Annotated in this window: 48 protein-coding genes and 1 pseudogene (1 of these 49 running past the window's edge); 18 read left to right on the top strand and 31 right to left on the bottom strand. The window is 61.1% G+C overall.

Translation table 11 applies throughout. The annotated features are described in order from the left end of the window. Positions 1-474: the 5' portion of a TMEM165/GDT1 family protein gene (locus V8Z78_RS14155; protein WP_003066856.1), read on the bottom strand. The gene continues 96 nt to the left of window position 1, outside the view; only the first 474 of its 570 coding nucleotides appear in the window; its start codon is at positions 472-474; its stop codon lies beyond the left edge, outside the window. A 494-nt stretch (positions 475-968) separates the two neighbouring features. On the opposite strand from V8Z78_RS14155, the gene rbp (V8Z78_RS14150) reads away from it, so the two are divergent. Continuing rightward, complete coding sequence (gene rbp, locus V8Z78_RS14150; protein ID WP_003066853.1) at positions 969-1,355, top strand: RNA-binding regulator; 387 nt, start codon at positions 969-971, stop codon at positions 1,353-1,355. A gap of 241 nt (positions 1,356-1,596) precedes the next feature. Further along, complete coding sequence (gene rbp, locus V8Z78_RS14145; RefSeq protein ID WP_003066850.1) at positions 1,597-2,085, top strand: RNA-binding regulator; 489 nt, start codon at positions 1,597-1,599, stop codon at positions 2,083-2,085. Positions 2,086-2,181: 96 nt separating this feature from the next. Here rbp (V8Z78_RS14145) and V8Z78_RS14140 read toward each other — a convergent pair whose 3' ends face one another. From V8Z78_RS14140 to V8Z78_RS14125, 4 genes are read right to left on the bottom strand one after another with little or no spacing between them, the layout of a single operon-like run. Then, positions 2,182-2,973, bottom strand: a complete 792-nt coding sequence (locus V8Z78_RS14140; protein ID WP_003066849.1) for an SDR family oxidoreductase — start codon at positions 2,971-2,973, stop codon at positions 2,182-2,184. Positions 2,974-2,976: 3 nt separating this feature from the next. Then, complete coding sequence (gene lptC / locus V8Z78_RS14135; protein ID WP_349731576.1) at positions 2,977-3,597, bottom strand: LPS export ABC transporter periplasmic protein LptC; 621 nt, start codon at positions 3,595-3,597, stop codon at positions 2,977-2,979. Next, entirely contained in the window at positions 3,594-4,154 is a 561-nt protein-coding gene (locus V8Z78_RS14130) for a KdsC family phosphatase (RefSeq protein WP_003066845.1), read from the bottom strand. Before V8Z78_RS14130 ends, lptC begins: the two co-directional genes overlap by 4 nt. Then, positions 4,154-5,155, bottom strand: coding sequence for a KpsF/GutQ family sugar-phosphate isomerase (locus tag V8Z78_RS14125; protein ID WP_003066843.1), 1,002 nt, complete (start codon positions 5,153-5,155; stop codon positions 4,154-4,156). Before V8Z78_RS14125 ends, V8Z78_RS14130 begins: the two co-directional genes overlap by 1 nt. Before the next feature lie 111 nt (positions 5,156-5,266). Here V8Z78_RS14125 and V8Z78_RS14120 point away from each other — a divergent pair, with 111 nt between their 5' ends. Further along, the gene (locus V8Z78_RS14120) at positions 5,267-5,824 is read left to right on the top strand and encodes an adenine phosphoribosyltransferase (RefSeq protein WP_003066840.1); all 558 of its coding nucleotides are present in this window, start codon (positions 5,267-5,269) and stop codon (positions 5,822-5,824) included. Between the two features lie 22 nt (positions 5,825-5,846). Here V8Z78_RS14120 and V8Z78_RS14115 read toward each other — a convergent pair whose 3' ends face one another. The 8 genes and pseudogenes from V8Z78_RS14115 to def all read right to left on the bottom strand — a co-directional run bounded on the left by V8Z78_RS14115 (position 5,847) and on the right by def (position 11,972). Beyond that, positions 5,847-6,512, bottom strand: a complete 666-nt coding sequence (locus V8Z78_RS14115; protein WP_349731575.1) for a hypothetical protein — start codon at positions 6,510-6,512, stop codon at positions 5,847-5,849. 142 nt (positions 6,513-6,654) lie between these two features. Then, on the bottom strand, positions 6,655-7,134 hold the full coding sequence (locus tag V8Z78_RS14110; protein ID WP_034347941.1) for a Crp/Fnr family transcriptional regulator: 480 nt from the start codon (positions 7,132-7,134) through the stop codon (positions 6,655-6,657). A 295-nt stretch (positions 7,135-7,429) separates the two neighbouring features. Further along, positions 7,430-8,623 (bottom strand): phosphoglycerate kinase, encoded by a 1,194-nt coding sequence (locus V8Z78_RS14105; protein WP_349731574.1) that lies wholly within the window; start codon positions 8,621-8,623, stop codon positions 7,430-7,432. Positions 8,624-8,845: 222 nt separating this feature from the next. Next, positions 8,846-9,179 (bottom strand): annotated as a pseudogene (locus V8Z78_RS14100) (AzlD domain-containing protein). Beyond that, positions 9,176-9,946: an AzlC family ABC transporter permease gene (locus V8Z78_RS14095; RefSeq protein ID WP_012840331.1), complete on the bottom strand. Its 771-nt coding sequence runs from the start codon at positions 9,944-9,946 to the stop codon at positions 9,176-9,178. The pseudogene V8Z78_RS14100 and the gene V8Z78_RS14095 overlap by 4 nt, the downstream one beginning before the upstream one ends. Further along, positions 9,943-10,908, bottom strand: coding sequence for a methionyl-tRNA formyltransferase (gene fmt, locus V8Z78_RS14090; RefSeq protein WP_349731573.1), 966 nt, complete (start codon positions 10,906-10,908; stop codon positions 9,943-9,945). The genes V8Z78_RS14095 and fmt overlap by 4 nt, the downstream gene beginning before the upstream one ends. 42 nt (positions 10,909-10,950) lie before the next feature. Then, on the bottom strand, positions 10,951-11,448 hold the full coding sequence (locus V8Z78_RS14085) for a membrane protein (protein WP_003066825.1): 498 nt from the start codon (positions 11,446-11,448) through the stop codon (positions 10,951-10,953). An 11-nt stretch (positions 11,449-11,459) separates the two neighbouring features. Next, positions 11,460-11,972 carry a peptide deformylase gene (gene def, locus V8Z78_RS14080; RefSeq protein ID WP_003072256.1) on the bottom strand — a complete coding sequence of 171 codons (513 nt, stop codon included), beginning with the start codon at positions 11,970-11,972 and terminating at the stop codon, positions 11,460-11,462. Between the two features lie 203 nt (positions 11,973-12,175). Here def and V8Z78_RS14075 point away from each other — a divergent pair, with 203 nt between their 5' ends. After that, positions 12,176-13,363 carry a LysM peptidoglycan-binding domain-containing protein gene (locus V8Z78_RS14075; RefSeq protein WP_039050396.1) on the top strand — a complete coding sequence of 396 codons (1,188 nt, stop codon included), beginning with the start codon at positions 12,176-12,178 and terminating at the stop codon, positions 13,361-13,363. A gap of 13 nt (positions 13,364-13,376) precedes the next feature. Beyond that, on the top strand, positions 13,377-14,570 hold the full coding sequence (gene dprA, locus V8Z78_RS14070; RefSeq protein ID WP_280040599.1) for a DNA-processing protein DprA: 1,194 nt from the start codon (positions 13,377-13,379) through the stop codon (positions 14,568-14,570). A gap of 105 nt (positions 14,571-14,675) precedes the next feature. Here the strand turns inward: dprA and V8Z78_RS14065 are convergent, their stop codons facing one another. From V8Z78_RS14065 to V8Z78_RS14045, 5 genes are all read right to left on the bottom strand, one after another. Further along, positions 14,676-17,075 carry a DUF1631 domain-containing protein gene (locus tag V8Z78_RS14065; RefSeq protein ID WP_280040600.1) on the bottom strand — a complete coding sequence of 800 codons (2,400 nt, stop codon included), beginning with the start codon at positions 17,073-17,075 and terminating at the stop codon, positions 14,676-14,678. Positions 17,076-17,131: 56 nt separating this feature from the next. Then, the gene (gene secF / locus V8Z78_RS14060) at positions 17,132-18,088 is read right to left on the bottom strand and encodes a protein translocase subunit SecF (RefSeq protein ID WP_003066813.1); all 957 of its coding nucleotides are present in this window, start codon (positions 18,086-18,088) and stop codon (positions 17,132-17,134) included. Positions 18,089-18,099: 11 nt separating this feature from the next. Then, positions 18,100-19,998: a protein translocase subunit SecD gene (gene secD, locus V8Z78_RS14055; RefSeq protein WP_034394473.1), complete on the bottom strand. Its 1,899-nt coding sequence runs from the start codon at positions 19,996-19,998 to the stop codon at positions 18,100-18,102. A gap of 88 nt (positions 19,999-20,086) precedes the next feature. Beyond that, positions 20,087-20,419: a preprotein translocase subunit YajC gene (gene yajC / locus V8Z78_RS14050; protein ID WP_003066810.1), complete on the bottom strand. Its 333-nt coding sequence runs from the start codon at positions 20,417-20,419 to the stop codon at positions 20,087-20,089. Positions 20,420-20,784: 365 nt separating this feature from the next. Then, positions 20,785-24,363: an indolepyruvate ferredoxin oxidoreductase family protein gene (locus V8Z78_RS14045; RefSeq protein WP_280040601.1), complete on the bottom strand. Its 3,579-nt coding sequence runs from the start codon at positions 24,361-24,363 to the stop codon at positions 20,785-20,787. Positions 24,364-24,561: 198 nt separating this feature from the next. Here V8Z78_RS14045 and V8Z78_RS14040 point away from each other — a divergent pair, with 198 nt between their 5' ends. Further along, complete coding sequence (locus V8Z78_RS14040; protein WP_003066805.1) at positions 24,562-25,044, top strand: Lrp/AsnC family transcriptional regulator; 483 nt, start codon at positions 24,562-24,564, stop codon at positions 25,042-25,044. A gap of 211 nt (positions 25,045-25,255) precedes the next feature. After that, entirely contained in the window at positions 25,256-26,965 is a 1,710-nt protein-coding gene (locus V8Z78_RS14035; protein WP_003066803.1) for an MFS transporter, read from the top strand. Between the two features lie 94 nt (positions 26,966-27,059). Here the strand turns inward: V8Z78_RS14035 and mltA are convergent, their stop codons facing one another. Further along, on the bottom strand, positions 27,060-28,235 hold the full coding sequence (mltA, locus tag V8Z78_RS14030; protein WP_003066801.1) for a murein transglycosylase A: 1,176 nt from the start codon (positions 28,233-28,235) through the stop codon (positions 27,060-27,062). Between mltA and V8Z78_RS14025 the strand changes: the two genes are divergently transcribed. Then, positions 28,234-28,404, top strand: a complete 171-nt coding sequence (locus V8Z78_RS14025) for a hypothetical protein (protein WP_177340956.1) — start codon at positions 28,234-28,236, stop codon at positions 28,402-28,404. The two genes, mltA and V8Z78_RS14025, sit on opposite strands and share 2 nt — an antisense overlap. Positions 28,405-28,588: 184 nt before the next feature. Further along, the gene (locus tag V8Z78_RS14020) at positions 28,589-29,248 is read left to right on the top strand and encodes a YiaD family glycine zipper/OmpA-like lipoprotein (protein WP_003066797.1); all 660 of its coding nucleotides are present in this window, start codon (positions 28,589-28,591) and stop codon (positions 29,246-29,248) included. A gap of 65 nt (positions 29,249-29,313) precedes the next feature. Here V8Z78_RS14020 and V8Z78_RS14015 read toward each other — a convergent pair whose 3' ends face one another. Genes V8Z78_RS14015 through V8Z78_RS14000 form a run of 4 tightly spaced genes read right to left on the bottom strand, consistent with a single transcriptional unit; the run spans position 29,314 to position 36,894 of the window. Further along, a complete protein-coding gene (locus V8Z78_RS14015; protein ID WP_003066795.1) occupies positions 29,314-29,943 on the bottom strand; it encodes a response regulator transcription factor in 630 nt (209 codons plus the stop codon). 5 nt (positions 29,944-29,948) lie between these two features. Next, the gene (locus V8Z78_RS14010; protein ID WP_349731572.1) at positions 29,949-32,024 is read right to left on the bottom strand and encodes a two-component system sensor histidine kinase NtrB; all 2,076 of its coding nucleotides are present in this window, start codon (positions 32,022-32,024) and stop codon (positions 29,949-29,951) included. Beyond that, complete coding sequence (locus V8Z78_RS14005; RefSeq protein WP_003066791.1) at positions 32,021-32,836, bottom strand: carbon-nitrogen hydrolase family protein; 816 nt, start codon at positions 32,834-32,836, stop codon at positions 32,021-32,023. Before V8Z78_RS14005 ends, V8Z78_RS14010 begins: the two co-directional genes overlap by 4 nt. Then, positions 32,833-36,894 (bottom strand): YhdP family protein, encoded by a 4,062-nt coding sequence (locus V8Z78_RS14000; protein ID WP_349731571.1) that lies wholly within the window; start codon positions 36,892-36,894, stop codon positions 32,833-32,835. The genes V8Z78_RS14005 and V8Z78_RS14000 overlap by 4 nt, the downstream gene beginning before the upstream one ends. A 182-nt stretch (positions 36,895-37,076) precedes the next feature. Here V8Z78_RS14000 and glnE point away from each other — a divergent pair, with 182 nt between their 5' ends. Continuing rightward, a complete protein-coding gene (gene glnE / locus V8Z78_RS13995) occupies positions 37,077-39,869 on the top strand; it encodes a bifunctional [glutamate--ammonia ligase]-adenylyl-L-tyrosine phosphorylase/[glutamate--ammonia-ligase] adenylyltransferase (protein WP_349731570.1) in 2,793 nt (930 codons plus the stop codon). A 340-nt stretch (positions 39,870-40,209) separates the two neighbouring features. Here the strand turns inward: glnE and V8Z78_RS13990 are convergent, their stop codons facing one another. Beyond that, the gene (locus V8Z78_RS13990) at positions 40,210-40,827 is read right to left on the bottom strand and encodes a glutathione S-transferase C-terminal domain-containing protein (RefSeq protein ID WP_349731569.1); all 618 of its coding nucleotides are present in this window, start codon (positions 40,825-40,827) and stop codon (positions 40,210-40,212) included. A 170-nt stretch (positions 40,828-40,997) separates the two neighbouring features. Here V8Z78_RS13990 and purB point away from each other — a divergent pair, with 170 nt between their 5' ends. Together purB and V8Z78_RS13980 are read left to right on the top strand one after the other, a co-directional pair. Then, positions 40,998-42,377 carry an adenylosuccinate lyase gene (gene purB / locus V8Z78_RS13985; RefSeq protein ID WP_349731568.1) on the top strand — a complete coding sequence of 460 codons (1,380 nt, stop codon included), beginning with the start codon at positions 40,998-41,000 and terminating at the stop codon, positions 42,375-42,377. A 193-nt stretch (positions 42,378-42,570) separates the two neighbouring features. Further along, positions 42,571-43,131 carry a YaeQ family protein gene (locus V8Z78_RS13980; protein WP_314352527.1) on the top strand — a complete coding sequence of 187 codons (561 nt, stop codon included), beginning with the start codon at positions 42,571-42,573 and terminating at the stop codon, positions 43,129-43,131. Positions 43,132-43,134: 3 nt separating this feature from the next. On the opposite strand, the gene V8Z78_RS13975 is transcribed toward V8Z78_RS13980, so the two are convergent. Beyond that, entirely contained in the window at positions 43,135-43,584 is a 450-nt protein-coding gene (locus V8Z78_RS13975; RefSeq protein ID WP_034382388.1) for a DUF3717 domain-containing protein, read from the bottom strand. 425 nt (positions 43,585-44,009) lie between these two features. Between V8Z78_RS13975 and V8Z78_RS13970 the strand changes: the two genes are divergently transcribed. The 3 genes from V8Z78_RS13970 to V8Z78_RS13960 all read left to right on the top strand — a co-directional run bounded on the left by V8Z78_RS13970 (position 44,010) and on the right by V8Z78_RS13960 (position 45,833). Next, the gene (locus V8Z78_RS13970) at positions 44,010-44,765 is read left to right on the top strand and encodes a TerC family protein (RefSeq protein WP_003066777.1); all 756 of its coding nucleotides are present in this window, start codon (positions 44,010-44,012) and stop codon (positions 44,763-44,765) included. A gap of 133 nt (positions 44,766-44,898) precedes the next feature. After that, on the top strand, positions 44,899-45,372 hold the full coding sequence (locus V8Z78_RS13965) for a hypothetical protein (RefSeq protein ID WP_034351037.1): 474 nt from the start codon (positions 44,899-44,901) through the stop codon (positions 45,370-45,372). A 98-nt stretch (positions 45,373-45,470) separates the two neighbouring features. Then, positions 45,471-45,833 carry a phage holin family protein gene (locus tag V8Z78_RS13960; RefSeq protein WP_003072212.1) on the top strand — a complete coding sequence of 121 codons (363 nt, stop codon included), beginning with the start codon at positions 45,471-45,473 and terminating at the stop codon, positions 45,831-45,833. On the opposite strand, the gene V8Z78_RS13955 is transcribed toward V8Z78_RS13960, so the two are convergent. After that, on the bottom strand, positions 45,792-47,438 hold the full coding sequence (locus V8Z78_RS13955; protein ID WP_080944382.1) for a M48 family metalloprotease: 1,647 nt from the start codon (positions 47,436-47,438) through the stop codon (positions 45,792-45,794). The genes V8Z78_RS13960 and V8Z78_RS13955 overlap by 42 nt on opposite strands. Positions 47,439-47,637: 199 nt before the next feature. On the opposite strand from V8Z78_RS13955, the gene moaC reads away from it, so the two are divergent. After that, positions 47,638-48,111 carry a cyclic pyranopterin monophosphate synthase MoaC gene (gene moaC, locus V8Z78_RS13950; RefSeq protein WP_349731567.1) on the top strand — a complete coding sequence of 158 codons (474 nt, stop codon included), beginning with the start codon at positions 47,638-47,640 and terminating at the stop codon, positions 48,109-48,111. Between the two features lie 231 nt (positions 48,112-48,342). On the opposite strand, the gene V8Z78_RS13945 is transcribed toward moaC, so the two are convergent. The 3 genes from V8Z78_RS13945 to V8Z78_RS13935 form a co-directional block, all read right to left on the bottom strand. Next, on the bottom strand, positions 48,343-49,029 hold the full coding sequence (locus tag V8Z78_RS13945; protein WP_349731566.1) for a pilin: 687 nt from the start codon (positions 49,027-49,029) through the stop codon (positions 48,343-48,345). 82 nt (positions 49,030-49,111) lie between these two features. Next, positions 49,112-49,831, bottom strand: a complete 720-nt coding sequence (locus tag V8Z78_RS13940; RefSeq protein WP_349731565.1) for an FHA domain-containing protein — start codon at positions 49,829-49,831, stop codon at positions 49,112-49,114. A gap of 621 nt (positions 49,832-50,452) precedes the next feature. Further along, positions 50,453-51,415, bottom strand: coding sequence for a hypothetical protein (locus V8Z78_RS13935; RefSeq protein ID WP_349731564.1), 963 nt, complete (start codon positions 51,413-51,415; stop codon positions 50,453-50,455). A gap of 594 nt (positions 51,416-52,009) precedes the next feature. Between V8Z78_RS13935 and V8Z78_RS13930 the strand changes: the two genes are divergently transcribed. Together V8Z78_RS13930 and V8Z78_RS13925 are read left to right on the top strand one after the other, a co-directional pair. Beyond that, positions 52,010-53,743, top strand: coding sequence for an ATP-dependent nuclease (locus V8Z78_RS13930; protein ID WP_349731563.1), 1,734 nt, complete (start codon positions 52,010-52,012; stop codon positions 53,741-53,743). 34 nt (positions 53,744-53,777) lie between these two features. After that, positions 53,778-55,160: a UvrD-helicase domain-containing protein gene (locus V8Z78_RS13925; protein WP_349731562.1), complete on the top strand. Its 1,383-nt coding sequence runs from the start codon at positions 53,778-53,780 to the stop codon at positions 55,158-55,160. Positions 55,161-56,241: 1,081 nt separating this feature from the next. Here V8Z78_RS13925 and dsbG read toward each other — a convergent pair. Both dsbG and V8Z78_RS13915 read right to left on the bottom strand, forming a co-directional pair. After that, complete coding sequence (dsbG, locus tag V8Z78_RS13920) at positions 56,242-56,826, bottom strand: thiol:disulfide interchange protein DsbG (protein ID WP_349731561.1); 585 nt, start codon at positions 56,824-56,826, stop codon at positions 56,242-56,244. 64 nt (positions 56,827-56,890) lie between these two features. Then, positions 56,891-57,619, bottom strand: a complete 729-nt coding sequence (locus V8Z78_RS13915; protein WP_349731615.1) for a YbfB/YjiJ family MFS transporter — start codon at positions 57,617-57,619, stop codon at positions 56,891-56,893. Positions 57,620-57,671 lie beyond the last annotated feature (52 nt).

The raw sequence follows: 57,671 nt of genomic DNA, 5'->3' as shown, positions 1-57,671 counted from the left end.
CTCGCCAAACCACACCACCGGTGCATTGGCCAGCATCATGCCCAGCGTGGTGCCAGCCACCACCCAGTAATACGACAGAGGGTACTTGGCGGCCAGGCCCACCGTGGCCAGCTGGGTCTTGTCCCCCATCTCGGCCAGGAAGAACAGCATCAGCGTCGTACCGAAGACACCCCAACGCCCGGCGCCATTGCCGGTATCGTCATCGTCTAACTTGTCGGGAATCAGCATCCAGCCCGCCATGAGGATGAATGAAACCCCCAAGATCCAGCGCAGCACGTCGGGACCTAGCATCGTGGTGATCCAGTTGCCCACGGCGCCGGCCAGAGCATGGTTGACCAGCGTCGCGGCAAAAATGCCGGCCACGATGGGCAGTGGTTTGCGGAACTTGGCTGCCAGTACCAATGACAGCAGTTGGGTCTTGTCCCCCATTTCGGCCAGGGCGACGATGGAGGTGGATATGAGAAAGGCTTCCATGATGGGGATAGACGGCCGGAGTTGCCAGAACGCATTGACCACGCACCGACTCCGGCCTATCTCTTCATAGGTTTTCTCGGTACGTAATCAATGGTCTCGACCGGTCGCACCACGCATTGCACGCGGTACCGCATGCGCCATAGGTCACGAGGACCCAAGTCTGTTGACGCATGCATCCGGCAGACGGCTGCCGAACGGCCTACTCCCCAAAGAAAGTAGCAGTCATTCTACATGCTTAACCCTGTAAGACATCTGCGTATTTGGATATTCAAAATTTTGTATTTCAGGGTAACTCCCATCAGGACAATGTTGTTACAAGCACGAAATTTGATCTTTTCGTAATACTACGGCTTCTCTTGTGACTCATAATGCTTGAGTCTTTGTCTGGAAAGCAATTTCTGGATGGGGCAAGTGCGTTAGCGTCTCTAATGTTGTCATCCAAGGCTGACTCCCTAGGGCTCCATCGCGTTTTCAAGTTTTTTCAGGAGTCCAGCATGGGCAACAAGCTTTACGTAGGCAATCTGCCTTATTCCTTCCGCGACCAAGATCTGCAAGACAGCTTCAGCGAATTCGGCACTGTGAACAGCGCCAAGGTGATGATGGAGCGCGACACCGGCCGTTCCAAGGGCTTTGGCTTTGTGGAAATGGGCAGCGATGCCGAAGCACAAGCCGCTATCCAAGGCCTGCACGGCCAAAACCGTGGCGGCCGTGATCTGGTCGTGAACGAAGCACGCCCCATGGAGCCTCGTCCTCCCCGCTCCGGCGGCTTCGGCGGCGGCTTCGGCGGCGGTCGTGAAGGTGGTTTTGGCGGTGGCCGTGGTGACGGCGGCTTCGGCGGTGGCCGTGGCGACGGCGGCTACGGCCGTCGCAATAGCTACTAATCAGTTATTGCCAATAACAAAAAAAGGATCTTCGGATCCTTTTTTTGTTGCTAAACGTTAGCAATGCGGTTTTCGAGCATTTATTTTTTTTCATTGTTCTCCGTCATAATTCCTTTCTCGGGCATTTCCCGTTCACAAGCGAATAGGTGTTCAGGATTTTTTGCATGTTTTCCCATGGATATGCAGTGGACGTCCTGAATTCGATCGCGCCATTGAAGCATTGAGGAGCTAGGAGTTATTAATGGGCAATAAGCTGTATGTCGGCAACCTTCCTTATGGTGTGCGTGACAACGATCTTGAGCAGGCGTTCAGCCAGTTTGGAGCCGTAGCAAGTGCACGCGTCATGATGGAACGAGACACCGGCCGCTCCAAAGGCTTTGGTTTTGTGGAAATGGCCAGCGAAGCAGAAGCACAAGCCGCCATTCAAGGCATGAATGGTCAGCCCCTCGGGGGTCGCAGCCTCGTCGTGAATGAGGCACGCCCTATGGAACCCCGCCCCCCTCGCTCCGGCGGTTATGGAGGCGGCTTCCGCAGTGAAGGCGGTTTTGGCGGCGGTAATCGCGATGGCGGTTACGGTGGCCGCAGTGAAGGTGGTGGCTATGGTCGCGGTGATGGCGGCGGCTATGGCGGTGGTGGTCGCGGCGAAGGCGGCTTCCGCAGCCCCTATGGCTCAGGCCCACGCCACGGTGGTCGCGGCGGCTACGGTGGTGGCAATAACCACGGCGAATGAGCTTCTTTTAACAGCTCAGCAATAAAGGCACGATAGCGTGCCTTTATTTATTTTTGAAGACATTCAAATGCATAGTCATTTCCCAATGTCTTCCACTCAATCCTTTTTTAGATGCCTGGGCTTTCTGGTTTTTCCCAGAGTCAATCTATCCCACAGATAAGCGGGCAGCACCCGCATTACGCCGCCGACAATCCTCATCTGCCAGGGAATAATCGCATATCTGGCTTTGCGCTCTATAACCCGAAAGGCACGCCTTGCGAACTCCTCGGGCGAGAGCAGAAAAGGCATGGAATACGGATTATTTTTCGTCAACGGAGTGTCCACATAGCCAGGCAATAAACTGGTCACAGAGACCCCGGATTTCTGCAACTCAACACGCAGACTCTCACAGTAAGCAATGGCGGCCGCTTTACTGGCCGAATATGCGGCATGGCCGGGCAGGCCGCGAATACCAGCCACACTGCAAATACCCACCAGACGCCCGGAGCCGCGTCGCACCATGGGTGCAATAAACGGCTGAAAGCTTGCAGCCAACCCCATGGTGTTGCTGGCCAGCACCTGCTGCATGACCTCAAGATCCTCGCGCAAGGAGGTATCCACACCCCAGCTGACTCCCGCGTTGGCAATAACAACATCAGGCAGGCCCTGGCGCTCCAGACAGGCATTCGCAGCACTGCAAGCACTTGCTATGTTCGTGACATCCGCGCCATAAACGGCGTAGCGGGATGCATCCATTCGCATGGACTGCGCCCATTGCTCCATGAGCACGGTGCGTCTTGCCACCAGTGCGATCGACCAGCCACGCTGATAGTAATACCAGGCCAGGGCCTGCCCAATGCCGCTGGAGGCACCGGTGATATAGACGAGTCCGGCCCCATGCCCTGCCATGATTTACGGCTTCTGGCTGGGCTGGATGACGCCCTTGACCCGCCCCTGCATCTGCAGAATCTGATCAAGGTGCGCGTACTGCATGCTGTCACCGGTAAATATGTCGTTGCCACGGGTCATGACCACAGCTTTGTTGGTGCTGACGCGCTCGTCATTGGGCCAGATTTGCAGGAACTCGCTCTCCAGCCGCATGGCAGGCAAGGCCTTCTGGGTGGCAGTTGCAGGCACCGGCTCGCGCTGAATGACGGCCTGGCCGAACATCTGGATTTCCGAGCCGTCGCCATTGCTCAATGCCCGGTTGGAGCTGCCCACGGTCCTGCGTCCATCAGGCGTGAAGCTCAGCATGCGTGCGTCGTAGACTTCCAGCGTATCGGTGTCGGGAAAGTGCTCACCTGTCGCGCCATTCAGGCGATTTTTGAGGCGGCCCGATGCTTCGAAATTCTTGATGACGAAGTCTTTGAGGAAATAGTCCGGGTCGTGCCGCACGGCCTTCTCCGCGCCACTGACAATCGGCTTGGGAGCATTGCGCACCAGCCACCAGGTGCCCAACGCCAGCAGACCCATGATGAGCACGGGGAGATACATCGAGGCCTTGTCGCCCACACGGCGCCATTGCCCGCTCATGAGCCATACCCCGAAAGCAGCGCCGCATAAGCACCATTGGCGGCCAGCAGCAGATCGCAGAACTGCCGCACTGCCCCCTCTCCGCCATTCTTGGCACTGACCCAGTCCGCCACATGTGATACCTCGTCATGGGCATTGGCGGGTGCGCAGGAAAAGTGGCTGCGACGCATGACGGGAAGATCGGGCCAGTCGTCCCCCATGGCGGCGGCCTGCGGCCATTGCAGACCCAGTTCAGCCAGGATGGACTCGGCAGCCGGCACTTTGTCCTCCGTGCCAAAGCGCGCATGTTCAATGCCCAGTTGCTTCAAGCGCAAACGCAGCGGCGCAGAGTCTCGCCCCGTCACCACGGCCGGCGTGATGCCGGCCTTTTGCAACATTTTCAGGCCATGACCATCCAGCGTATGGAAGCGCTTGAGGACCTCACCCTCACCCGAGAAATAAAGGCCGCCATCGGTCAGCACGCCATCCACATCGAAGAAGGCCACACGAATTCCCTGGGCCTTGAGCAGCAACTGTGGGTCCCATTGCTGGCGGGGTGTCAGAGCAGGTCGGTTCATCAAATCACCTTGGCACGCATCAGATCGCGAATATGCACCACACCCTGCAGGCGCTGGTTGTCATCGGCCACCAGCACTGCGGTAATGCCATGTTCTTCCATCATGCGTGCCGCAGCCACCGCCAGCAGATCGGGCTTGATCGTCAGAGGCCTGGCATGCATGACGTCCTGCGCCGTGCGGCTGCGCAGATCCACGCCAGCTTCCACGCAGCGGCGCAAATCACCATCGGTAAAGATTCCCACCAGCTCACCGGATGCGTTGACCACGGCGGAGCAGCCCAGGCCCTTGGCACTCATTTCGCGCATCAGGTCCACGCTGCTCACATCCTGGGCAACCTGGGGCACATCGACACCACGGCGCATCACATCGCGCACATGAGTCAGCAGGCGTCGCCCCAATGCTCCTCCGGGGTGTGAGCGCGCAAAATCCTCGGCACCAAAGCCCCGGGCATCGAGCAAGGCCACGGCCAGCGCATCTCCCATGGCCAGCTGAGCCGTGGTGCTGGCAGTGGGTGCCAGGTTCAAGGGACAAGCTTCCTTGTCGACATGGGTGTCCAGCACCCAGTCTGCATGCTTGGCCAGTGTCGATTGCAGACCGCCGGTCACGGCCACCAGGGGCACGCCCATGCGCTTGATGGCGGGCAACACGCCCGTCAGCTCATCGGTCTCGCCGCTATTGGACAGGGCCAGCACCAGATCATCCTGTGTCAGCATGCCCAGGTCGCCATGACTGGCTTCTGCGGGGTGCACGAAAAAGGAGGGAGTCCCTGTGGACGCGAGCGTCGCGGCCACCTTCCGGCCCACATGCCCGCTTTTGCCCATGCCCATGACCACCACACGGCCCGGCAGCTGCAGAATGCGCTGAACCACCGCCGTGAATGCGCCATTGAGGCGCACCGACATCGCACGCAAGGCAGCGGCCTCTATATCCAGGGCCTCGCGGGCCAGGTTCAAAGCTCGCGGTGCGTCGATCAGACGCGAATTGGCAGCATCAGAATTCATGCCCGGATTTTAGCCAGCCCATGCTTGCCGGGCAGCGGGCAACACCCCTTTGGCCCGCATTTCAAGCCCGAGCCCATACACTGGCGAGCATTCAAGAACTCAGGCGGACACATGCAAACTTCCACCAGCGTCAACGACTATCTGCGTGACCATATCCGCACCGTGCCGGACTGGCCTGCGCCGGGCGTGCAATTCCGTGACATCACGCCCCTGCTGCAGGACCCCAAGGTCTTTCGCATCATGACCGATGCCTTTGTTCACCGTTACATGGACCCCAAGCTGCGCCCCGACGTGGTTGCCGGCCTGGATGCACGCGGATTTATTCTGGGTGCCGTGATCGCCCACGAGCTCAACGTCGGCTTTGTGCCCATCCGCAAAAAAGGCAAACTGCCCTTCACCACGGTGGAGGAAACCTATGAGCTCGAATACGGTAGCGCTACCGTGGAGCTGCACACCGATGCCGTCAAGTCCGGCGACCGTGTGCTGCTGATTGACGATTTGATCGCCACCGGCGGCACCATGATGGCCGGCAAGAAACTGCTGGAAAAGCTGGGGGCTACCGTGGTGGAAGGCGCAGCGATTGTGGATCTGCCGGAACTGGGCGGCTCCAAGCACCTCAAGGACAGCGGCCTGCCCCTGTTCACTCTGGTGGACTTTGCCGGGCACTGAGCAGCCCCGCAACAGCCCTGGATCAGCGCAGCTCTCCGTACTGCGTCGTGCCCAGAGAGCCCAGTCCGGAGACGGCAAATTCGCCGCCTTCCTCATGGCCAGAGCCAGGACCCAGCAATGGCGCCTGGCGTGATGGACGAACACTCGCAGGCGATGCAGCAGCCATGGCCACCGCCTGCTTGAACGCATCCATTTCCTGCGCGTCAATGGGCTCGAAAGAGCGGCCTGAATGTGCCGCAACCGGAGCATGGCGTGGCGCCTTCATCGGGGGTACGGCCCCGTCAAACTGCGTCTGCGCAAAATCAGGGCTAGCAGCGCTTTGACGCTGCCCGTTCACGCGCCAGTAAACGGCGTGAACCCCAGCATCCATGCGGGTTCTGGCGAGCTCGGCAATCAATGCCTCGATACGTCTTTGCTGCGGAGCATCCGCAGCGTATGCAGGAGCCAGATCCACCATCACGACAAAGCGCTGGCCGACGTTGTCCAGCGAGAGCACCTTGAACTTGTAACCGGCCGAAAGAATGCCGACCCTGACCATGGCTTCGCGCACGATGACGTACAGCTGCTCGCGTCTGGCGGAGCGCTCCCGGCGCTGCGACTGACGCGCTACTGCATCATCCTCGTGGCGCAGTGCTTGCGTGCTACCTTCTCGGCGAGGCCCGCGAGAAAACCATCGAAACAGGGACATGAGCACACTCGAACAAGCAGGATTTACAACGAGACACATTCTGCCTCCAGGTCTGGAGCAGCTCGTGACATTTACCGAAATATTAGCCTTTGTCCGACGTGGATCAAGCCGCCAAACCGGCCGGCACACAAAAAATCTTCACTCAGGTGCTGGCCACCCGGCGACGACTGTCCCCTGCGCGGCGGGCCAGCACCTGACCTGCCATGGTCAGTAGCGCCAGGGCCAGAGCAGGCTGACGGTTGGCAATTTCGGAATAACGCAGCGCTGTCAGACACCATAAACGGCTGGGCGCTGCGGCCTGCACCGTGGCCTTGCGTGGTCTATGGGCGAAGAAGGCCCCTTCCCCCACAATCGCTCCCGGCCCCACCAAAGCCAGGCGGATTCTTTCCTTCGAATCCTGGTAATGCACGCTCAGCGAGCCGTACTCCACCAGATACAGATTGCGATCCAGCGCCCCTTCGGCAAACAACACCTCGCTGGCCGCCAGATTGATCGGCTGCAGATACGGCGCCAGCAACTCCCATTGAGCGGCACTGAGCACGTTTTGAGCGGTATCGGTGGCAACCGAGGTCGTCATCGCCTGGATCAGCGCCGACAAATCCTGAGGTGTTGAAGCGAACATAAGCAGTGGATGGAACGCGAACGCCGCATGCCATCCGGTGGACAAATCCGGATACGCATCCCGGCCGCTCAGGGTAAAAGAAATTCATAGCGCGCCATGGCTCACCATCAACGCAGGCTGAATGCTAAGCGACTCTGACAGTCCCGCCAATCACTTGCGGTGCGGAGTTGCTTTTACTTCCCCAAAGTGTCTGCATCTTCATCCGCGTCAAAGCAAAAAAGGATCGATGGTTCGATCCTTTTTTAATAGCTTACATCGCTCTTCCCATTTGGGTTAGCGCCATTTCTCAAGGAAATCAGCTATGGGCGCGCTTTTCCAGGATCTCGAAGGCTGGCAGCTTCTTGCCCTCCAGCACTTCCAGGAAGGCACCGCCGCCGGTGGAGATGTAGCCCACGTCCTTTTCAATGCCGTACTTGGCAATGGCGGCCAGGGTGTCGCCACCGCCGGCAATGCTGAAGGCGGGTGACTCGGCAATCGCCTGGGCGATGACCTTGGTGCCATTGGCAAACTGGTCGAACTCGAACACGCCCACGGGGCCGTTCCAGACGATGGTGCCGGCCTTTTTGAGCTGCTCGGCCAGCAGGGCTGCGGTTTCCGGGCCGATGTCCAGAATCATGTCGTCGTCGGCCACTTCGGAGGCCTTCTTGACGGTGGCCACGGCGTCGGCAGCAAAGGTCTTGGCGGTGACCACATCGGTGGGCACGGGAATATTGGCACCACGGGCAGCCATGGCGTCGATCACGGCCTTGGCATCGGCCACCAGATCGGGCTCGGCCAGGCTCTTGCCGATCTTCAGACCGGCAGCCAGCATGAAGGTGTTGGCAATGCCGCCGCCCACGATGAGCTGGTCCACCTTGTCGGCCAGGCTCTTGAGGATGGTCAGCTTGGTGGACACCTTGGAGCCTGCCACGATGGCGGCCAGAGGACGTGCAGGCGCGGCCAGGGCCTTGTTCAGCGCGTCGATCTCGGCCGACAGCAGCGGGCCGGCACAGGCGATGGGGGCGTATTCGGCGATGCCGTAGGTCGTGCCTTCGGCACGGTGAGCGGTGCCGAAGGCATCGTTCACAAAGATGTCGCAGAGCTTGGCCAGCTTCTGGGCCAGCTCGGGCTTGTTCTTCTTTTCACCCACGTTGACACGGCAGTTCTCCAGCAGCACGACCTGGCCGGGAGCAATCTGCACGCCGTCCACCCAGTTGGCGACCAGGGGCACATCGCGGCCCAGCAGCTCGGACAGGCGCTTGGCCACGGGAGCCAGCGAGTCCTGGGGCTTGAATTCACCTTCGGTGGGGCGGCCCAGGTGGCTGGTGACCATCACGGCAGCGCCGGCCTTCAAAGCCATTTCAATCGCAGGCACGGAAGCGCGCACACGCGTGTCTTCGGTGATTTCACCAGCGTCGTTCAGGGGTACGTTCAGGTCGGCACGGATGAAAACACGTTGACCCTGGGCCTTGCCCTGGGCGCACAGATCGGAGAAGCGGATGATGTTCATGCAGCAAAAAAGCGACTCCGAAAGTCGCCCATACAAAGGTTGGAAAACACAAAATCTGCCTACATTCTAGGGTGATCGCCACTTTCAGGCATCGCTTTTACACGCTTACTCGACTCAAAAACAGGAGCATCCTGCGCGCTCTGTAACTTGGTTTCAAGCCTTTTTATAGACAGCCCATATGAAAACAGGAGCACGCAGCTCCTGTTTTCTCTGGTCTTGGAGCTACCAGCCCAGACCGATATGCAGAGGCAGATAAATCGCCATGCCCAGAGCAATGGTGCCAAGAATGCTGCGCTTGTAAAAAAAAATACACCACCGAAGCGGCCAGCGCAGGCAGTCGAGCATCAGCCAGACTGTTGATCAGCTGACCATTGCTCATCACGATCTCGGGCGCAATCACCGCCGCCAGGGCCGCCAGCGGTGCGTATTTGAGCCCGCGCTTGAGCCAGTCGGGCAGCGGCAGTTCACGCTCGGGGATCATGAAGAAAGCACGCGTGATCAGCGTGATGAGGGCCAGACCGATGCAGGCAACGATGACCCAGAAACTGCTCATCATGACCGGTCCTCCTCATTCTTCACCGCAGGCAGCCGGCTGGCCTGCTTTTGCAGTTGCTCGGCCGTCAGGCCTGCAGCCACCGCAGCTGCGATCGCCACCAGGATATTGAGCTTGAGCGGCAGCGCAAAAGCCGCCACGGCTGCCGTACAGGCCACGATGGAGGCCACCCAGGTTGCACGGTCCTTGAGCATGGACAGCAACACGCCCAACAACGCCAGCACGCCGGCAAAGCCCAGCCCCCAGGACAGAGGAATCTGGTCGGCCAGGAAAATGCCCAGCGTGGACGGGATCTGCCAGGCCAGCCAGTTGGTCAGTGCTGCGCCCCAGAAATAGGGCAATTGCTCGGGCTGCGGCCTGGCCTCTGGGTAGCGACGCATGAAGTTCACGAAAATCACATCGCCGCTGAAATAGGCGACCGCCAGACGGTGACGCAGACTCAGCTTGGCGAAATAGCTGCGCCACATGCTGGACAGAATCACAAAACGCAGGTTCACGCAAATGGCGGTGAACCAGACCACCCACAGCGGAGCCCCCACGGCCATCAGCGGCAACACGGCCAGCTGGGCACTGCCCGCATAGACAGTCAAACCCATGAGCAGCGCCAGGGGAACGGACAGACCGCTTTTGACCATGGCCACGCCGGTTACCAGGCCCCAGGCGGCGATGCCCAGGGCGGTGCCGCCCATCTCCTTGGAGCCGACCCAGAAGAACGGATCCCTGACTATCGATTTCGCACGCTGACTCAGCGTGAACGCCATATCCGTCATACCTCGCCAGCACCCTCGCCCAGTTGCGCGCCTGCGGGCAGCTCGAAACCGCGCAGAAAATCGCCAGCGGCCAGACGCTTGCCACCCGCGCGCTGCAACAGCGTCATATTGAGCACGCCACTGCCACAGGCCACGCGCACGCCGCGGACGTCGGCCGACAGCACGGAGCCGGGCGCGCCGCTGCCTTGCTGGGCCTCTGCTTCCCAGACCTTGATGGCCTCGCCGCCCAGGCTGGTGGCGCCGCCGGGGAAGGGGTTGAAGGCACGCAAGCGGCGCGCAATGACTTCGGCGCTTTCGCTCCAGTCGATCAGGCTCTCGGCCTTCTCGATCTTGTGTGCATAGCTCACTCCATCGGCAGGCTGTGGCGTGCGACTGAGACCTCCGCAGGCCGCCATTTCCAGCGCTTCCACGATCAGGCGGCCACCCAACGCGGCCAGCTTGTCCTGCAGGCTGGCCGTGGTGTCGCCTGCGGCTATCGGCAGGCGCTCGATCACACACATATCGCCGGTATCCAGGCCGGCATCCATCTGCATGATGGTGACGCCGGTTTCGGCGTCACCGGCCTCGATGGCGCGATGAATCGGCGCTGCACCGCGCCAGCGCGGCAGCAGGCTGGCATGGATGTTCAGGCAGCCCAGGCGAGGCGTATCAAGCACCCATTGCGGCAGGATCAGGCCATAGGCCGCAACCACCATCACATCGGCCTGAGCGGCATCGATCGCGGCCTTGGCGGCAGCGGCGTCTTCGGGATATTTGCCGTCCAGACGCAGACTCAGCGGCTGAGCCACTGCAATGCCATGCTCCAGGGCGCACTGCTTGACGGGAGAGGCTTGCAGCTTCATGCCACGCCCGGCCGGACGGTCCGGCTGGGTCAGCACCAGCGGAACTTCAAAACCTGCAGCCAGCAGACTCTCCAGGGCCACGCGCGCAAATTCGGGCGTGCCGGCAAAAATGACTTTCATGGGACTCACAAATTAAAAAGGCAGCCGCCGGCTGCCAGATGTTCAAAGATGCGGCTCTTTGAAGTAAATGCTCTCATCGGTGAACATGACCTTCTGCACCACACCTTGCGGGTCTATGTGCACATGGGCACGCCGAGCAACGGTATTGTCCAGAAAACGGTAGGTCCAGATGTCACCTTTGAAGCTGTAGACCCTCTCGACCTTGGCGGGCGGGCCGAACATGCGGTAGACATCGTCACGGGTATCCACACCATTGCGCAACGCGAAAAAATGCGCGGTATCCAGCACCTGCTCCACACGCACCAGCTTGTGCCGGGCATCGAAGTCCATGTGATAGACCTGCTGACCGGCGGGCTGCTGGCTATAGACCAGGCGCTGGCCGCCCTCGGGCAGAGGCACGACCAGAGTGGGTTTGCCCATGCCTTTTTCCACCTCGGCCTGAGGCATGCCAGGCTTTTGCCACTGGGGCACCATGCAACCCGCCAGCCCCAATGCCAGCAGACTGGCAGTCAACAGTGTTTGCAGGCGAGGCAGGGACATGGACACTCCGATCAGGCCCTCAGGGCCTGCTTCTGGGCCTTGACCAGCTTGGTCTTGATGCGATTGCGCTTCAGCGGCGAGAGGTATTCGACAAACACCTTGCCCAGCAGGTGATCCATCTCGTGCTGGATGCAGATGGCCAGCATGCCTTCGGCGTCGATCTCACGGCTGTTGCCGTTTTCATCCAGGGCCTTGACCTTGACGGCAATGGAGCGCTCCACGCCGTCGTAGATGCCGGGCACGGACAGGCAGCCTTCCTCACCCAGCTGCTTTTCCTCGCTGGCCCAGAGAATCTCGGGGTTGATCAAGGCCATGGGCTCGTTGCGCTTCTCGGACACGTCGATCACGATAACGCGCTCATGCACATCGATCTGTGTCGCGGCCAAGCCGATGCCCTGGGCGTCATACATGGTCTCGAGCATGTCTTTCACCAGAGTCTGGATGCGCTCATCCACCTGCGCCACGGGCTTGGCGACCTTGTGAAGACGGGGATCGGGGTAGCAGAGGATGGGAAGAATGGCCATGGTGTCTCGGTAAATCTGTCGTTATTGTCCCAACATTTGACGCCAAACGCTTGTCACGTCCTCAATAAACATTGATCTATCGAGGCCTTGCATCGAGAATTCCGACACATTTGTAAGACTTGTTGGCTGGCTATGCCAAGATCGGCCACAGTGCGGCGACGCGAGGGACGCTGCAGCAAACGAATCCCGCCAGAAGGAACTTCATGACCGCATTTGCCACTGCACGCGCCTTGAGCATTGGAGCCACATTGCTTGCAGCCCTGACTTCGGTCCACGCCCAAAGCTATCCTGTGACCGCCACCCAGCGCTCCACCGCACAGCAAGTCGCTCAGCAAGGCATCCCCGAGAACGAACTGGCGCCCAACGCTCCCACACAGTACGCCGTCAAGCGCGGCGACACGCTCTGGGGCATCTCGGGCATGTATCTGCGCCAGCCCTGGCGCTGGCCCGAACTCTGGGGCATGAACCTCTCCAGCATCGCCAACCCTCATCAGATCTACCCCGGCCAGGTGCTGTATCTGGTGCGCAGCAACGGTTATGCCCGTCTATCGACCACGGCCCCCAACGGCGATTCCGGGGTAGTGCGCCTGTCGCCGCAAACGCGTGAATCGTCACTGAACGACCTGGCCCTGCCCACGCTGCCGCCGCATCTGATCGAGCCCTTCCTGGCCGAGCCGCTGGTGGTGGACAGCCAGGCACTTACACAAGCCCCGCGCATCATCGCCACCCAGGACAAGCGCGTGCTCATGGCCAATGGCGATCGCGCCTATGTACGCAACTCCGGTGGCGCGCTGGTCACCACCGGCAAGGGCAGGCCCGCGAGCTATCGCATCTTCCGCGATGCCACGCCGCTCAAGGACCCCATCACCGGGGAAATCCTTGGCTACGAAGCCAAGTACCTGGGCAGTGCCACCGTGGCGCGTAGTGAAACATTGCTTGAATCCGCGCCAGGCCAGCCTGTACAGACCACCCCTGGAACAGTGGACATCATCCGCTCCAAGAATGAAATCCGCGCAGGTGACCGCCTGCTGCCCTCGCCCGAGCAGCAGTATCTGAGCTATGTGCCCCATGCCCCGCGCCATGCGGTAGATGCCGCCGTGGTCTCCATCTATGGTGACTCGGTGGGCTATAACGCAGCTCAGAATCAGGTCATTGCCATCAACAAGGGAGCCCAGGACGGCATGGACATCGGCGCAGTGCTGGAACTCGTCAGCAAGGGCAATGTCATCGTGGACAAGACCAGCCCCAGCCGTGACCGGGTGAAGCTGCCCGATGAGGCCAATGGCTATGCCATGGTCTTCAAGGTGTTTGACCGGGTTTCCTACGCGCTCATCACCACGGCCCAGCGTGGCGTGAATGTGGGCGATGGCCTGCAGTCGCCCCAGCCCTGAATGGAGCGTGAGCATGGTGTCGCCCCCTTCACAAGATGCGCTCCATGCCTCACCCGATGCCGAAATTCTGGCCTGGCTGCGCCTGCTGCTGACACCGGGTCTCGGACGCACCACGGCACGCCGCCTGCTGGCCAGCGCCGGTAGTGCAGACGCGGTCTGGCGGCTGCCGCTGTCCACATGGGCGGAATGCGCCACTCAGGCGCAGATCAAGGCTCTGACAGAGCTCCCGGCAGACTGGGAGCAGCATTGCAGCGCACTGGCCCGCTGGCTGAGCTCCCCCGCGCCGGGTATCTTGCACACCGTGATTCATCTGGGCAACTCTCAGTATCCGGACTGCCTGCTGCAGACCGAAGATCCGCCCCTGCTGCTGTTTGTCCAAGGTCCAGCGGTACTGCTGGCATCTGCCGGGCCCTGGTTTCCCTACCCGGCCACCCTGGCCATGGTGGGCAGCCGCAATCCATCCGTCCAGGGAGTCATCAATGCGCGCAGCATGGCGCAGGCACTGGCCGAGCAAGGGCTGTGCATAGTCTCAGGTCTGGCACGCGGCATCGATGCAGCTGCCCATGAGGGAGCACTTCAGGCCCGCTCAGGCCCTACCCCCCGCACGATTGCCGTCGTCGGCACCGGACTCGATCAGGTCTATCCGCGTGCGCACACCAAGCTGGCACAGCAAATTGCGCGCAATGGGCTGGTCATCAGCGAATACCCGCTGGGCAGCGAGCCCCTGCCTCGGCATTTCCCTCAGCGCAACCGCATCATTTCGGGCCTGTCGCAAGGCACCCTGGTCGTGGAAGCCGCACTGCAGTCTGGCTCACTGATCACGGCCCGCCTGGCCAACGAGCAGGGGCGTGAAGTCTTTGCCATCCCCGGCTCCATCCACGCGCCGCAGGCCAAGGGCTGCCATGCGCTGATACGCCAGGGCGCCAAGCTGGTGGAAACCGCTGACAACGTGCTCGAAGAGCTTCAAGGACTGAAACTCGCGTCGACCAGAGCCGAACCAGCGCAGGAAGCTGCCAAAAACAAGGCATCGACACCGAATAACCCGTTGCTGCAGGCGCTGGGCCATGACCCCATGACACTGGAGTCCTTGAGCGATCGCACGGGCTGGGATGCCGCCCATTTGCAGGCGCAGCTGATGGAACTGGAGCTCGACGGCCTGGTCGCGCGCCTGCCTGGCGGCCTGTACCAGCGACTTACGCAAAGCTGAAGCCCCAAACCGGCATATCCCGACAAGGCGACGCCCAGCAAGGGCTGCTCCCTTCCCTGGTGCAGCGCGTAGAGAAAGGGGAAAGATGCAAAGCACCTCAGGGGCTTAGGCCAGTCTTTCCGGATTCGCCTGAATTTTCTGCAGTGCATCGCGCGTGGCACGCACCGTCAGGGCTTCGGCATCATGCACCGCAAGCAAGCCGGCCTGCAGATAGGTCGCCATGCGTTGCGCCTGCAGCAGATAGCAGTGTCCATCCAGCGAGGCGAACAAATGCAGATGCTTGCGACGGCTATGCCAGACATATTGCACCTGCACACGGGCACCGTTGTGGTCCAGCGTGAACCAGCGACCGCTTTCCAGCGACTGGGCCCACTCCAGCATGGCGGGCTCCACCAGGCTGTCCGTGTTGGGAATAACGTTCAGATCGCCCGCATCCACGCCCAGCATCAGCTCTATGCTCTCGCTGGACAGCGGCATATCGTCGAGCTTGCCATCCTCGCTGATGTATTTCTCCAGCTCCGCCAGGCGCTTGGCCATGGCCTCGATACGCTCGGCCGGAATGGCTGCCGTCTTGGACATGAAGGCCTGGGCCAGCGTATCGGTCAACACCTTGATCGCGGCAGACTGTGCATCGCCGGTCACGCTCACCAGCTCCAGTCCTTCACGCAAGGTCTGCAGCAAGGTCGGCAAGCCCTGGATGACACGCGCGCGCTCCTGACGCAAGGGCTTGGCGCTGGCCGACCAGACCAGCTCGCTGGCCGCCTGCTTGAGGCGCATGGCCCGCGCATCCTTGGCGCCATAGCGCACGGTGGCCATGGCCAGCACATCGGCCCAGGACTTGAAGAGGAAGTCTCGCACCTCTTCGCGCACCGGCATGTCGGTGAGCATATTGCGCAGCTCGATGGTGTACTGGATGGCCAGCGTCTCCTTCTGCTCCACCTGCTGAGCCACGCTGGTGATCTTGGCCGTGGACCGATTCTGGGCAAAGTGCCTGGTGAGGAACTCCTCGAACTCGCGCAGCACCAGCGCAAAGACCTTCTGCCCGGTTTCAGGGTACTGCTCTATCACCTGAACCACGCGGCGGATCTCGGTCTCCAGCGCATTGCCGTTGATGCTGCTGGCGTCAAAACCCATGACGCAGGAGCCCATGCGGTCGATCAGCTTGCGCGCCGGGTGATTGAGATCGCTGAAGAACTGCGGCTCGGCCAGGGCCACGCGCAAAACCGGGACCTGCAGGCGCGCGAACCAGACGCGAATGGACGGCGGCAGCCGGTCTTCCGAAAGAATGCTCTGGAACATCAGCGCCACCACCTCGATGGTCGCCTTCTCGCTCTTGGTCTCGGCCTTTTGCTTCCAGTCGGCCGAGCGCTCGCGCACCAGATTGACCAGCTGGCCGATCGCTGCCGGACTGTAGTCCATGGCGGGCATGGCCATGGCCGAACCGGCCGCAGACGGATACTGGGCCTGGAGCTCGGCCGCCATCAGTTGTTGCTGCTCCTGCAGCGCCTGCGCCAGAGCGGCAGACGCCGGAGGCATGGGAACGACAGGCGTGCCAGGCATCAGTCCTGGAATGCCGACCGCAGGCTGGCTCAGCACCTGGCGCAGCTGATTCATGGCATCCAGCGCGCGATGGCGCGCCCGCGCCAGCATGCCCAGGCCGGCGCTGGCGCCTGGCGGCAGGGCAATGCCCGGAGCCATCCCAGTCCCGACGCCCAGACCGGCAGCCATACCGGCCGGCATGTACTGCATGGCAGAGTTGGTCCAACCCGCATCGGACGCATTGCCATAGCCACTGCTGGCGCCCAGATGCATGGCACCGGTGGACGGGCCACCCTCGGTACGTCGCACGCGCAGCGGGGCATCCTGGGCCTTGCTGACGCCCTTGGCATCCAGCAGCTTGTGCAGGATGCTGTATTCGGACTCCATCAGCGGTGCCAGCGCATTCTGCAGGGGCTCCACAGCCCGCAGCAAATGCTTGCGCTCCATGCCGCAGCCCAGCCATTGCTCGACCAGATGCAGGCAGATGGTCTCGGCACGGAACATGTCCCGGGAAGCCAGCTCATGGCCCTCCAGTGCCTGAATGCGCAGGCGCATGGCCTCGAAGCCGGGCTGCAGCGTCTCTCCCATGGCCAGGGCCATGCGGGAGGCCAGAATCCTGTTTTCGACGACATCGTCGCTGAGCAGCTCGAAGGTCAGCGGAGCCGAGCCCGAAGCATTGCTCTCGGCTCCACCAGAGGGTGGCTTGCGCGCAGCCTGCTGCAGCGCCTGAGCACCTGCCTGCAACCAGGCGTCCTTGTTCTGCTGAAAGCCGACCCAGGCCTCGCGCCACTCCTGCATCTCCTTGGCCGTGGAGACGGCACTGCTCTGGTTGGAGAGGAATTCATCCAGTTGCCGAGCGACCTTGGGCAGGCCCTGACAAATGCCATGGACCCAACGCAAGCGCGCCTGCCAGCCCAGCTGTTGCGGGGCCGCAGGCGCGGTGGTGGAAGACTGCGAGAGAGCCATTCCGTAAGTGTAATGGCGGCAGAAGCAGTTATGCACCCGCCGCAATGGTCAAAGCGTCAGACCACGGCTCCCGCGTTGGGATCATTGGGATCTTGCGACCCGGACTTGGCGGGAGCCTTGACCAGATCTTCGCGCTTGACGCCCAGCCACATGGCAATGGCAGCCGCCACGAACACCGAAGAATAGATACCGAACAAGATACCGATCGTCAGCGCCAGCGCAAAGTAATGCAGGCTGGGGCCGCCGAAGAAGAACATGGACAGCACCATGGCTTCGGTCGAGGCGTGGGTGATGATGGTCCGGCTCATGGTCGAGGTGATGGCGTGGTCGATCACCTCGTGGGTGCTGAGCTTGCGGAACTTGCGGAAGGCTTCGCGGATACGGTCGAAAATCACCACGGACTCATTGACCGAGTAGCCCAGCACGGCCAGCACGCCTGCCAGCACGGAGAGCGAGAACTCCCACTGGAAGAAGGCGAAGAAGCCCAGGATGATGATCACGTCGTGCAAGTTGGCAATGATGGCCGCCACGCCGAACTTCCACTCGAAGCGAAAGGCCAGATAGATGATGATGCCCAGCACCACCATGCCCAGCGCCATCAGGCCGTTGTGCATCAGTTCATCGCCCACCTGCGGGCCGACAAACTCGGTGCGACGCAGCGTGACCTCGGCATCCTCGGCCTTCAGTGCAGTAATCACCCGCTCACTTTGCTGAGCAGTCGTCACGCCCTTTTGCACGGGCAGACGAATCATCACATCCTTGGATGTACCGAAATTCTGCACGATCACATCGGCATAGCCGAGCTTGGAAACGGTTTCACGCACCTTGCCGATATCGGCAGGCTGGGTGTAGGCCACTTCCATGACCGTACCGCCCGTGAACTCCACGGACAGATGCAGGCCGCGCGAGAACAGGAAAAAGACGGCCAGCGCAAAGGTGATGAAGGAAATCGCGTTGAAGACCAACGCGTACTTCATGAACGGAATGTCTTTTTTGATGCGGAAGAACTCCATGATCTTCCTCCTTAGTTGTTGCTGCCGCGACCGGCCACGGAACGGTGACCCTCACCCTCAGGCTTCCAGACCTGACCGATGGAGACGCTCTTGAGCTTCTTCTTGCCGCCATACCAGAGGTTGACCAGCCCGCGAGAGAAGAACACTGCAGAGAACATGCTGGTCAGAATGCCTATGCAGTGCACCACGGCAAAGCCGCGCACCACGCCCGAACCAAAGGCCAGCAGGGCCAGACCGGCGATCAGCGTGGTCACGTTGGAGTCCAGAATGGTGTGCCAGGCGTTTTCGTAGCCTGCATGGATGGCCGCCTGAGGCGAAGCACCGGCACGCAGCTCTTCACGAATACGCTCGTTGATCAGCACGTTCGAGTCGATGGCCACGCCCAGCGCCAGCGCCATGGCGGCAATGCCGGGCAGGGTCAGCGTGGCCTGCAGCATGGACAGAATGGCCAGCAGCAGCAACACGTTCACCGACAGAGCAATCGTGGAGAACACGCCGAACAGCATGTAGTACATGCACATAAAGGCCGCAATCGCCACCATGCCCCAGACCACGGAGTGAATACCGCGGTTGATGTTGTCGGCGCCCAGGCTCGGGCCGATGGTGTATTCCTCGATGATTTCCATGGGCGCGGCCAGGGAGCCGGCGCGCAGCAGCAGCGAAGTGTCGTTGGCTTCCGCCGTAGTCATGCGACCCGAGATCTGCACGCGGCCGCCGCCGATTTCGCCACGGATCACGGGAGCCGTGACCACCTCGCCCTTGCCCTTTTCGAACAGGATGATGGCCATGCGCTTGCCCACGTTCTCGCGCGTCACGTCCTTGAAGATGCGCGCGCCCTTGGCATCCAGCGTCAGGTTGACGGTAGGCTCCTGGGTCTGGCTGTCAAAACCGGGCTGGGCATCCGTCAGGTTCTCGCCGGTCAGCGTCACCTGCTTTTGCACGATGATGCCCTGACCGTTGCGGTCCAGATACTTCTCGGAGCCGAAAGGCACGGGGCCGGAGCCCATCTCGGCAGCACGCGCTTCGGCGGACTCGTCCACCATGCGCACTTCCAGCGTGGCGGTGCGGCCCAGAATGTCCTTGGCCTTGGCCGTGTCCTGCACGCCGGGCAGTTGCACCACGATGCGGTCCAGGCCCTGCTGCTGGATCACGGGCTCGGCCACGCCGAGTTCGTTGATACGGTTGTGCAGCGTGACGATGTTCTGCTTGAGCGCCTGCTCCTGCACCTTGCGCAGGGCTTCGGGCTTGATCGAGGCCACCAGCTTGAAGCCCGTGCCGTCAGGCGTGGAAGTGGCCGCCAGATCGGGGAACTGGTCCGCGATCAGATTGCGCGCCGCCGTCAGCGTGGCTTCGTCGCGCACGCGAATGGTGACGTTGTTGCCGTCGCGGCTGACACCGCCGTGGCGGATATTCTTGTCGCGCATCGAAGAGCGCAGATCGCCCGCATAGCTCTCGGCCTTCTTGGTCAGGGCCGCCGCCATGTCCACCTGCAGCATGAAGTGCACGCCGCCACGCAGGTCCAGACCCAGATACATGGGCTTGGCGCCGATGGCCGTCAGCCAGTCGGGCGAGCGCGACACCAGGTTCAGCGCCACGATGTAGGAGGGGTCGGTGGGGTCGGAGATCAGCGCCTTCTGGATGACGTCCTTGGCCTTGAGCTGCTCATCGGGCGTATCGAAGCGGGCGCGCACCGAAGTGCCTTCCAGCGACATCGATGTGGCTTTGACGCTGGCCGCGCTCAAGGCGGACTCCACCTTTTGCAGCACCGCGTTGTCCACCTTGACGGTGGACTTGGCCGAGGACACCTGCACGGCAGGCGCTTCACCAAAGAAATTGGGCAGGGTGTAGAGCACCCCCACCAGCAGCGCGATCACGATGATCGCGTACTTCCAGACCGGGTATCGGTTCATGATCGCGCTCTTTGTTTTACAGCAACGCACAACGGGTACGCGCACTCTGGTCGAGCGCCGTACCCCTCAAAATCCACAGCGGACAGGCTTACTTGGCCGTGCCCTTGGGCAGCACTTGCACCACAGCGGAGCGCTGGATCTGGACTTCCACGCCGGAAGCCACTTCGATGTAGATGAATTGCTCGGCCATGCGGGTCACGGTGCCGATGATGCCGCCGGCGGTAGCCACTTCATCACCCTTGGCCAGCGCGTCGATCATGGAGCGGTGTTCCTTCTGGCGCTTCATCTGGGGACGAATCATCACGAAGTACAGCACCACGAACATCAGCACCAGAGGCAGCATGCCGGTGAGCGAACCCATGAAGCCGCCTTCAGCAGCGGCGGCAGGAGCGGTCTGGGCGAAAGCAGAAGAAATGAACACGAAAAAGACTCCGAAAGAGTGAATTTGTCAGGAATAGGTCCCGGCAGGCGCGCACTTGCGCGATCTCGCCAGGTCAGCGGGACATTGTATTCGGCTGGCTTGTACCCAAGATTGGCATGGGCAGCCGCGCAGCACAGGCATTCCCTGATGCGATGGGGACCTCCCTTTCCACATCAACAATGCCTGTAAAAAACATAGCTATCAGCGCATTACCTGTATTGTTTTGTGACTGTTTTATCTTTGAATATCACTCAATACAGGCGCTGGCAGCTATCAAATTCAGATAGCCCACTGCCAGCATCGCCTCTGACCATGAATACAAAGGCCGGGTTGCCCCGGCCTTGTTGTGATGCGCCTCGGCGCAATTAGTTCACTGCCATCAGCTTGACTGCTGGCGCAGCGGGTGCAGCCGAGCCATTCCAGCGAGTCATCAAGGACTGCCACTTGATGCGCGCAGCCGCCAGATGGTGCTCTTTGACATGGCCGTAGCCTCGAATGTCTTCGGGGATGGAGGCGATCTCCACGGCCAGCGCCAGCTTGTCGGCCGTCAAACCCGTCAGCAGGGTTTCGATGCACTGGCGATATTCGACGATCAGGGCGCGCTCGGTGCGGCGTTCCTCGGTGCGACCGAAGGGATCGAGCGCCGTGCCGCGCAGCCCCTTCATGCCGGCCAGCCAGCCCATGGCCTTGCGCATCCAGGGGCCATAGGATTTTTTGAGCAGATGACCCTGCTCGTCCTTTTTGGCAAAACCGGGGGGCGCCAGGTGATGGACGAGCTTGTAGTCGCCCTCGAACATCTCGCTGATCTTCTGAGTGAACGCCGCCTCGGTGTGCAAACGCGCCACCTCATACTCGTCCTTGTACGCCATGAGCTTGAACAGATAGCGCGCCACGGCCTGGGACAGGCGCGTGCCCTGGGCCAGCGGCTCTTCCGCCGCGCGCACCTTGGCCACGAAGTCGCGGTACTGCTGGGCATAGGCCGCGTTCTGGTAGGCCGTGAGGAACTCCACACGCTTGTCCAGCATTTCCTCCAGCGACGGCTTCTTGACGAACTGGATCACCTGCGATGCCTGATACAGAGCGCGCACGGCCTCCAGATCGTGGGCGCAGCGGCGGCCCCATTCAAAGGCCTCCTGGTTGCGCGCCACCTGCACGCCGTTGAGCTCCATGGCGCGCATCAGCGAGGCATGGCTGAGCGGCACCCTGCCTTTTTGCCAGGCGTAGCCCAGCATCATGGGGTTGGCGTAGATGCTGTCGCCCAGCAAGGCCGTGGAGGCCTTCTCTGCGTCGAAGCTTCCCAGGGCGCCATGTCCCACGGCCTCGGCCAGCGCCGTGGCGCAGCGTGCGGCAGGCGACTGCCAGTCGGGGTTGCCCACAAAGGTGGCTGTGGGCGCGGCATGGCTGTTGAGCGCCACATAGGTGCGCCCCGGCTGCATCACGGACAAGGTGGTGGGCGTGGCCGCCACGATGGGGTCGCAGCCGATGACCAGATCGGCCTTGGCCATGTCCACCTTGGTGGTGTAGATGGCATCGGCGCGGTTGGCGATCTGGATATGGCTCCAGGTGGAGCCGCCTTTTTGCGCCAGACCCGCCGCATCCTGCGTGACCACGCCCTTGCCCTCCAGGTGTGCGGCCATGCCCAGCAGCGAACCGATGGTGATCACGCCCGTGCCGCCGACGCCGGCCACCACGATGCCCCAGGCCTGCTCGGCCACGGGCAGGACGGGCTCGGGAATAATGGGAAGAGCCTCCAGGCTGCCCTTCTTCTCCTGCTTGGGCTTTTTGAGCTGACCGCCCTCGACGGTGACGAAGCTGGGGCAGAAGCCCTTGACGCAGGAATAGTCCTTGTTGCAGCTGTTCTGGTTGATGCGGCGCTTGCGGCCGAACTCGGTCTCCACGGGCTCGACCGAGAGGCAGTTGGACTGCACCGAGCAATCGCCACAGCCCTCGCAGACCAGCTCGTTGATGACCACGGTCTTGTCGGGCGTGCTCAGCACGCCGCGTTTGCGGCGGCGGCGCTTTTCGGTGGCGCAGGTCTGGTCGTAGATGATGGCCGTGCAGCCCTTGAGCTCGCGGAACTGGCGCTGAATCGCATCCAGCTCGTCGCGATGGTGCACGGTCACGCCCTCGCCCAGCTTCACGCCATCGTATTTCTCGGGCTCATCGGTGACGATGACCAGCTTGCCCACGCCTTCGGAGAGCAGGCTGTTCATGATCTGCAGCACCGAATGGCCTTCGGGCCGCTCGCCCACGCGCTGGCCGCCCGTCATGGCCACGGCGTCGTTGTAGAGCACCTTGTAGGTGATGTTGGTGCCGGCCGCAATGCTCTGGCGGATCGCCAGCAGCCCGCTGTGGAAGTAGGTGCCGTCGCCCAGGTTGGCGAAGACATGGGCTTCCTTGGTGAAAGGCGCCTGCCCCACCCAGGTCACGCCCTCGCCGCCCATCTGCGTGAAGGTGCTGGTGCGGCGGTCGGGCATCCAGGTGGTCATATAGTGGCAGCCGATGCCGGCCACGGCGCGCGAGCCTTCGGGCACGCGTGTCGAGGTGTTGTGCGGGCAGCCGCTGCAGAACCAGGGCGTGCGGTCGCCGGTCGAGACCTCCTTGGCCGCCTTGATCGCCGCTTCGCGGGCGTCGAGCACGGCCAGACGCTGCTGCATGCGCGTTTGCACATGCTCGGGCACGCCCAGCTTCTTCAGGCGCTGGGCAATGGCGCGCGCAATGATGGCGGGGGTCAGATCGGCCGTGGGGCGCAGCAGCCAGTCGGTGCTGGGGTTGGGCAGCGACCATTCGCCGCCATGCTCGTCGCTGAACTTGCCCACCACATTGGGGCGCACGTCGTCGCGCCAGTTGTAGAGCTCTTCCTTGATCTGGTATTCGATGACCTGGCGCTTTTCCTCCACCACCAGAATCTCCTGCAGGCCGCGCGCGAAATCGCGCGTGATCGTGGCCTCCAGCGGCCAGACCACGTTGACCTTGTGCAGCCTGATGCCCAGCTCGCGGCAGGTGTCCTCGTCCAGCCCCAGATCGGCCATGGCCTGGCGCGTATCGTTATAGGCCTTGCCGCTGGCGATGATGCCGAAGCGGTCGTTGGGACCCTCGATCACATTGTGGTTGAGCTTGTTGGCGCGCACATAGGCCAGGGCTGCATACCACTTGTAGTTCATCAGCCGCGCTTCCTGCTCCAGCGGCGGATCGGGCCAGCGGATATGCAGGCCGCCGTCCGGCATCTGAAAGTCTTCGGGCAGGATGATGTTGACGCGATCCGGGTCTACCAGGACCGAGGAGGAGGACTCCACCACCTCCTGGATCGTCTTCATGCCCGACCACAGGCCCGAGAAACGGCTCATGGCAAAGGCATGCAGGCCCATGTCGAGGATGTCCTGCACATTGCTGGGGAAGAACACCGGCGTGCCGCAGGCCTTGAAGATGTGGTCGCTCTGGTGCGCGGCCGTGGAGGACTTGCTGATGTGGTCGTCGCCCGCAATCGCAATCACGCCGCCATGCTTGGCCGTGCCCGCCATATTGGCGTGCTTGAACACGTCGGAGCAGCGGTCCACGCCCGGACCCTTGCCATACCAGATGCCGAAGACGCCGTCGAACTTCTTGGTCTCGGGATAGAGATCGAGCTGCTGCGTGCCCCAGACGGCCGTGGCGCCCAGCTCTTCGTTCACGCCGGGCTGAAAGACGATGTGATTCGCTTCCATATGCTTTTTGGCGGCCCACAGCGACTGGTCGTAAGTGCCCAGGGGCGAGCCGCGATAGCCGCTGATGAAGCCGGCGGTATTGAGCCCGGCCTGCGCATCGCGCAGCCGCTGCAGCATGGGCAGCCGGACCAGAGCCTGCACGCCGCTCATAAAGGCGCGGCCGCGGGCCAGGGAATATTTGTCGTCCAGAGTCACAGACTCCAGGGCGCGACGGACTTCATCGGGCAAAGGGGCATTCATGGCTTGTCTCCATGTGGGTGACCACCCGTGGCAGCTCTTGGCTACCAGAGCAGCATATTGCTTTGGGCATTCCTGCGCCAGAGGCACGGAACGCAAGTTGTTTGAGCAAAGTTTAAGGAAAACGCCCCGAATAGAGCTTTCTTTTTATTGCCGGGATTAACCTAGTTTTTGAAAGAATCTTGCTGTAAATTGCGAATCATGAACCAACTTGATCGCTTCGACTGGGCCATCCTGAATGAGCTGCAAATGGACGGCCGCCTCACCAATGCCGAGCTGGCCCAGCGCGTGGGCCTGTCCGCCGCGCCCTGCTGGCGGCGCGTGCGCGCGCTGGAGGAGTCGGGCTACATCACCGGCTATCACGCCACGCTGGACCGCCACAAGCTGGGCCTGGGCGTGCTGGCCTTTGTGCGCGTGGATGCCGCACAGAACACGGCCGACATCACGCTGCGCATGGAGGAAGCCATTCGCCTGCTGCCCGAGGTCACCTCCTGCCACTACATCAGCGGCGCGGGCACCTTCGAGCTGCAGGTCGTGGCCAGGGATCTGGAGAGCTTTTCCGGTTTTGTGCGCAATGTGCTGCTGCGCCTGCCCAACGTCAAAGACGTGCACACGATTTTTTCGCTGGGCGAAGTGAAGTCCAGCAGCGCGCTGCCGCTGCCCAGCACGCTGACGCATGTCTGAGCCCGGCCGGCACACTTAAAAAGTGAAGCGCGTACCGCTTGACCCATGGGCAATACCTGACGTATCGGTATTGAAATCATTGACTGGCATGCGCTGCAAGCTCACTGATCAATAGCACCCGTCACCGCTACGACAGGTGGCCGCCGCAGCCTGGTGCTGTGAGGAACTACGTATTTGTCAGCACAACTTTCCTGCTACAGAATCGTGTCCCATGGCCCACGATGATTCCGCAGCACGCGCTTCCCACAATCCAATAACTTCAGACTCCGGCCAGGTCCCTGCAGGCAAGCTGCTCGAAGATCCCTCGGCCATGCATGACGGAGGCGCGCCGCCTGCCGCGGCCCCGGGCGTCTGGACACCGCTGGCCACACCCACCTTCCGCATGCTGTGGATGATCTGGATGACGGCCAATATCTGCATGTGGATGAACGATGTGGCGGCCGCCTGGCTGATGACATCGCTGACCACCTCGCCCGTGCTGGTGGCGCTGGTGCAGTCGGCCTCCACCCTGCCGGTCATGCTGCTGGCCCTTCCCAGCGGGGCGCTGGCCGATATCCTGGACCGACGCCGCTACTTCATCGTCACCCAGTTCTGGGTGGCTGCCGTGGCGCTGCTGCTGTGCCTGGCCGTGCTCTCGGGCCAGCTGACGCCCTATCTGCTGCTGGCCCTGGTGTTTGCCAACGGCATCGGCCTGGCCATGCGCTGGCCGGTGTTCTCCGCGCTGATCCCCGAGTTGGTGCCCAAGCACCACCTGCCTTTTGCGATGGCCCTCAACGGCGTGGCCATGAATGCCTCGCGCATCATCGGCCCGCTGGTCGCCGGGGCCCTGATTGCCGGCCTGGGCAGCGCCTGGGTGTTTGTGCTCAACGCCGTGCTGTCCATCGTCTCGGGCTTTGTGCTGCTGCGCTGGAAGCGCCAGCAGCCCGCCAACCCGCTGGGCCGCGAGCGCCTGGGCTCGGCCATGCGGGTGGGCCTGCAGTTCATCAAGGAGTCGCCGCGCATGCATGCCGTGCTGCTGCGCACCGTCTGCTACTTTCTGCAGGCCGCCGCCATCATGGCCCTGCTGCCGCTGACGGCCCAGCGCCTGGACCACGGCACGGCCAGCAGCGGCAGTGCCGGCACCTTCACGCTGCTGCTGGCCTCCATGGGCGCGGGCGCCATCCTGGGCGCCATGCTGCTGCCGCGCATACGCCAGATGCTGTCGGGCGAGCGCACGGTGCTGGCCGGCGTGGCCGCGCAAAGCCTGGCCACGCTGACCGTGGCCTTCGCCCCCCATATCGCCGTGGCCGTGCCGGGCATGATGCTCTCGGGCATGGCCCTGCTCGCCACGGCCAACACGCTGGGCGTGGCCGCGCAGATGGCCCTGCCCAACTGGGTGCGGGCACGCGGCATGTCCATCTACCAGATGTCCATCATGGGCAGCACGGCCATTGGCGCCGCCATCTGGGGCAAGGTCGCCAGCCTGGGCTCGGTGCAGATCAGCATGGCCGTGGCCGCCGTCAGCGGGCTCACGGCACTGCTGATCGTACAGCGCCTGAACCCGGACCGCGACATCGAGGAAGACCTCAGCCCTTCGCGCGCCTTCACGCCGCCGACGGCAGCGCTGCCGCCCGAAGCCGGCCGCGTGGTGGTGACCATCGAGTACCTGATCGACCCGGCCAGGGCCGGCGCCTTCCGCGACCTGATGCAGCTGAGCCGGCGCAGCCGTCTGCGCCAGGGCGCGCTGTCCTGGAGCCTGCTGCACAGCATGAGCCAGCCCGAGCGCTTCGTGGAGCAGATCACCGACGAATCCTGGACCGAGCATCTGCGCCGCTTCGAGCGCGTGACGACCGCCGATGTGGCGCTGCGCGACCGCAAGCTGAGCTTTCACAAGGGCAAGGAGCCGCCCGTGGTGCAGCGCTACTTCAGCGACGCTCTTTAAAAGAGAGCTCCAAGCGCTTACTGTGAAATGATTTCAGATAGCTATCCATTGAAATTCATTGACTGGCAAGCGCTGGCAGCTCCTGTTTTTAGCATCAGCGCAGATGCGGCGCCGATCCGGCCAAGGCCTTGGGCCAGAAGGCCCAGAGCTTGAGCGGCTGCTTGATGCGCCCCGCCACATCGCCAGCCTCGGCCCCCCAGCCCATGAAATAGTCGGCGCGCACGGCGCCCAGAATGGCGCTGCCCGTATCCTGCGCGAACACCAGGCGATTGAGCGAGACCGTAGGGCCGGGCGTGGACAGCCAGACCGGCGTGCCATAGGGAATGCTGTTGCGGTCCACGGCAATCGAGCGGCCCGGCGTCAGCGCCACGCCCTGGGCGCCCTTGGGACCGAACTGGGCATCGAAGTCATTGAGCGCCTCCTCGCGGAAGAACACATAGCGCGGATTGCTCCAAAGCATCTCGTTGACACGCGAGGGATTGGCGGCAATCCAGGCGCTGATGCCGGGCCAGGTGGCATCGCGCACCAGGTTCTGGTCGAGCAGCCAGCGGCCCACGCTCTTGTAGGGCTGATCGTTGGTGCCGGCATAGGCCACGCGGATCATGCGCTGGCGGCCGTCGGCCTCGGTCAGCATCAGCCGGCCCGAGCCCTGGATATGCAGCACCAGCATGTCCACCGGGTCGCGCAGCCAGGCAATGGCACGGCCGGCCAGGGCGGCCTGGGCCTCGGAGTTGGTGTCGATCTGCTGGCGCGTGAACCAGGGCTTGCGCTTGCCAAAGCCCTGCGGGACCTGATAGATGGGCACGTTGAAGCCGTTGCCCTGCACACGGCGCGCCTCGTACAAGGGCTCGTAATAGGCGGTCAGCATGCCGTCGGGGCTGCCCGTGGTCGCTTCGATGCGATAGGGCTGCAGCGTGTTCATCATCCAGCTGCGCTGCTCGTCTTCCGAGGCGATGCTCAGCCTTCGCACCTCGCCGCACAGATTGGCAAACACGGTGCTGGGACGCTCGCAATTCTTGATCCAGGCATTCCAGGCCTCGTTCAAGGAATCCTGGGGCACGCCGGGCAACTCGCCCCAGTCCACCGCCACCCAGCGGCTTTTAGTCGGTACATTGGCGGTGAACGGCGGCTTGGCTGCGGAAGCCGGCCCGCCATGCGGAGCCATCTCGGGCACCGATGCCGGGTCGTTTTGCTGCTTGGTGGTGGTGCATGCCACCAGGGTTCCTACAATCAGCGCCAGTGAAGCACGGCGCAGGAGATGGAAATTCATGGGTCTGATTTTGCTTGAAGCACTGCTGGCATTGGCCATTTTGGTCGCTATTGTGTGGTGGACCATGTTCTCAGGTCGAAAAAAGGGTGAGTTGCCGGCCCCGGTCGAGCCTGCGCCGCACCAAGAAGTGCTTGCAGACCCCGAACAAGATCGCTCTAATCGAGCTTAGCCCATGGCGCTGCAGCCACTGCAGCGCGGGCTGCATGTGACAATCTTTTGCATCAGAAACCGCTCGCTGGCCCGCGTCCTACTTTTTTTGCCTTCTCTTGGCAGTACGCTCGTGGCCTTGCAGCTTTTACGCGAAGCTGGTTTGCAAGACCCTCCGGGTCGTTTATCAAACTAAGGAGTTTTCTATGCGCAAGCAAATGGCTGTGACGGCCGCTCTGGCCTCTGCATTGTTGATCACCGGCTGCGCCAATACCGGCGGCATGTCGGACACCACGCGTCGTACTGCGACCGGTGCAGGCGTGGGCGCACTGGGCGGCGCTGCCATCGGCGCCATTGCTGGCGGCCATGCCGGCAAGGGTGCACTGATCGGTGCCGGTGTCGGCGCCCTGGGCTCCTATATCTGGTCGCAGAACCTCGAGAAGCAAAAGCGTGAAATGGAAGCCGCGACCCAGGGCACAGGCGTGGGCGTGACACAGACTGCGGACAACCAGCTCAAGCTGGACATCCCCAGCGACATCTCCTTTGACACCGGCCGCGCCGACATCAAGGGCAACTTCGCCCCCATCCTCGATCGCTTTGCCGAAGGTCTGCGCAACAACCCCAACGCAGAAGTGCGCATCATCGGCCACACCGACAGCACAGGCTCCGATGCCATCAACAACCCTCTGTCGCTACAGCGCGCCGAGAGCACCCGCAACTATCTGACCTCGCGTGGCGTCAACGGCGCCCGCATCCAGGTTCAGGGCATGGGCTCGCACCAGCCCGTGGCCTCCAATGCCACCAACGAAGGCCGTGCGCGCAACCGCCGCGTGGAAATCTTCGTGGGCGAGCGTGCGCCTCAATAAGCCAGCGCGAGACCAGCAAAAAGCCCCGCCAAGCGGGGCTTTTTTCATGTCGCGGAGGCTTGCGCTCAGGCGTTGCGCAGCAGATTGGCCAACTCGACCGCCGACTTGACCTGCATCTTGTCGAAGACACGCGCGCGGTGCACTTCCACGGTGCGCACGCTGATGTCGAGCTGATCGGCAATCAACTTGTTCGGCACGCCCTCGACGACCAGCTTCATCACGTCTTTTTCCCGATCGGTCAGCTCGTCCAGGCGGCTGCGCACCTCTTCGCGCGCCTGCAAGGCAGCCAGATGCTCGGCGGACAGCGCCAGAGCCTGCTCCACCCGGTCCACCAGCGCGTTGTCGGAAAACGGCTTCTCGCAGAAATCGAAGGCACCGCGCTTGACCGTATCCACGGCCGTCGGCACATCGGCATGGCCGGTCAGAAAGATCACGGGCATGGCCTCGATCTGGCCGCGCTCCAGCATGCGGTTGAACAGCGACAGCCCGCTCATGCCCGTCATGCGCATATCGAGCAGCAGGCAGCAAGGGCGACGCGTCACGGGGCTGGTCTGCAGCACGGCCTGCTCGAATTCTTCGGCGTTGCGATAGCACTCGCTCAGCAATCTGCGCGAACGCAGCAGCCATGCCAATGCCTCTCGGACATCGGCATCGTCGTCCACCACGTAGACGGTAGCGTCGGTTACAGGTTCCATGAAGCCTAGTTCTCTCTGGGTTCCCAGTGGGCCGGAAGCGTGAAGACAAACTCCGTGCCCTGCGGGAGGTGCGGGCGGTAATCAAGGTGACCACCATGTTGCTCCACCACCGTGCGGCACAGACTCAGGCCCAGGCCCATGCCTTCGGTGCGCGTGGTGAAGAAGGGGGTGAACAGCTGCTCGGCGACTTCCGCAGAAATGCCGGCGCCGCAGTCCATGATGGAAAATTCTACCCAACGCGCGCTATTACCGTCAGAACTGCGCCTGACAGCCATGGTCAACACCCTCTCCTTGAGCTCGGGCAGGTCCATGGCCTGCATGCCGTTGCGCGCCAGATTGAGCAGCACCTGCTCGACCATGGTGACATCGCAGAGCACCCCCGGCAGATCGGGCTCCAGCTCCAGCTGCACAGTTGCATTGAGCTTGTGCGCCTGCAGATAGACCAGAGGCATGACGGCATCGATCAGCTCCACGGGCTGCACCACCTCTCTGGACTTGTCGCGCCGGCGCACGAAATCGCGCACGCTCTTGATGACCTTGCCTGCGCGGTCGGCCTGAAAACCGATGCGCTCCAGAGCCATGCGCAAGTCCTTGAGATGCGGGACCTGAGGGTCGGTCGGCTCATGCTCCAGCAGATTGAGCGAGCCCGTGGCATAGCTGGAAATGGCGGCCAGCGGCTGTGTCAGCTCATGGCTGAGCATGGAGGCCATCTCGCCCACCGTCGCAAGGCGTGCCGTGGCCTGCAGGCGCTCCTGGGAGGCACGAGACATCTCCTCCATGCGGCGCTGCTCGCTGATATCGATGAAAGCGCTCATCCAGCCTGTGTGCTGGCCCTGGGCGGTGATCAGCGGCGCCTCGAAAATCAGCACCGGAAAGCGCGAGCCGTCCTTGCGCATGAACACGCTCTCGTGGCCCTGGCGCGGTGTGGGCAGCAGGCCGGCGAGGCGCTGATCGCGTCGGCTCACATATTCCTGGGCCAGCTCGGGCGGCCAGTAAGGCGCCACATTGAGGCCCAGCAGCTCCTGCGCGCTGAAGCCCACCATATTGCAGAAGGCCGGGTTCACATAGGTGATGCGGCCCTGGAGATCGCGTGCACGCATGCCCGTGACCAGGGAGTCCTCCATGGCCTTGCGAAAGGCCAGCGCATCGCCCAGATCGCGCTCCGCACGCAGGCGGCGGCGGTTGTCGCGCACCAGCACCACCACCACGGTCACCAGCGCGATCGACATGCCGGTCACCAGCGCCGTCATCACATTCGGAAAAACGCTGGGCGCGTGATGCCAGCTGTCCATGCGCAGCACCAGGGTGTTGCCCGGCAGATCCAGCAACTGCTGGGCCGTGAACATGCGCGAGCCGCGCCAGGCCGCCCCCACCATGGCCAGACGCGTGCCGTCCGGCTCGGTGAACGAAACCTCCTGGGTGCGCGGCAGGGATTTGCCCACCTGGGCCATCAGAATGCCCTGCAGGCTGTACGTGCCCAGCACATAGCCCACCACATGACCGTTCTCCGTCAGCGGCATGCAGACCTGCATGGTCTCCGTGCCCAGGCCCTCGCCCAGCAGCTGGAAGCGGCTGGGCGAGTACGATGGCCCGTTGACGCGTCTGGCCTGGGTACAGGTCAGTGCCTCGCCCGAATGCAGCTCGGGCAAATGGCTTTCGTCCTCGACCAGCAAGGTGCGATAAGGCGTCTCGGCATGCTCGATGAGACGCATGTTTTCACCGCGCCATTCGATGCGCATCAGGTCACGGCGCTGCTGCAGCAGCTCGGTCGCATGCTCGCGCCAGGCCGAGTGCTTGCTGCTGTAGGCGCTCAGCGCCAGCAGGTCCTGCAGATTGCGGCCCAGCGCTGCACGGATATCGCCGACCGCATTGGCGGTGTCGCGCTCCAGCTTTTCCTGCACCTGCGAGGCCTCATAGCGTCCGGCCAGCCAGACCATGGTGACCAGCATGCTGACCACCAGTGCCACCAGCAAGGTCCATAGCGACCAGCGCTTCCAGGCCATGCGCCAGCGCCGCCAGGGCCAATGGGCAGGATGGTCCTCGGGCAGTGCATCAAGAGCGGTATTCAGCGGATCAGTCACAGCACACGATGGGTCAAGGCCGGCAATTGCTGGCGCACTTGCAGCAAGCGGTCACGATTGAGCTCTCCCGCCACCACGCCGGTGCCGCTGGCCTGCAGGCCCTGCACCTCGCCCCAGGGGTCGATCAGCAGGCTGTGGCCCCAGGTGCGGCGACCGTTTTCATGCACGCCGCCCTGGCCCGGTGCCAGCACATAGGCCAGGTTCTCTATCGCCCGCGCCCGCAGCAGCACCTCCCAGTGCGCCTGGCCCGTGGTGTAGGTGAAGGCACTTGGCACCAGCAGCAGGTCGGCCCCCTGTGCGCTGAGTGCGCGGTACAGCTCGGGAAAGCGAAGGTCATAGCAGACACTCAGGCCCAGGCGCCAGCTCACGCCATTTCTGGCCTGTATGTCGCAGACCACGGGCTGGCTGCCCGCCTGCACCACGGCAGCCTCGGTATAGCTCTCGCGCCCGTTGTCGAACTGAAAGAGGTGGATCTTGTCGTAGCGGGCCACGCATTCGCCCTCGGGCGAATAGACCAGACTGGTGTTGAGCACATGGCTGTCGTCAGCGGCCTGCAGCGGCAGCGTGCCGGCCACCACCCACAGCTGCAGCTGCCTAGCCGCCCCGGCCATGAAGTCCTGGATCGGCCCCTGGCCAAAAACCTCCCGGTAGGCCAGCTTGTCGGTGTCCCTGGCTCCCATGGCACAAAAATACTCGGGCAGCACCACCAGCTCCGCGCCCAGGGCCGCGGCCTGCTGCATCAGGCTGCGCGCCTGTGCCAGATTGGCGGCGACATCCTGACCCGAGACCATTTGTAGAGCGGCAATCTTCATGGTTTCTCCTCTGAGCTTGGAGCGGCAGCGGGCTGCTTGCCGGCATCGTCGGCTCCGGCTTTGGGCACGCTGCGCCTGGGCAGCTCGGTCACCTGCGGGTCTTCCCAGCTGCCGTGGATATGGAACTCCTTGGTCGTGGCCGCAATCAGCGGGCCACGCAGAATCATCTGTGCCAGAAAGCTGCTCAGCCCCACCACGGGATTGATGGCCGTCGCAACCAGGGAGGCGGACAGGGCGTTGATCTCCGGCACCACCACCACATGCAGGTCCTGGGTTTCCTTGTCGATATCGGCAGAGCCCTCCATCAGCACGGCCGCGTTCACGCCCTTCATTTGCATGTTATTCGTCTTGGCAATGCCGCGCTCTATGGTGACATCGCCTCGCATGAAGTCGAAAGAGAAGCCGTTACGGAACACGTCGCGGAAGTCCAGCGTCAGCCGCCTGGGCAGGGACTGCAGGCTGAGCACGCCCAGCAGCTTGGCCAGTCCCGGATCTGCCTTGAGGAACTGGCCTTTTTGCACCTCCAGATGCACGGCGCCGGACATGGTCTTGAACTCCGGCGTCACGGGCGCTCCTGTCCAGCTGATTTCACCCTGCAGCTGACCCTGTCCATTGGCAACCACGCCAGGCATGTCAAAGCGATTGAGCAGCTTGCCCACATCGCGCAGATTGAGCTGGAACTGCAGCTGGGTCTGCCCCGGGTGCTTTTTGTCACTGGAGCGCAGCCCCCAGGAGCCCTGGGCCGTCAACGTCGCCTCGGGCGTGCTGATATTGAAGCGCGACAGCTGCCATTCGCGCTGCCCCGCGCCGACGGACAGCCCGTGATTGCGCGCCACCACATCCAGCTTGCCCAGTGAACGCTTGCCCAGCTGGAAGTCGTCCACACTGACCTGCAAGGCCGGTAACTCACGCACATTGCCGGTCTGTTCCGCAGCAGCATCCAGCCCTTCGTCCGGGCCGTCGGGAATGCTCAGACGCGAGAGCTTGGCGATGACCAGGCCGCCCGGCTCCTGCGCGGAGGGCTCGCGATACTCCACACGCCCTGCCAGCTCGCGTGACTGGATCTGGTTGGTCCAGACCTTGCTGGCGTGGCTGAGCTGCAGGGACACATCATGCAGCGAACGGCCATGGAGCTTCACCTCGCGCGCCTTGAGCGCCAGCTGCTGCGGCACAAACTGGCGCCAGCTCTCTTCCTCGGCACCTGGTCCATCGGCAGCGCCCCCTGCGCCATCGGGCCACAAACGACTCCAGGCATCCAGATCAAGCACCGGCAATTGCACCCTGGCCTGCAGGCCGGCAGGCGGCAATGCGGTTTCCGCCTTGCCCGACTCCACCAGCTCCAGGCTGCCGCGTGTGATGCGAGCCTGAGCCCCGCTGATATCGCGCTCCAGCAAAGCTGCGGCCTGATTGCCCCATTGCACGCTGAACTGATCGGTCAGCGGCTTGGCCACGGCTGGCACTGTGCGGTTGACACGCAAGGCCAGGGAGCTGTCGGCCGCCTTGCCCAAAGGAGCTGGCAACATGACCGCCATGCCCTGCAGATCGGACTGCAGACTGATTTCCGGCACGCTGTGCAGCACCTTGATCTGCAAGCCATAACGTGCCTGGCCTTGCAGATGCTTGCCCAGAGCCACCAGTTCGCTCATCTCCTTGGCGTCACGCAGGCCCTGGGCCGTGGCAATACCGTCCACGCGCACGTGCACCGGAGCCGTGGCGGCGTCGGCGGCAGGCTTCATGCCGCCCTCGATGCGCACATCACCGCCCAGCGCTCTGGCCTGCACGCCCGAGAGCTGAAAGCCGGTCTCCGAAAACTGCACATTGCCGCGCAGTTGGCTGAGTGTGGGCACCTCGGGCATCAGCTGCAGCGTATTGCCCGCCAGCGCCACTTCACCCTGTACCTTGCTGCGCTCCATATGCATGGTGGGCAGATGCAGCCTGAGGCTGAGCTTGGCATTGCCCGTGGCCTTGCTGCCATCCAGAGCATGGGCAGTCAGCGCAGACAGAGCCGAGCCTTGGACCAGGTTCAGCATATCGCCCAGGGCTCCATGAGCCTTGGCGTTGACCTCCACCTCGGTCAGGTTCCAGTCGGCCACTCCGGCCTGCGCTTCATCAACCACGATGGCGGTATGCCCCAGAAAGCCCTTGGCCTTGCGCACCTGCATGGAGTTGCGGTCGAACACCAGCTCGCCCGACAGCTTGGTCAGCGGCGGCCAGGGCTTTTCGCCGGGGCCCAGCAGATAGCCGGGCACAAACTGGTAGTTCACATCATGCACCTGGGCACTGATGTGGAATTCGCCCTTGCCCGGTTTTTCAAACGGCACATGCTCGAGCTCGCCCTTGACGCGGAAGTTCACTGCACTGGCCTGACCCGTGGTGATGGCCTCGCGCACATAGCGCAGCGCATCGCTGCCCAGATCCTGGGGCAGATAGCGATAAATCCGTTCACCCTTGGCGCGGCTGAGCTGCCCTTGCAGATCCAGCAGTCCCGGAAAGCGCGGCTGCTCCTTGGTCCCTGCACCGGACTGCCAGCTGGCCTGGGCCTGGCCGGCCGTGTCCTCATTGGCGAAACGCAGCCGAGGCACCTGCACCTTGATGGTCTGGCCCTTGTCCAGCAGCTGCCAGCGCACCAGGCTGTCGAACTGGTCGAACGGGATGTCGGAGTCTTCAAACACTCCGGGGAAGCTCAGCATGGCCTGATTGGCGGCCGGCGTCTTGGTCAGCGTTGCCTCGCCGCTGTCCTGATCCAGGGTGAACTTGCCACTCAGCCCCCGCACGCCGGGAATACCTATGCTGTGCGGACCCTCCTCCGAAGCCTGGGAGCGCAGTCCCAGCTGCTCGAACCGGCCCGAAGCCTTGTACTGCGCCAGCTGCTGCAGAGGTCCGCGCCATGACAGCTTGAGATCACTCAGCTGTCCTGCCGGCGCAAGCGCTTTGAGCTGGGTCTGCACGGACTGCGGCAGGGGCAGACGCTGCAGCATCTGCGCCGCAATGGCCAGGTCGATGCAATCGGCCTGAACCTCGCCATGCTCGCCCTGACTGCCCTGCTCGGAAGCGCCGGTCGGCACATAGCGCAGGCTGAAATCGCCTCTGGGCCAGTTCAACCCGTCATCGGCCGTGAACTGCAATCCCTGGACGGAAAACTGGTAACCGTTCTGATTCTTGGCCCGCAGGCGCCCCCGCAAGGCCTGCAGGGCCAGGGGCTCGGGTCTGTCCCGCCATTGAAGTTGCAACGCCTGTACCGCGACATCGGCCACCCCGCCCACGGGCTGGCCGTGCTCCACATCCAGCCAGGCCCTGACCGAGCCCTTGCCCTGCTGCAGTTTCCAGTCCTGCGGGCCCAGATACTGGCCCAGATGCGACAGGTCGATATGCGTGAAGTCCAGATAGGCCTGTCCGCTCCAGCGCTCCAGACGCCCCTCATGCACCGACAGCAAAGGCTCCTTGAAGTTGCCCATGACCGTAAAGCGCTGGCCCCAGCCCTCTGGCGGCGTGGCATCCAGCCGCAGGGAGTGGTGCCAGCGCTTGTTGCGCAGCACCAGATCCACATCCTGCAGTTGCAAGGGCGCAGCATTGCGCAGCTCGTCCACCCACTGCAGCTTGCCGCTGCGGATGGCGATTTCGGGCTGTGAGAAGATCCAGTCGGAGTCGGTTCCCTGCCCCGGATCGGATGACACGGCAATACCGGCCACAAAGATCTGGCCGTCGGCATCGCGGCGCACCGTCAGATCCGGTCCTTCCAGATATATCTGCTCGACGCCCAGGGTCATCAGCGAATGGGCAGAGACCGCCACCACCACCTTGGGCAGCAGCAAGGCCTCACTCTTGTTCGCAGGGTCATGCAGGACTACGTCGCCCAGCTCGAAAGTCGGCACCAGACCCGAGCGGTAAGCATTCAGCCGACCAATGGAAACCGGTACACCCAGGCTGCGTGAGGCCAGGGATTCCAGCTCGGGGCGCCACTGTTCGATTCGCGGCACAATCCAGAAATGGAGCACCCCCCACACGGTGGCCAGCAGCAGCCACAGGCTAAGGACCAGTCCCAGAGACCACCGTGCCAAGCTGGCCAGCCTATGAATTTGGCGAGTTGGGAGTGGTTTCGGTTCGATCATCGGTGGCCTAGCAATGGCAGGAATTATGACCGGCGCCCCGCGCGCGTTTCGGTAACCACACGTTGCCGGGCTGATTACCTGCCTGCCTGACATCATTTTTCACGGTCCGCATGCAGTCCCCAGAGCAAGCAATGGCAGAAAACGCCCTCAATGTTCCTTCCCCGGCCCAGTACTCGCGCTTTGTGCAGCGTCTTCACCGCCGTTACGAGAACTGGTTTGACGCCTTGCCGCCGGGAGCCCCCGACCGGGCCCTGATGGAGCAGGCCCTGGGCACGCTGCAGTCGCGCGGCCTGGATCTTTCCGCGGCGCTGCGCGTGCTGCGCCAGCTGGTGATGGAGCGCATCATCGTGTTGGACTGCGAACAGCAGGCACCTCTCGCCGTGGTGACCAAGGCCGTCACCGAGCTGGCCGAGCTGGCCCTGGATCGCGCCTGCACCCAGGTGCGCGCCGAACTCGACACCCGGCATGGTGCACCTCAAGGACCCGCCGGCCAGGAAGTCCAGTTCTGGGTCATAGGCATGGGCAAGCTAGGTGCCCGCGAGCTCAATGTCTCCAGCGACATCGACCTGATCTACGTCTACGAACATGACGGCGACACCCGGGGCAAGGCCGACGGCCGCGGCGTGATCTCCAACCACGAGTACTTCGGCCGCGCCGTCAAGGGCATCTTCAGCCTGATCGGCGACACCACCGAGCACGGCTTTGTCTTTCGCGTCGACCTGGCCCTGCGGCCCAACGGCAATTCCGGCGCCCCCGCCGTCTCGCTGTCCTCGCTGGAGGAGTATCTGCAGATTCACGGCCGGGAGTGGGAACGCTTTGCCTGGCTCAAGAGCCGCATCGTGGCGCCGCTGGCCGATATCCAGACCCCCAACGTCCAGGCCCTGCGCGGCGTGGTGCTTCCCTTTGTGTTCCGCCGCTACCTGGACTATGCGGTGTTCGACTCGCTGCGCAGCCTGCACCGCCAGATCCGCGACCACGCCTCCAAGCGCAGTGCGGGCCATCCCGAGCGCGCCAACGACGTCAAGCTCTCGCGCGGCGGCATTCGCGAGATCGAATTCATCGTGCAGCTGCTGCAGGTGGTGCGCGGCGGCCAGTTCCCCGAGCTGCGCCGCCGACCCACGCTGGAAGCCCTGCAGCGCCTGGTGCAGGCCAATCTGATGAGCGCCGAGATTGCCGATGCGCTGAGCCGTGCCTATATCTTCTTGCGCCAGGTGGAGCACCGCATCCAGTATCTGGACGATCAGCAGACCCATGTGCTGCCCACACGCGACGATGATCTGCTGTGGATTGCCCGCACACTGGGCTATGCCGATGCCTGCGGCTTTCTGCACCAGCTGGACGAGCACCGCGAACTGGTGGCACAGGAGTTCGACACCTTGCTCGGCGGCGACTCCCAGCAATGCAGCAACGGCCACTGCAATGCCGCCAAGGCCGCGGCAGGCGGACCGCCCACGCCCAGAGACATCGAAGACCTGATCGAGGCCCTGCCTCCCTCGCTGGCCGGGCAGGTCGCCGACTGGCGCAGCAATACCCGCATCAACGGCCTGCGCGACGAGGCGCGGGCTCGTTTGTTCAGGCTGGTGGAGCGCACCTCGCAATGGGTGGAAAGCGGCCAGTCCAGCGAAGAAGCTGCCAAACGCTTTCTGCAGTGGCTGGAACCCCTGCTGCGCCGCGAAAGCTACCTCGCCTTGCTGCTGGAACGCCCGGCAGTTCACGAGAGATTGCTACATCTTTTGGGAGCTGCACGCTGGCCTGCACGGTACCTGCAGCAACACCCCGGGGTGATCGATGAGCTGGCCAGCGATGCCATCCTCAAGGAGCGTTTTGTTGCAGCAGACTTCGAGCACGAGCTGGCCATGCGCCTGGCCGCCCTGCAGTCCACGGGCGAGGACGACGACGAGACCTTGCTCAATCTGCTGCGCCGTGCCCACCATGCCGAAGTCTTCCGCACGCTGGCTCGCGATATCGAAGGCCGCATTACCGTAGAGCAAGTGGCCGACGACCTCAGCGCCCTGGCCGACAGCGTGCTGCGCATCACGGCCCAATGGTGCTGGAGCCGGCTCAAGAGCCGCCATCGCGATACGCCACGTTTCGGCATCGTGGGCTACGGCAAGCTGGGCGGCAAGGAACTCGGCTACGGCAGCGATCTGGACATCGTCTTCGTCTTCGATGACGACGATGACCGCGCGCCCGAGGTTTACGCGGCCTATGTGCGCAAGCTCATCAACTGGCTGACCGTCAAGACCGGTGAAGGCGATCTGTTCGAGATCGACACCGCGCTGCGCCCCAACGGCAACTCGGGTCTGCTGGTGACCAGCTTCGAGTCCTATGCCAATTACCAGCAGCAGCGCGGCAGCAACACCGCCTGGACCTGGGAACACCAGGCCATGACGCGTGCCCGCTTTGTGCTGGGCAGCCGCGACTTTCCCTCTTCTGCCGGCGAACCTGCGACCGATCTGCACCTGCATCAGCGCTTTGATGCGGTGCGCGAAGCCGTCATCACCGCGCCGCGCGATGCCGCTGCTCTGCGCAGCGAGATTGAAACCATGCGTGAGCGGGTGCGTGGCGCCCACCCGGTACGCGGCGGCCTTTTTGACGTCAAACACAGTCCCGGCGGCATGGTGGATGTGGAATTTGCCGTGCAGTATCTGGTGCTGGCCGAATCCGGCGCGCACCGCGAGCTGATCGCCAATGTGGGCAATATCGCCTTGCTGCAGCGCGCCGAAGACGCGGGCCTGCTGCCCAAGGCTGTGGGCTATGAAGCAGCCAAGGCCTACCGCGAGCTGCGTCGCCTGCAACACGTGGCAAGACTGGATGAGCGCTCCGGACAGCTTGAACCGGAGCAGGCCCAAGCCCAGCGTGAAGCGGTACTCAAGCTCTGGACTGCGGTGTTTGGGCCTGTCGCCTCAACGCAAAGCAGCTAGCTGCTTCAAGGGATCGGAGATTGGTGAGCGCCTGCTTTTTGAGGCACTGGCAGCATCCATCAAGATTTGCCTACAGGCATTGCCAAACTGTTACAAAAATGAAACCCACGGGGGCTGGAACTTCTGCAACAGTGTCTTATCTGATAGTCAAGTGCAATGAACTGACAGGTCTGCATTCACCAATTTCCAGTTGCGAAGCCCTTGGGTACGCCCATTGAACAATCCCCGGAGCGCTTCTCCTCCCTCCCTCTCTTAATTCGTTTCGGGATGCTTCGCAGCTTTTTTATGCCCCAAAAAAGGCCACTTTCGAGTGGCCTTTTCTTTGACGACATGCTGCCACTCAGTGGGGCACGGTGTTCACAAAGCTGAGGCGTGCCGCCAGCTTGGCCAGCAAGGCGGCCAGATTCGGATGCTCGGCGCGCCAGTCCATCTCGGGAAAGCGGAAATCCAGCCAGGCCAGGGCACAGCCGACGCTGATATCGGCCAGCGTCAGATGAGTGCCTCCGCAGCAAAACGGCTTCTCGCCCAGGCCCTGAGACATGACCTTGAGCGCGGCCTGGACCTTGCCCATCTGGCGGTTCATCCAGGCCTGGCTGCGCTGCTCTGCACTGCGGCCGGGCCAGGTGGCCTCCAGCCGCACCAGAACGGCAGCGTCCAGCATGCCGTCAGCCAGTGCCTCCCAGGTCTTGACCTCGGCGCGCTCGCGGCCCGTGCCCGGAATCAGCTTGCCAACCGGCGAAAGTGTGTCCAGATATTCGACGATGACACGCGAATCGAACATGGCCTCCGTTCCGTCCATCACCAGGCGCGGCACCTTGCCCAGAGGATTGCCCGTACCCGGCGCAAGCGCTTCCTCCCAGGGGTTCTCTTCGACGAATTGATAGTCCAGCTTCTTTTCAGCCAGCACGACGCGGACTTTGCGCACAAAGGGGCTGGTGGTGGAGCCTATTAGTTTCATAGCAGCGGTTCCATGACACGAGTCACCGGCGACGGGCCGGTGCGATGATTCTATGCGCTGGCATGGCGGCACGGCTGCCGCCGCAAAGGGCCGGCATGCGTGCCAGTCACGGCCGCCGAGCAACCCAGCACGGCGTGCGACTGATACAGCGCACCTACAATTGCGCCACCATGAACCTGTCCTCCCTCACCGCCATCTCTCCCTTGGACGGCCGCTACGCCGCCAAGCTGTCCGCACTGCGCCCCATCATGAGCGAATACGGCTATATGCACCGCCGTGTTCAGGTCGAGGTGACCTGGTTCATCGCCCTGTCCGATGCCGGCTTTGCCGAATTCCCCGCGCTGTCGGCTGAATCACGCGACTATCTGCACGCGCTGGTCGCCAACTTCTCCGAAGCCGATGCCGACGCCATCAAGGCCATCGAAAAGACCACCAACCACGACGTGAAGGCCGTGGAGTACTGGATCAAGTCCAAGTTCGACGGTCGCGCCGAGCTGCAAAAGGCTGCCGAGTTCGTGCACTTTGCCTGCACCAGCGAAGACATCAACAACACCAGCCACGCGCTGCAGATCCGTGTCGGCCGCGACACCGTGCTGCTGCCCGCCATCAACGGCATCATCACCAAGCTGCGCGAGATGGCCCACCTCTATGCCGAAGTGCCCATGCTCAGCCGCACCCACGGCCAGACTGCCTCCCCCACCACCGTGGGCAAGGAACTGGCCAATGTGGTCGTACGCCTGCAAAAGGCCGCTGCCAACATCGCCGGCGTGAAGATCCTGGGCAAGATGAACGGCGCCGTGGGCAACTACAACGCCCACCTGTCGGCTTGGCCCGAGTTCGACTGGGAAGCCTTCAGCAAGAACGTGGTGGAATCCGCCGAGCCCAAGGGCCTGGGCATCAGCTTCCAGCCCTACTCCATCCAGATCGAGCCCCATGACTACATGGCCGAGCTGTTCGATGCCATGGCTCGCACCAACACCATCCTGATCGACCTGTCGCGCGACATCTGGGGCTATGTGTCCCTGGGCTTCTTCAAGCAGCGCCTGAAGGCCGGCGAGATCGGCTCGTCCACCATGCCCCACAAGGTCAACCCCATCGACTTCGAGAACTGCGAAGGCAATCTGGGCATGGCCAACGCCATGCTCAAGCATCTGGCCGAGAAGCTGCCCATCAGCCGCTGGCAGCGTGACCTGACCGACTCCACCGTGCTGCGCAACATCGGCGTCGCCTTCGGCTACACCACGCTGGCCTACGCTTCGCTGATGACCGGCCTGAACAAGCTGGAGCTCAACGAAGAGCGCCTGCAGGAAGACCTGAACCACGCCTGGGAAGTGCTGGCCGAGCCCATCCAGACCGTGATGCGCCGCTATGGCGTGCAGGGCGCCTACGAAAAGCTCAAGGAAGTCACGCGCGGCAAGACCGTGCTGGCCGAAGACCTGCACCGCCTGATCAACGGTCTGGAAATCCCCCAGGCCGACAAGGACCGTCTGCTGGCCATGACGCCTGCCTCCTACATCGGCAAGGCTGCCGAGCTGGCCAAGCGCGTTTAAGCAAAGCTCCCCCCCTGAGGCGCTTTGCGCCTTCCCCCTCTCTCGCTTTGCTGCGCAAGGCAGGAGGGGGACGACACCCTCGCTGCGGGGCGGCCCTTGCTCGGTGTCCCCCTGATTGCGCCGCGCCAGTTTCCAAGACTGTGCGCGTTGGGACTTGATCTAGCAGCCCAACACACACCAACAACAAGTTTTTATGGCCATCAAGTCCACCATCTTCAAAGCCAATCTGTCGATTGCCGACATCGACCACAACTACTACGCCGACCACAATCTGACGCTGGCGCGCCATCCCAGCGAAACCGATGACCGCATGATGGTGCGCCTGGTGGCCCTGGCGCTGAACGCCTGGAAGCTGCAGGACCTGTGCAATGGTGACGGCACGCTGGGCTTTGGCATCGGCTTGTCCGACCCTGATGATCCGGACGTGCACATCACCGACTACACCGGCCAGAAGCGCCTGTGGATCGAAGTCGGCCAGCCCGACGAAAAGCCCATCACCAAGGCCTGCAACAAGTCGGACCATATGCTGGTCTACCCCTTCAACCACGCCGCCCATGTCTGGTGGAAGGGTCTGGAAGGCAAGCTGACCCGCCAGAGCAAGCTGGAAGTGCATTACATCGACTCGGAAGTGGCCCAGCAACTGGGTGCGCTGGCCGAGCGCAGCATGCAACTGCAAGCCACGATTCAGGAAGGCCAGCTCACGCTGTCCAGCAATCTGGGCACGGTGTTTATCGAGCCCACGCGCTGGAAATAAGCTTCAGAAACTCTGGCCGCGCCGCTCCGCCGCGCGCTCCGCATAGCGGTTGAAGCGCCAGGAATCGCCCTCGACCGTGATGCGGCGCCATACGGCCCGCTTCTCGGCGGGCTCCATGGCAGTCCAGTGCTGCACCTCGTCGAAACTGCGGCCGCAGCCCTTGCATTTCTCGTCGCCCTGGCTGGTGGAACAGATGGCAATGCAAGGCGTATCGGGCATGGTGTCGAACCAGGCCAGCCAGGCAGCCATGGCATGTGACGGGAAACCCTCCACCGCCACCTCGGACTCGCAGGCATGAATCATCAGCGCATACACCTCGGCCAGCGCCTTGACCTCGGGTGCCAGCAGCACGCCGTCGGGCGATGGAGCGCGGCCTCGCCAGTAATTGATGGCAGCTTCGATGTCGGTGATGTGAATGGCAGTCATGGAGCAGGCATCATAAGCCGCAGCCATGAGGCCTGCGTCAGCAAGGTTGCTTCGTTTTTGGTAGCTGCCTGTGCTTTGTGCAAAGGCGCCGCAAGACGGCTGCTCAATATAAAACCTGTGAACTAGATGGGGTTTGAAACTTGAAATCCCATGCCTGCTGTGTTGAAATGCGCAGCTTCGAAGGGGAGTAGCTTATCAGGCGCATGCTTTGCGTCATGAGCGGATGGTCGTCAATACGAAGCGCAAGCTTCCGGCCATACGGTTTGCAGCCAGGCTGCAATCGAGCAAGACCTTTGATAGGCCGATGACGGTCAATCAAAGTGTCTGCCCCTGCACGATTCCTCGCGCGGGTTTGCGCTTCGACTTACGTCACCTTGGTCTTCACCCGCTGGCGTCAAGTGCCAAACCTATGCAGACTGCACCGGCGGCATTCCACAACGAGGAAAAATCACATGGATCTGGACTTTCTGACCCACACGCCCTTCTGGATTGCGCTGGGCCAAATCATCATCATCGACATCCTGCTCGGCGGCGACAACGCGGTCGTGATCGCACTGGCCTGCCGCAAGCTGCCACCCGAGCAGCGTCGCAAGGGCATCATCTACGGTACTGCCGGTGCCATCATCCTGCGCATCATCCTGATCGCCTTTGCCATGGTGCTGCTGCAGCTGCCGTTCCTGAAGGTCGTGGGTGCCATACTGCTGATCTGGATCGGTATCAAGCTGATTGCTCCCGATGACGAAGGTCACGACAACATCGAAGGCAGCGACAAGCTGTTTGCCGCCATCAAGACCATCATCGTCGCCGACCTGGTGATGTCCGTGGACAACGTGATTGCCATCGCCGGCGCAGCCCAGAGCTCGGGCGACCACCAGATGCTGCTGATCGTGCTGGGTCTGCTGATTTCCGTGCCCATCATCGTCTGGGGCTCGCAGCTGGTCATCAAGCTGATGGAGCGCTTCCCCATGATCATCGTGGCCGGCGGCATGCTGCTGGGCTGGATCGCGGGCGGCATGTTCGTGACCGACCCCGTGTTCGTGAACACCGACAAGTGGCTGTGGATGCCCAAGCTGGGCACGACCGATGCACAAGGTCTGGCCGAGATCTCCAAGACCCTGTACTGGGCAGCCCATATCGGCGGCGCATTGCTGGTTCTGGCTCTGGGCAAGTTCATTGCCAGCCGCCGCCCCGCGGTTGCAGCCCACTAAGTCTGGAAAACCCAGCAATTCGTGAAGGAATGCGGGAACTGACCGCAGCCTTCACGACTCACAATAGAAACAAGTCGGCACATTCCTACAGATGTGCCGCATTCTTCAACCTTCGTTCCCGTTAGGACGCACTTTGAACCCCATCATTGTTTACGTGGATGACGCCACATACGCCCAGCCTATGCTCGAGGCACTGGCGGGATCGAGCCAGGCGGCTTCCTCCCACTGGTTGCTGGTGGCCTGTGCTCCGCGCATGACCCACCGTGTGAGCAAATGGGTCAGCCATCGCGCTCGCGAGAACTGGCGCGGCAAATGGGCAGACAAGCTGTTTGCGGCGCTGATGCCCGTGATGGCGACGACAGGAGGCAAGGTCACCGCCGTGCTGGCCAAGGGCCCGCTGACCGAGCTGGTCGCCGAGTTGCAGCAGGAACATGGCGCAGCACAGATCATCGACGCCCGCCGCCCCAAGCAGGAGGTCGTGCAAGCCGCTCCCGTCAAGGCCAATGCCAAGACAGGCGCCACCGGCGGCCGCTGGAATCTGCCCGGCACCATGGCGGCAATTGCCGCCATGATGGGCTTTGTGATCGACGACTCGCTCTCGATTTAAGAGCTTCAAGCACTCTCTGAATAAGCCTTGCGCGGCCAAAACCTCGCAAGGCTTTTTTTTATGATGTGCCGCGATGAGCGCAGACACAGCCTGCTGCTATGCTGGTCAGCATGAAAATCCTCGTCAAATGGCTTCTTTGCGCGGCGGCTCTTCTCGCGGTCGCCTATGTCTACAGCGGCGTACAGGTACAGAGCTTCGGCTCGGCCATGATTGCGGCCCTGGTCATCGGCCTGCTCAACACCATCATTCGCCCCATCCTGGTGATACTGACGCTGCCCGTGACCATCATCACCGTGGGCCTGTTCCTGCTGGTGGTCAACGGCCTGATGTTCTGGATGGCCTCCGGCATCCTCGGCGGCTTCCATGTCACCGGCTTCTGGGCCGCCATGCTGGGTGCGCTGATCTACTCGGTGCTGGGCCTACTTATTGACCGCCTTGTCGCGCAGCTGTTCCCGGAGTAACTCGTCCACGGCACGCAAACGCGTGTCGATGATGGAAGCCTCGAAGTAATCGGCACTGGCGCCGGCCTTGCGGGCCAGATCCTGCGCGGCCTTGAAGCGATCCACCGCTGCCGCGTAGTCATAGTGCGCCACCTGGGCCTCTGCTTCGGCCCGCAGGGCGCGCATCTCCTGGCCCTGGCTGCGCCACACGCGCGCCAGCGTCTGCCAGGCCGAGCCATCGCGGGGATGATCCGTCACCCAGGTCTGCAGGGGGCTGGCCATGGATCCAGCCTGGTTGAGCCTGAGCAGGATTTCCGTCTTGAGCAAGAGTTGCGGCCTGCGTGGTGCGACCTGCTCCACCACGTCAATCGTGGCCAGGCTTGGCCCGGCCTCGCGCGGCCCGGCCAGATTGCCGCTGGCCGTGACCCTGGGCGCCGCCTGGGGGGCATTGCCGGACTGCGGCGGCAAAGCCGCCAAGGCCGCCTGCGGGTTGTCTGCCTTGAATTCAAGCTCGGCATTCAGCCATCTGGCTTGAATATTCGCTGGTGCGTTGCCCGCCGTCGCCGCGAGCAGCCGCTGCGCCATCTCGCGCGCCAGCGGCCAGTCGCGCAGATACATGGCACTGAGCGTCGCGGCATAGAGCTGAGCAACCTGCTCGAACTGGCTCAGGCTGGAAAAACTGCCGGAACGCGGCAGCCTGGCCCACTGGCGGCGCACCTCGACACCGGGGTTGGAGATCACACGGGCGCGGGCCGACATCATCACATGCTCCAGCGTCGGCACGGGGTCGGCCGCGCGCTTGCCGGGCGGAATGCGCGAATCCATGTCCGCGATACGCTGCGTGGTCAGCGGGTGGCTGCGCAGATAGGGCCAGCTGCCGTTGTCATTGAGCCGGCTGGCCTGCTGCAGCTTGCCGAACATGCTCACAAAACCCTGGGGAGCAAAGCCCGCGGGAGACATCAGGCTGTAACCCATGCGGTCCGCCTCGCTCTCCATGGCGCGCGAGAAATTCAGCTGGTTTTGCATCACCGCCGCCGGACCGCCCATCATGATGGCCATGGCCGCATCGGGGCTGCGCGTGGCCGCCAGGGCACCCAGCAGCATGGAAGCCAGCATCAGCGGCGTCTGCTTGCCTTGCTGCGCCATCATGCGGGCAATGTGGCGCTGGGTGATGTGGCTGGTTTCATGGGCAATGACCGATGCCAGCTCATCGCCGCTGCTGACCACGCCGATCAGGCCCAGATAGACGCCCATATAGCCGCCGGGCAGTGCAAACGCGTTGACCTGGCGGTCCTTGCCCAGGAGCAGTGTCCAGGCAAAGCGCTCCTCCAGTTCGGGCGACAGCTCGCCATTCTTGCGCGCCGCATCCTGCAGATGCAGCCAGATGCCTTCCACATATTCCTGCAGCACCGGGTCATCCAGATAGTCCGGATCGCGGTACAGCTCGCGGGCGATGGAATCGCCCAGACGCCGCTCCTCGCCCGTGGTCAGCGACGATGCGCCGTCGCCCAGGGTCGGCAAACCCGCCGCCTGCGCAGAGGAAGCCAAGGGGGATACGGCCTGAATAGCTATCAAAACAGAAGCTGTCAGCGCTTTTAGAATATGAACTGTACGCAGTTTTGGCATCAAAAATGGCATGGCAATCACAGCATTGCCAGCATATGGATCTTCCATATGCCGACCGTTCAACACCCCACTATGATGCCTTGATTGATGAAGACGGCGACATGCCCGCCTGGGATGCCCAGGTAAAGCCGCCAGTCCATCCCCGCTCAACCTTGATGGGCGCCAGAACCGAAATCATCTGCCGCCGGAAAGAACCGCCATGTCCTCTCTTACCCACTTCGACGCCCAGGGCCAGGCCCATATGGTGGACGTCGGTGCCAAACCCAGCACCCATCGCATCGCCGTCGCCGAAGGCCGCATCACCATGAAGCCCGAGACCCTGGCCATTGTGCAGGCCGGTACAGCGAAAAAAGGCGACGTGCTGGGCGTGGCCCGCATCGCAGCCATCATGGCGGCCAAAAAGACCAGCGACCTCATCCCCCTCTGCCACCCCCTGGCCCTGACCCGTGTCGCCGTGGAGTTCGAGCTGCAACCGGAAACCAGCTCCATTCTCTGCACCGCCACTGTTGAGCTAAAAGGCCAGACCGGCGTGGAAATGGAAGCCCTGACCGCCGTGCAGATCGGCTTGCTGACTATCTACGATATGTGCAAGGCGGTGGACAAGGGGATGGTGATGGGGGGCATCAGGGTGCTGGAGAAGCGGGGGGGGAAGTCGGGGAACTGGATAGTCTGAGATTAGCTTTAAAAAAGCGCCAACCGTAAATTTTTCGAAATTAAATTAACTACTCTTTAATTTGGCCAGTGAATTTTATTGATATTTAGTCGCTTCATATAATAGAAGCACAAGAAATCCACATAAATAAACTTATCTAAAAAAGAGAATTTCCCAATCAAAAATAGGAATACTATGCAAATCAAAAAAGCCTCATCTAAAATGAGGCTTTTTACTAGTTTTCAGTGTCTATTAAGACGATGCAGCCTTGAAATCTTCGCCGCCAGGAATAGTACCAACGGAGCAGCTACCAGGCAACAACTTCTTCAATTCAGCCTTTGCAGTCGTTGATGCCATGCACTTCATGCCACCAATCTGCTGACCTGTAAGACCACCCTTATCTGCTCCCGCCAAGTCTGCAGTTGCAATGTTGGTTCCATCCTTTTTCAAAGGTACAAAGTACAGATACTCACCGTCAGGAATACCAAGTTCTTTGTTAGCCGTGTCTTTGAGAGCCAAGCGAGCCGCACCAATATCATTCGTCGCGATTTCAAGCACGTACTTTCCAGCCACAGGCTTGCTGTTGGCAGCAGGAATTTCGCAACCCCAGCCACCAGGGCCAGGGTTTGTGGCAGATAGTGCGTCCATGGAGGTCTGATATTTAGCAGAGACATCAGAGCGGCAGGCCGAACCTTGCAGCACCACCTCAGCAAAGCGCGACTTAGCCATATAACTTTGATAAGCAGGCAGGGCTACGGCAGCCAGAATACCGATGATCGCCACAACGATCATCAGTTCGATCAGGGTGAAACCCTTTTGAATGGAACGCTTCACTTCAAACTCCCTAGTTGGATGAGACACGGGGTACAGAGCAAGCTTCATGCCAACAATTTGGCAAAGGCAGGTCTCATCCAAAATGACACGTTTGGCAGCATTCAAGAGAGTTTTAGTAACAAATTTGACGTGTCCGTCACAGGTTATGACAAATTTGTCAGCGACTTGGTGTGAGTCAAGTCGATGCTTACTCCACGACAAAGCGCATGGTGCTGCCCGCCAGGTCCACCGTATCGCCATTGAGCAGCGGCACAGACAGAGGACCCACCACCTGACCATTGAGCTTGAGGTCTTCGCTTGCTCCCTCCAGTTGGGTGAGCACAAAGCCATGGGGCTTCTGGGTGATGGAGGCGATGGCTACACCGGGCTTGCCCAGGGTGGTGACGACCTTGAAGAGAGGTATTTCCCTGCCGGCCAGGCTGCCGGTGAGCATGCGAATCACGGCGTGGCGCTCAGGCAGTGCGGCGAGCGAGCCCTGGATGGTGGAGCTGAAGCTGGAGATTTCACCAAACCCGGAGGGGCTGGCGACTTTGGCATAACCGCTGTCTACCTCTTCGGAAATATGCGCTAACGCCTTTTTGCTGCTCTGGGCAGACGACGGGGCATTCGAGTCAGCAATCACGGTATCGAGAAAGCGGATCTTGTAGCGGCCAATGTCCAGCAGGTCGCCGTTGAGCAGGTCCTGCTTCTGGATGGCGCGACCGTTGACATAGGTGCCGTTGGTGCTGCGCAGGTCTTCAATGCTGACCTTGCCGCCAGAGATGGTGAGCACGGCATGCTCGCCGCTGACCGCCAGATTCTCGATCACGATGTCGTTGTAAGGACGACGACCCAAAGTCGTGCGCTCCTTGGTGAGCTGTACTTCCTTGATGACTGCGCCGTCGATTGAGATGACCAAAGTCGGCATGCTCGAAGCTCCTGAGGAAACGCCAAGTCCTGCTTGGCTGCACTGGCTAGGACCACTCCCACTTGAGTGTGTGATTCAGCGCTCAATCATCAATCGTAACTGGATGAAACGCGCTTGCATGCTGCATCTTATTTCACTAATTCGATGAAGCCAGCTATTCGATTGAAATTTTCAACCTTGCTGTCATTCGTCTGCAGCATCTTTGGAATCGCACCCGCAATCTATCAAGTCGCCATATAAGAAAAGCCCGCGCTCGTTGAAAGCGCGGGCTTTTTTGCAAATCTTTGCAAAGTGGCGACAGCCACCTATCCGTGATTTAGAACGGCAGAGGTCACCTTTTATGTAAACATCTCTCTGAGAACTAGTCAGAAGGCCACTTTTCCGAAATTTTACACTAACCAACGTAAACAATTAAGCCATTTTTAGTAGGTTGTTTACATTGTGTGAGTAGGTGCCCCGCGCAGGATGTTCCAACGCTAGTCAAGTGACGAAATTGCACCATGCGCAGCAGGGCAGCCAACAACTGAACAGCATCAGCAAGCTAGTCCAGTACTTCTACCAACCAGCCTTGAAGTTGAAGAACGCTCACGCATACTTCCTCGCTGAAGCTAGGGTCTACAGCTAGTCCGGGAGTGGGGGAAATGACCGTTGAGTGACCGTCTTGCGTTGTGGACTGAACGGCAATTCATCTGGTCCGTGTGTCATCACCAGCAGCAATGGGACATGCCCTACCGGCAAGCTGTCCAGAGCGTCTTGCGACCTATCATCAGGGGGAGCACCATACCCATCGTTATCTTCTCTCGCAGCTTCAGAGCTAATGCTGGCCAGAAGCGCATTGGTTAACGTGAAGCCCAAGGTTGGCGATTGTTCGACTGCAGCAGCCACAAACTCGTCCAGTTCTTCCGAAGCAGCATGAAAGAGCCCAGGAACAGCTGCGAAGAAACGCAGATTGCGGCCGCGAAGACTCGAAGTGATGCCTTGATTCGCTAGCTTGTAAACATAGTCCCGGTTCGCGGAAAACGCCAGCATTTGATTGACAAAAAGAGACCAGTGGTCGGAGGTTGGAGAGATTACCCCGGGCTGAAAATGCCTGCCACTGTTGCCAAAAAGAAAGTCACAAAGCGTGTCTGCAAAATCGGTCCTGCAACTGACGCCAACTTTCGCTGAACTTGGCAGGGGAGGACAGCCTCCGGTAGACCAGGTGGAAGCATTGGGATAGTTTTTTCTCACGAACCTGACGTCAGGCCCAGCTATGGTGGTTGCCATCCATTGAGGCGTCGTCAGTGGAGTTTGATAAGCGTGCCCCTTAAATACTGTCAAATATTGCGCCCCATCTGATGCTGGTTGAGTACTTGCACTGGGGTTTTGAAAGTTCCAGAAGGGCGTAGATGCATCAGGTTGCTTTGCGAGGCGTGTTTGCCCCGTGAACTCGGGCCATGATTGATAGAGTTCGAACTGAATTGCCTCTGTGCCTTTCGCAAGGGAGCCGGTACGTGGAGTCCTTGCTCTTTTCGCCTGAAAGAGGATTGCACGACCATTGATTGGTTGGCCTGTGGTCGTCGAAAAATGTTGATGCACAAGCATCAGGTCTCCAATTTCGACGGACTGCGTTTTACCTTTCGGCAATACCTTTGGTGTTTGATGAGTGAATATTCCTCGGACTAATACTTTAGTTGACGAAGAGACATGGTTCCGGAGTATGTTTCGCAGTCCTCGATAGGTGTCCCTGCTCAGGAAAGCACTCACTAGCGCCGGCTCATCAGGCACGGCTGGATGTGCTTTCCTCCATGCATCTCCATGGCACAAATTCACGTATGCGCGGATTTCGTCTTGTAGAGCCATTTGCAGATAAATTTCCGAAAAAATCCACTAAAGCGGAACTCTAGTGAGAAGGGGTCAAATATATGAATCGAACCAGCGTTATAGCTGCAAAGGGATTTCTTTAGGGTAGTCGCGAGAGGGTTAAAGGGTTACAAGCACATCGGTCTGGAGGACGACCGGAAGACGATAGTGCTGAATCCTTGAAGGTTGTTTATAGAAGCCGGGCCTGCCCAAAGCGCTTTCCATTTCGACTCTCAGATTTTTCTTGCGAGCTAGATGCGCTAATGGCGAGGTGTCAGGCTAAGGTCATCGAGAGCCGCCTAAACTGAATCTCCAACAACGATTCTGGAGGGGGTCATGGTTCGTATCCGGCAAGTTGAAATCAAGCACTTTCGGTCCATTCGTTCTCTGAGTTGGTATCCCCAGCCTGGTTTGAACTGTTTAGTGGGTCCTGGTGACAGTGGCAAGTCGACCATCCTTGATGCTATTGACCTGTGTTTGGGGGCACGCCGGACGGTCTCCTTCGCGGACACGGACTTCTACGGTCTCGATGTCAGCCAGCCCATCGTCATTTCTCTAACACTAGGCGACCTTCCTGACCGCCTCAAGAATCTGGACTACTACGGAGATTGCCTTCGCGGGTATGACGACAAAATTCTGGGGGTTGTGTTGGACGAGCCCTGCAAGGACTGCGAAACCGTTATTACAGTGCGTCTAACGGTCTCGTCGGACCTTGAGCCGGTCTGGAGCTTGTATTCAGAGCGTGTGGAGCACTTGGACCCGCCCAAATCGTTGCAGTGGAGGGACCGAGTCGAGTTAGCGCCGTCCCGTCTTGGCCAACACTCCACATCGAACCTCTCTTGGACGAGGGGTTCTGTGCTGAATCGGTTGGGAGAGGAAAGAGCGACGGTAGGCCCGGCTTTGGTGCATGCGGCACGAGAAGCGCGGGCGACATTTGGTGCTCAAGCGGGGCCACAGTTGGCTAAAACGTTGGAGGCGGTCACCCGAACTGCAAAAGACTTGGGAATCCCTGTTGGCGCATCAGCAACAGCGCTCTTGGACGCTCATTCAGCCTCTTTTGGGGATGGAGCAGTTTCCTTGCATTCTGACAATGGCATTCCGTTGCGGAGCATGGGGACTGGGTCGACTCGGCTGCTGATAGCGGGACTTCACCGGGCCACGGCTAACTCAGCGGGGATAGTGTTGATTGATGAGGTCGAGCATGGACTTGAGCCGCATCGAATCAACCGATTGCTGGATTCGCTGGGAGCGAAGGATAAGGAAGAGCCGCTGCAGGTGTTCATGACAAGTCATTCTCCCGTTGTACTAAGAGAGTTGTCGGGGTCTCAATTGAGCATTGTTCGCTCAAGTGCGGCCGGACACACAGTGAGGGCCCTGGGGAGTGGAGACGATGTACAAGCTGCGCTTCGCATGTTCCCAGAAGCGTTTCTGGCGAAAGCTGTGTTGGTCTGTGAGGGGGCAAGCGAGATAGGGCTTATCAGGGGATTGGACCAGTACTGGACCAAGCAAGGATTTCCGTCGCTTCAAGCTGCTGGAGTTTCATACATTGATGTTGGCGGCGGAGATGCGGACCGTGCCTTCAAGCGAGCGAATGCTTTTTTAGGCCTTGGGTACAAGGTTGCGGTGGTACAGGACAACGACAAGCCGCCGACGGAATTGGCGGTACAAGGGTTCCTGAGTCAGGGAGGGGCGTTGTTTTCCTGGCGCGATGGTCTGGCTCTGGAGGATGAGCTGTTTTTGAGCTTACCGGCGACTGAGGTTACGGCCCTAATTGCACGAGCACAAGAGCTGACGGAGGATGGACGGGTCAATGACCATTTAGGAACCAAGTCGAACGGGCGGGTGAAGCTAGCAGACGTATTGGCGGAAGGGGCCAGTGGAGAGTACTCGCTGGAGACCAGGAGACTGCTTGGACTGTCGTCCCGCATCCGAAACGCTGGATGGTTCAAGTCCATCACGAAGATGTCTGGAGTAGCGCACGACATTGTTGGGCCGAGTTTGAAAGGGGTTGCCCCGGAGTTCAGGGAGTTGGTCTTGGGTCCAATTAGGTGGGCACGCTCCAATGCTTAATTTAGACCTATTTAGAGATGCTAGGTCGTCGGTCATGGCTCCAGCTGGCTGTGGCAAAACGCAACTGATTGCGGATTCGCTCAAGACCTACACTGGTAGTAAGCCGGTGTTGGTTCTGACTCATACCAATGCAGGCAAGGGTGCACTTGAGGCTCGGTTGGAGCGTGCGGCCGTTCCCAAGGCCTCGTACCGAGTCTTCACCATAGACAGTTGGGGGATTCGGGTCGCTTCGCGGTTCCCGACTCGCAGCGGATGCAACGCGCAAGTGCTCCGTCTGGAAAACCCGAACCACGATTACCCTGCGGTGCGAGCAGCTGCCCTAAAGCTACTGGTATCTGGGGACATCGAAGACATTCTCGTTGCCAACTACAGCCGTCTCGTCGTTGACGAATATCAGGATTGCACGCTGCCGCAGCATGCAATCATCGACGCACTTGCCCACGTTCTACCTACTTGCGTGCTCGGGGACCCGCTCCAGGCAATCTTTGGATTCAGGGAACCAACAGTCCATTGGGACCAGCATGTTCGGGCGACATTCCCTGAAATCGGAACACTTAACGTCCCTTGGCGTTGGAACCGAGTAGGCGCTGAAAACCTTGGTAACTGGCTACTTTCCATCCGGGAGCCCTTGCTTGCGGGCGCAGCCATAGACCTCAGCTACGCGCCGGCTGAAGTTCAATATGTCCCGCTTCCGGGAAACCCTGCTGGCGACCATCAGCAAAGAATGGATGCGGCTCGGACTAAGGCGCCGAACAAAGACGGCACAGTTTTGGTTATCGGTGACAGCACGAGCCCGCAGGAGCAACGCCAGTTCGCAAGCATCACCCCTGGCGCCTCTACCGTAGAGGCTGTTGACCTCCGGGACCTAACAAGCTTTGCACGCAACTTCGACCCGGAACATGCAGATTCGACAAAGCACCTGGTGGAATTTGCGGGAGAGGTGATGACCAATCTTGGCGGAGCAGGACTGCACAAGCGCTTGGCCTCATTAAGGGCCGGTACGGCACAAAAGGAAGCCAACGAAATCGAGGCTGTTTGCTTAAGTTACGAAGCAGCTCGTTCGTTCGCGGCAGCAGCCAAGCTACTCCAGGACTTAGAGGAATGCACCGGTGTTCGCGTGTATCGCCCAGAGGCACTTTCCGTACTCAAAGCGGCTCTACGCACCGCCAGTGGAGGTGGCATTACGTTCTACGACGCCACAGTCCAGGCGCGCGAACGCAACAGGCACTTAGGCCGGAGAACCAATCGTGTCGCCGTGGGTAGCACCCTGCTGCTCAAAGGGCTTGAGGCAGATGTTGCCGTGGTCCTGAACCCGTCTGTGATGAATGCTCGTCATCTATATGTGGCCCTCAGCCGGGGAGCTCGTAAATTGGTCATCTGTTCGCCAACCCCAGTGCTCACCCCTACTGCAGCCTGAGTTAGTCGTATTTATGAGTCCAATGTAAGCACAGACGATGGCCTGCTTTAGGGTAGCTGGCGCGATTGCAGTGTGGTGGAGCTCAGCACCTGGATAACTCTTGGTACATGGCTGGCCTTCACTGACCAGCATGCCGTTGCTGGATGACCGACATGCTTATGCAGACCACCGGCGGGAATCGAGCAACCAAGCCTGTAAAGCCTCTGGAGCGGAGCTGTCGGCCTTAGGCATTTGCTTAACCCTTAGCGGGTGACTTGCTCGCTCGAGCGCTTGGTTCTCCGTCTTTCTCTTCTCTCGCCGCAAGCCTTTCAGAGATAGCAAACTCTGCATCAATTCGACGAATCTCCTCAGTACGCCGCCTTGGATTCAGAACGTGCTGAACATCGCTCACGAATAGTCTTTGACAGTGAAGGAGCCCCTCCATCGACGACTTGCTGTCCGATTTCAGTAGGTTCTGCATGTGGTTATAGGCGGCAACCAATCGATTCAAGATTTGCTGTCGAAGGCCTCGGTATGCAGGTTCCTTTCCAACTCCATACTCCTCGCTCCACTCGTTTGGAAAGAACCAACGTCCTCTATCAATCAGCGAAGAAATTCGATACATGGCCTCGTAAAGCTCTCGACTGCGCTCTTCGGGAGGAAGGTTGACTGCATGCGTGGCCCTCGCAATGTTCTCGCAGGCTTCGTCAGCCCAACGGCGAACATTGCAGAGATAGTCATCTATCCAAGCATTCGAATCTATTACGTTCGAGTGTCGAGCATGGCTGTTCGCAAGCTCCGCAGACCTCTGAGCCAGATTTGCATGTGCAATTGTTTGTCTCGCACTTCGTGCGGCAACTAGCGCCGCAAGCCCGGCCACAATGACCCCCAGTCCGGTTAACAAATCTGTCATCTGCTCAGCCCCTCCACCTGGCTAAGTCAATAAAGAGCACTTACTGCGACCCAGACGCAGTCAGTTTCCGCCCATTCACTGCTTTATTCTGAACACGCAGTATCGGCGCATTTGTCGAGCGCAACGGCCTGTGTCGCACAACGCTTCCAACACTTGGGGTGTGAATTCCCGCAGCGTGAAGCTAACGAGCTACTTTTTTGGAGAAGGGCTCCCCATCACCACCTCCATCCTTTCTCCTGGAAATCCCGACATGACTGCCATGTTGCCGCGGGAATCGGCATAGATGATTGCAGGCGTTCCGCTGAAGCCAAAATCTCTCATCAGCCGGAGGTTCTGAGCGAGCGCATTTCTTGCTGATTCAGACACCACAGGCGCTTCGGCAATGCCTCCACGCGTGACATTCAGCTCATGCAGCGTAAGAGCAGCAGCCTTGTCTGGAGCGGAGAGAATGGCAGCCGCCTTGCCGGCACTGTTGTGTTTGATGATGCCGACCAAGATGTGACGAACCTGCACCTGGCCTGACTCGACCCATGGTCGAGAAACCTCCCAAAAGCGATGACACCAGACACAGTTCGGGTCCGTGATGACGTAAACGATGCGCGGAGCATCCCTTTTTCCGTCCAGAACCCAATTGGCCCCTTCAAGGCGCTTCCAAATAACGCTTTGGAAAGCTCGCACATCTGTGACGACTTGCGTGTTCGATACAGCCATTGAAAGGCTGGGGACTATGGATACAGCGACTACAAGCGCTACGAGGCTGTGGTCCAGCTTCATTTCGATAAGGCTTTCAAGATGAGTCTGAAAAGGGCGTAGTGGAGCCCCGCCCAAGAGCAGGTGGTTAGAGAAGACTGTTGGCTTTGGCTTCTTCTTTTGCCAGTGCGCGCAACAGCACCAGCCCTACACCTAATACAACCAGCGTGACGATGAGAGCATCGTGATAGTTACCTGTCGCTGCGGCTATGTACCCTGCCATAGCGGGCGCGCCAATCTGAGCAACGCCGTAACTCAGGGTCATCTTGGCCATAGCCTTCGCCGGGTTCGCGGGAAAGTGCCTGCCAACAATTGCTAGCGTGAGACTGACGATGCCCGCAAACGTCCCTCCGAACAGAAGCGCACTGACAAGATTCAAAGCAGGCGCGTCGGACAGAACAGGTATGGCAATGCCGATAGCGTGCAAGGCATAAGCCAGCATGAGTGCCTGAACCGAACCAATGGCTCTGGCAACTCTGTCCCACATGAAGGTCGATGGGACTGCCGCGAGGCCGACACCCACCCACACCCAGCCACCATTCCCTGTGAACATTGGCAGCTTTTCAAGGATGGCAACGATAAACGTCGCCCCTATGGCGAAGCCGAAGCCCGCACAGAAGTAAGACATGATGGAGAGACGCATCCATCGCTTGGATGGGGGTGCAGCTGACACATTAGCGCTCTTCTTTATATGCTTCAGCTTAGCTGGACGTGGAAGCCACAGCCATGCGGGTACCAGAAGAACTAGCCCAATTGCGCCAAGAATCAGCTGTTGATTTCCACCCAGAAGTGACCCACTAGCCCCCGGTTTTTCCATCTCAATCTGACCCACGCATTAACCCTAGCCTGCTGCTTTCTTGTGCAGCAGG

Origin of the sequence: Comamonas sp. wu1-DMT (assembly GCF_040187805.1) — a bacterium.
GTDB classification, from domain to species: domain Bacteria; phylum Pseudomonadota; class Gammaproteobacteria; order Burkholderiales; family Burkholderiaceae_C; genus Comamonas; species Comamonas thiooxydans.
The sequence above is the reverse complement of the archived record's forward strand: the minus strand, read 5'-3'. Positions and strand labels throughout refer to the sequence as shown.

Bases quoted from the DNA above. Each gene is read 5' to 3' on its own strand.
- rbp (WP_003066853.1), top strand. From the start codon at position 969: ATGGGCAACAAGCTTTACGTAGGCAATCTGCCTTATTCCTTCCGCGAC.
- rbp (WP_003066850.1), top strand. From the start codon at position 1,597: ATGGGCAATAAGCTGTATGTCGGCAACCTTCCTTATGGTGTGCGTGAC.
- V8Z78_RS14140 (WP_003066849.1), bottom strand. From the start codon at position 2,973: ATGGCAGGGCATGGGGCCGGACTCGTCTATATCACCGGTGCCTCCAGC.
- lptC (WP_349731576.1), bottom strand. From the start codon at position 3,597: ATGAGCGGGCAATGGCGCCGTGTGGGCGACAAGGCCTCGATGTATCTC.
- V8Z78_RS14130 (WP_003066845.1), bottom strand. From the start codon at position 4,154: ATGAACCGACCTGCTCTGACACCCCGCCAGCAATGGGACCCACAGTTG.
- V8Z78_RS14125 (WP_003066843.1), bottom strand. From the start codon at position 5,155: ATGAATTCTGATGCTGCCAATTCGCGTCTGATCGACGCACCGCGAGCT.
- V8Z78_RS14120 (WP_003066840.1), top strand. From the start codon at position 5,267: ATGCAAACTTCCACCAGCGTCAACGACTATCTGCGTGACCATATCCGC.
- V8Z78_RS14115 (WP_349731575.1), bottom strand. From the start codon at position 6,512: ATGTCCCTGTTTCGATGGTTTTCTCGCGGGCCTCGCCGAGAAGGTAGC.
- V8Z78_RS14110 (WP_034347941.1), bottom strand. From the start codon at position 7,134: ATGTTCGCTTCAACACCTCAGGATTTGTCGGCGCTGATCCAGGCGATG.
- V8Z78_RS14105 (WP_349731574.1), bottom strand. From the start codon at position 8,623: ATGAACATCATCCGCTTCTCCGATCTGTGCGCCCAGGGCAAGGCCCAG.
- V8Z78_RS14095 (WP_012840331.1), bottom strand. From the start codon at position 9,946: ATGACGGATATGGCGTTCACGCTGAGTCAGCGTGCGAAATCGATAGTC.
- fmt (WP_349731573.1), bottom strand. From the start codon at position 10,908: ATGAAAGTCATTTTTGCCGGCACGCCCGAATTTGCGCGCGTGGCCCTG.
- V8Z78_RS14085 (WP_003066825.1), bottom strand. From the start codon at position 11,448: ATGTCCCTGCCTCGCCTGCAAACACTGTTGACTGCCAGTCTGCTGGCA.
- def (WP_003072256.1), bottom strand. From the start codon at position 11,972: ATGGCCATTCTTCCCATCCTCTGCTACCCCGATCCCCGTCTTCACAAG.
- V8Z78_RS14075 (WP_039050396.1), top strand. From the start codon at position 12,176: ATGACCGCATTTGCCACTGCACGCGCCTTGAGCATTGGAGCCACATTG.
- dprA (WP_280040599.1), top strand. From the start codon at position 13,377: ATGGTGTCGCCCCCTTCACAAGATGCGCTCCATGCCTCACCCGATGCC.
- V8Z78_RS14065 (WP_280040600.1), bottom strand. From the start codon at position 17,075: ATGGCTCTCTCGCAGTCTTCCACCACCGCGCCTGCGGCCCCGCAACAG.
- secF (WP_003066813.1), bottom strand. From the start codon at position 18,088: ATGGAGTTCTTCCGCATCAAAAAAGACATTCCGTTCATGAAGTACGCG.
- secD (WP_034394473.1), bottom strand. From the start codon at position 19,998: ATGAACCGATACCCGGTCTGGAAGTACGCGATCATCGTGATCGCGCTG.
- V8Z78_RS14045 (WP_280040601.1), bottom strand. From the start codon at position 24,363: ATGAATGCCCCTTTGCCCGATGAAGTCCGTCGCGCCCTGGAGTCTGTG.
- V8Z78_RS14040 (WP_003066805.1), top strand. From the start codon at position 24,562: ATGAACCAACTTGATCGCTTCGACTGGGCCATCCTGAATGAGCTGCAA.
- V8Z78_RS14035 (WP_003066803.1), top strand. From the start codon at position 25,256: ATGGCCCACGATGATTCCGCAGCACGCGCTTCCCACAATCCAATAACT.
- V8Z78_RS14025 (WP_177340956.1), top strand. From the start codon at position 28,234: ATGGGTCTGATTTTGCTTGAAGCACTGCTGGCATTGGCCATTTTGGTC.
- mltA (WP_003066801.1), bottom strand. From the start codon at position 28,235: ATGAATTTCCATCTCCTGCGCCGTGCTTCACTGGCGCTGATTGTAGGA.
- V8Z78_RS14020 (WP_003066797.1), top strand. From the start codon at position 28,589: ATGCGCAAGCAAATGGCTGTGACGGCCGCTCTGGCCTCTGCATTGTTG.
- V8Z78_RS14015 (WP_003066795.1), bottom strand. From the start codon at position 29,943: ATGGAACCTGTAACCGACGCTACCGTCTACGTGGTGGACGACGATGCC.
- V8Z78_RS14005 (WP_003066791.1), bottom strand. From the start codon at position 32,836: ATGAAGATTGCCGCTCTACAAATGGTCTCGGGTCAGGATGTCGCCGCC.
- glnE (WP_349731570.1), top strand. From the start codon at position 37,077: ATGGCAGAAAACGCCCTCAATGTTCCTTCCCCGGCCCAGTACTCGCGC.
- V8Z78_RS13990 (WP_349731569.1), bottom strand. From the start codon at position 40,827: ATGAAACTAATAGGCTCCACCACCAGCCCCTTTGTGCGCAAAGTCCGC.
- purB (WP_349731568.1), top strand. From the start codon at position 40,998: ATGAACCTGTCCTCCCTCACCGCCATCTCTCCCTTGGACGGCCGCTAC.
- V8Z78_RS13980 (WP_314352527.1), top strand. From the start codon at position 42,571: ATGGCCATCAAGTCCACCATCTTCAAAGCCAATCTGTCGATTGCCGAC.
- V8Z78_RS13975 (WP_034382388.1), bottom strand. From the start codon at position 43,584: ATGGCTGCGGCTTATGATGCCTGCTCCATGACTGCCATTCACATCACC.
- V8Z78_RS13970 (WP_003066777.1), top strand. From the start codon at position 44,010: ATGGATCTGGACTTTCTGACCCACACGCCCTTCTGGATTGCGCTGGGC.
- V8Z78_RS13960 (WP_003072212.1), top strand. From the start codon at position 45,471: ATGCTGGTCAGCATGAAAATCCTCGTCAAATGGCTTCTTTGCGCGGCG.
- V8Z78_RS13955 (WP_080944382.1), bottom strand. From the start codon at position 47,438: ATGCCAAAACTGCGTACAGTTCATATTCTAAAAGCGCTGACAGCTTCT.
- moaC (WP_349731567.1), top strand. From the start codon at position 47,638: ATGTCCTCTCTTACCCACTTCGACGCCCAGGGCCAGGCCCATATGGTG.
- V8Z78_RS13940 (WP_349731565.1), bottom strand. From the start codon at position 49,831: ATGCCGACTTTGGTCATCTCAATCGACGGCGCAGTCATCAAGGAAGTA.
- V8Z78_RS13935 (WP_349731564.1), bottom strand. From the start codon at position 51,415: ATGCTTGTGCATCAACATTTTTCGACGACCACAGGCCAACCAATCAAT.
- V8Z78_RS13930 (WP_349731563.1), top strand. From the start codon at position 52,010: ATGGTTCGTATCCGGCAAGTTGAAATCAAGCACTTTCGGTCCATTCGT.
- V8Z78_RS13925 (WP_349731562.1), top strand. From the start codon at position 53,778: ATGGCTCCAGCTGGCTGTGGCAAAACGCAACTGATTGCGGATTCGCTC.
- dsbG (WP_349731561.1), bottom strand. From the start codon at position 56,826: ATGAAGCTGGACCACAGCCTCGTAGCGCTTGTAGTCGCTGTATCCATA.
- V8Z78_RS13915 (WP_349731615.1), bottom strand. From the start codon at position 57,619: ATGGAAAAACCGGGGGCTAGTGGGTCACTTCTGGGTGGAAATCAACAG.